Here is a 41,962-nt window from a genome sequence, read left to right as displayed (position 1 = left end):
CTTCTGCTCTATGCCTTCCTGGGGCGCGGCGCCGGAACGATGACGTTGATCCTCGCGGGCGTTGCGATCAACAGCTTCGCCGGTGCGATGACCGCGCTTGCGCTCAACCTCGCGCCAAATCCCTACGCCGCGCTGGAAATCGTATTCTGGCTGATGGGCTCGCTCGCGGATCGCAGCCTGCTCCATGTCTGGCTCGTGCTGCCGCCAATGCTCCTCGGCTGGCTGCTGCTGCTTTCGACCGCACCTGCCCTCGACGCTCTCACCCTGGGCGAGGACACGGCCAAGAGTCTCGGCTTCGACCTGACCTGGCTGCGCGCCCGACTAATCGGCGGAGCTGCACTCGCCGTCGGCAGCGCGGTGGCGGTCACCGGCGCGATCGGCTTCGTCGGCCTCGTCGTGCCGCATCTGCTGCGCCCGCTGGTCGGCAACCGACCGGGCCGGCTGCTGCTCGTCAGCGGCTTTGGCGGAGCGATCCTGACGCTCGCAGCCGATACCGCTCTGCGCCTCGCCCCCATCCGCCCCGAGCTGAAGCTCGGTGTAGTGACGGCGCTGATCGGCGCGCCATTCCTGTTCCACCTGATCCATCGCCTGCGGCGGGAGGTCTGATGAAGATCGAAGCCTCAGGACTATCGCTCACGCTCGGTGGGAAGCCGATCCTGCGCGACATCGATGTCGCGCTCTCGGCGGGGGAAATGGTCGGGCTGATCGGCCCCAACGGTGCTGGCAAGACGACCTTGCTGCGCGTGCTCTCCGACCTGGTCACGCCCGATTCCGGCCAGGTGCGCTACGACGGGCTGACCGCCAAGTCGCTCGGGCGCAAGGAATTGGCGCGGCGCATCGCCTTCCTTGCGCAGGGCGGCGCGGTACACTGGTCGATGCGCGCGGAGGCCCTCGTTGGGCTTGGGCGGCTGCCGCATCGCCAGCCCTTTGCCGGCGAGAACGAGGCCGATCGCGCCGCAATCACGCGCGCCATCGCAGCGGCCGACGCCACGGCGTTCGCCGACAGGACAGTCGAGACGCTCTCGGGCGGCGAGCGCATGCGCGTGCTGCTGGCGCGTGCGCTCGCCGTCGAGGCGCCGATCCTGCTCGCCGACGAACCTCTCGCGGCGCTCGACCCGCTACACCAGCTCGAGGTCATGGAGCTTCTGCACCGGACGGCTGCCGGCGGCACCGGGGTAGCGGTCATCCTGCATGATCTGACGCTGGCCGCGCGTTTCTGCGATCGCCTGATCCTGCTCGATCGCGGCAGGCTCATTGCCGATGGCTCGCCCGGAATCGTCCTCAACGACGCCAACCTTGCTGCCGTCTTCGGCATTACCGCGGCCCGCGGTTCGGAAGCCGGCGCACCCTACCTGCTGCCTTGGCGGCGCCTTACATCGGAACAGTCGTGACATGACAGCCCCTGACGACATTCGTGCGCTCCTGCGCGCTCATCTCGCCGATCCAGCCTCGCAATGGAATCTCGGCACCTTTGGCGCCATCGCCGAGTTCATGCGCGATTCGAACGAACCCGTTCAGCTGGCTGATAAGACTCATCTCCTTGCGGCCACGACTGCGCGCGGCGGCATTGGCTTTCGCAATCTGACCGGCGTGACGCCCTTCGCATCGGAATCCGCGACCGGCCAGGGCTGGAGCCACCGCCTCGCGCTCTGCCTGCCCGAGACCGCCTGCGCGATGAGCCGGCGCACGGTTCTGACCGAGCTCGGCCCCGACGGCGACGCGCTGCGCGAGCAGGATCGCGAGGGCCTTCTCTTCGACATGGGCCTCGATACCCTGCAGGTCGACATCTGCATCCGAACCAGCACCCCGGGGCTGATCGCAGCCTTGCGCGCCGCATGCGGCCGCCCGCTTTTCGAGGCCGGCAACACCACCATGGCCGCCATCGTCGCAGCCGGGCCGCATCGCGTCTTCATCACCCGTTTCGGCCGTTGTGAAGTCTACCAGCCAATCCCCCCGGCAGACGGCAAGAGCCCCGAGGGGCCGCATACCCATGTCCTGCCCAAGCTGATGCGCTCCGGCCGGACGCATGCCGCCACCGAGCTCGTACCGGCAGGCCTCGTGCCCTGTGCTCATCTCGTGCCGGCGCATCCGGTCAAGGATGCGATGGGCCGGCCGACACCGTTCTATGCGACGGCCCAGAAGCAGTTCCAGGACCTGCTGATGCGCTATGGCGATGTCGAACTGGTCCGGTTGAAGGAGAGCGTGCTCGCGGCCATTGCCGCAGGAGCCGCCCCCTCCACCGTTCCCGCCCCACAGGATCGGTTTGCGCGTCACGCCGTGCGGGCGACATTGCGCCAACTCGCGGCGTCCGGCGAGCGCCTGCCCGGGCTCTCCGCCTGGATCTCCGCTCATGATGAGCGGCGTGTGGATGATGCTGGGGCGGATGATCCTGGCGCGGACGACGCCGCCGATGCCTATGGCCATGCGAACTGAGGGGCCGAAGCATCCCTCAGCCGGGCGCCCCCTCGGCCCCAATCTCCTGGTCGCTCCGGTGCGGGAGGAGAGTGAGACGGAGCGCGAACTCTAGCTGCCCGCTCATCCCGGTGGCTGGGATGACCGGCACGACGGCAAGCATGTCGAAGGGGCCGGGCGCCTCGCTTCGATGCGCTTCGGACAGGAGCGGAACGTGCTCCCGCCCCCGAGGTCAGCCTCGCGCGCCGGAGAGGATGATGCGCGATCCCTCGCGGTCGACGCGTTCGAGGCGCTGACGGAACCCGCCGGTGCCGGTCTCGAACGAACGGGTCCGCTGCTCCGTCGCCGGCTGCGCCAGATTCCGGCCCAGCATCGTCTGAGCCGGTGAAAGGCCGAGCAGGCCGAGCACGGTGGGGCCGATATCGATGATGCCGCAGGCGCGGTCATCCTTCGTCCCGGACTCAAAGCCGCCACCGCGGACGGCCAGGGCGGTGTTGAGTTCGTGCCGGTTGAGCCCGCCATGCATGCCGCCGCCAACCGGCACATCGAACTTGGTCAGGAGCCCGAGCCCGGGATTGCCATAGCTGTCGGGCTCGTCGCCGGAGCGCAGGACATAGATGAGATCGGGCTGGCGCGCGTGATYGAGATCGACCAGCGAGAGCGCAAAACTTCCCTCGACCTCGCCCTCGACCTCGTTGCGGGCCTTCGCGAAGAGCATGCCCAGGAAGTCCTGCTCCCGGAGCCAGGCGGCAATCGCGTCGCGCCGGGCCGCTCCTCCCTCGAGGATGCGGATTTCCCCCATATTGCCGCCCGTCATCGAGAAGCAGGCGCCGGCCAGCGTGCGCTCGGCGGCACGGCGACCGGCATGGCCTTGCCCACGCAGCAACTCGGAGAGAGCGAGCTCGCCCTTGGTCGAGATCTGGCCGTGATCCGAGGCCGCGACGACGGCATAGCGCTCGGCATCGGGCTGCCCCTCGATCCATTCAAGCAGCCTGCCGAAGGCGGCATCGACATGTCTGAGTACCGCAAGCGTCTCGGGCGAGCCGAGAAAGCGGTAATGGAAGGAGGTGTCGGGCTCATTGAACCAGATCAGCGCGACGTCGGGCTTCATCTCGGCCAGCACATGCTCGCGCAGCACCCGTTCCGCGTAATCGATTTCCTCGAAGCGGGGCAGGCTGCGCGGCGGCAGCGCCCCGAAGCGCGCGACGACTTCGTCCACCGCGTCCGGCGTCTGGCTGTGCTCGCGCCCGAGGATCGAGAAGGTCCAGTGGCCGTTGGCCCTGGCACGCGGATTGATCAGATAGGCAGAGCCGGCCGAACCGGTATGGACCACGGCGAGCCGTTTGCCGGCCTTCGCCAGCACATCGCCGAAGCTCTCGGCCTCGACCAGGCCTCCACCGGTCGCAGCCTCCGCCAGTGCGATATCGTCGGCGCGGCTCATGTCGAKCGCGTGCTCGCGGGTCACCTCAGGGAACAGGAAGGCGTTGCCGACGACGCCGTGCACCCTTGGCGGCGCACCCGTTGCGATCGACGTGGTGGCCACGCGCGTCATCGACGGAAAGACGCTGCGCGCCTCGCGGAACCAGGTGCCCTGCCCTGTGAAACGCGCCAGGTTCGGCATCAGCTCGGGCGTGATGAAGTCCGGGCGCAGGCCATCGAAGACGCCGATGACGACGCGGGCGGCTGCAGCCTTGGCGGGTTTGCTCATGCGCTCTTCCTCAGGCCGCTGGTCAGCGCCTGCATCGCAAGCGCCCGTGTTGCAGCCACGCACTCATCGGCGGCGTACCAGAAACGCGGATTGAGCTCGATGTTGAAGAGGACACCGTCCGGGAAGACACAGGCCTCCATGAGCTCCTGCCAGGGAATGTCGCCCCAGCCGACCGGCAGATGCAGGTCGCCGTGTCCGAAGGCAAGCTTCTCGCTCAGGCTGTAGGTCTCGATCGCATCAGCCCGGCCGAAGGAATCGTGCACATGCAGATGCTTGGCGAGAGGGGCAAGCGCCTTGATCTCGCTGAGATAGTCGCCGCCGAAATAGCCCGTGCGCAGGTAGGAATGGCTGAAATCGAGCGTCGCCCAGACATGGGAGTGGCCGATCTCGACGAGTTCCTCGGCGAGCCGCGACGGCATCGAGGCGTGCATCCTGCCGTGGTGGCCACCGAACATGGTCTCGACGCAAAGCAGGAGCTCGAGCTCGCGCGCCACATCCCCGGCCCTCGACAGCCATTCGCGCTGGCGGTCATAGGCAGCCTCGACCACCTCGCCGGGCTGGGCCGGCATGACCCCGGAATGCATGACGTAATGCACGGCGCCGACCTCGGCCGCGATCTCCAGCGAGGCTTTCAGCACCTCGAAATGGCGCGGCAGGCGGGCCGGATCATCGAAGAAATTGATCGCCAGCGGACCATGCGCGGAATAGGCGAGCTTGCGCCCGGCACAGGCTCGCTTGAGCAGATCGAGATGCGGACGGCGGATGCGCCCCCCGATGATCAGGTCCATGTCGAAGATCGGCAATTCCGTGGACTCGACCCCGAGCGTCTCGACCTTGTCGAGGATCGCCGCGAAATCGGAGAGGTCGCTCTTGGGGCGCGGAGCCGTGATGCCGAAACCGCGGACGCCATTGGGATGCATGTTGTCTCTCCAGGATCAGCGCAGGGTCGGATCGAGCCGGTCGCGCAGCCAGTCGCCGACGAGACTCACCGCCAGCGTCGTCAGCACGATGGTGCAGGCTGGCGCGAGCATGATCCAGGGGGCACGGGTCAGATATTCGCGACCATAGCCGACCATATTGCCGAGGCTGGTCATCGGAGGCTGCACGCCGAGCCCTAGGAAGGAGAGCCCGCTCTCGAGCAGGATGACTTCAGGAAAGGTCAGCGTCATCGAGACGATCAGCGTCGAGGCGATATTCGGCAGGATATGGCGCAGGTAGACGCGTGCCGGGCTTGCCCCGATCTGGCGCACAGCCCCGGCATAGCCCTGCGCCCCTGCCGAGATCGCCAGGCCGCGCGAGATGCGGGCATAGCGCTCCCAGCCGTAGAGCCCCATCAGCCCGATGAAGAGCGGCAGCGCATTGCCGAAAAAGGCAAGCACCGACAACGCAAGGATCAGGAAGGGCATCGCCGCCTGGAAATCGGCCAGCATCAGCACGAACTGCTCGACCCAGCCGCGGAAATGCGCGGCGAGAAAGCCCATCACCGTGCCGAACACCGCCGAGATCACGGTCGCCCCGAAGGCGACCAGCAGCGAGATGCGGATCGAAATGATCAGGCGCGAGAGCACGTCGCGGCCGAGTTCGTCCGTGCCGAGCCAGTGCAGCACATGGCCGGGCGGCGAAAGCCGATTGCGCAGATCGTAGGCCGTGAAACGATAGGGCGTGATCCAGTCCGCCGTCAGCGCCACGATCAGGATGAAGCCGATCCAGATCAGCCCGAACCAGACCAGCAGCGGGATGCGGTTCTTCGGTTGCGGGGCAGTCTTGTCGACGGAGGTAGGGGTGGCGCCGGTGGCTGTGATATCGGCCATCTCAATGCCCTCCCGCCTTGGCGCCGCTGCGCAGGCGTGGATCGAGCACACCGTAGAGCAGATCGACGATCAGATTGGCGCTGACCATGGTGATCGCGACCAGCAGGAGGATGCACTGCACGATGGCAAGATCGCGGTTGGCGACCGACACCACCAGCAGCCGCCCGACGCCCGGCCATGAGAACACGCTCTCGACCACCACTGCGCCGGCGATCAGGCTGCCGACCATGAAGCCGACGATGGTGACGGTCGGGACTGCGGCGTTGGGCAGCGCGTGGCCGCGCACTACGGCAGGCCACGGCACGCCCTTGGCGCTGGCCGTGCGGATATAGGACTGGCCGAGCACCTCGAGCATGGCGCTGCGGGTGAAGCGGGCAAGCACTGCGGCGCCGCCAATGCCGAGCGTCAACACCGGCAGGATGGCGTGGCGCCAGCTCTCCTGGCCGCCGGAGGGCAGCCATCCGAGCTGGACCGAGAAGATCAGCACCAGAACCAGGCCGAGCACGAAGCTCGGCACCGTGAAGCCCGCGACCGCCGTGACCATGACGATGCGGTCGATCAGGCTGTCGCGATGCAGGGAGGCATAGATGCCGGCGGGGATGCCGATGCCGAGCTTGAGCGCAAGCGCCGGCAGGGTCAGCGCCAGCGTGGCCGGAATGCGCTCGGCGACGAGTTCGAGAGCCGGCCGGCCATCGCGCATCGATTGGCCAAGCTCACCCTGCCCGATCGCCGAGAAATAGCGCAGATACTGCAGCCAGATCGGATCATCGAGGCCCCAGGCCTTGCGGAAGGCGGCAATGGCCTCGGGCGGCGCATCCACGCTCATGATGATCAGCGCCGGATCGCCCGAAAGCCTGAGCACGACAAAGGCGAAAGTAACGACGAGGGCAACGGTCAGCGCCGCGCGCCCGAGACGCAGAAAGAAGAAACGCAGCATCAGCTCGCCGCCTTCAGGAAGTTGGCCTGGTCATGCGCGACATGGCAGGCAGCAAGCCGGCCGTCCGGCATCGGCTTCAGCAACGGGCTCTCGACCTTGCAGCGCTCGCGCGCCGCATGGCAGCGTGGGTGGAAGGCGCATCCCGAGGGGCGCGCCGCAGGATTCGGCGGGTCGCCCTGCAGCACGATTCGGGGGCGCGTGCGGCGGCCGGGCACCGGCGCGGCCGAGACCAGGGCCTCGGTATAGGGATGTGCCGGATTGGAGAGCAGCAGATCGGCCTCGCCCTCTTCGACGATCCGGCCGAGATACATCACCGCGACGCGATGGCTGACCTGCCTGACCACTTTGAGATCGTGACTGATGAAGAGCAGACCGAGGCCGAGTTCCTGCTGGATATCGACCAGGAGATTGATCACCTGGGCCTGGATGGAGACGTCGAGCGCCGAGACCGGCTCGTCGCAGACCAGGAGGTCCGGCTTGGTGGCAAGCGCGCGGGCGATGACAGCGCGCTGGCGCTGCCCTCCGGAGAGTTCATGCGGGTAGCGCCGGCCCTGGTCGGCGCGCAGGCCGACCGATTGCAGCAACGCGAAGGCCAGCGCCTCACGCTCCTTCGGCTCGCCGAGCCCATGCACGTCGAAGGGCTCGCGCACCTGTTCGACGATCTGGAGACGCCGGTCGAGCGCGCCCAGCGGGTCCTGGTAGATCATCTGCATGCGCGCGCGCATCTGGCGCCAGGCCAAGGTGTCCGTGGCCGGCATCGGAGCGCCGTTGAACAGAACATCCCCCGCGTCGGGCTTCTCGAGCCCGAGCGCGAGCCGGCCCGTGGTCGATTTGCCGGAGCCGGATTCACCGACGAGGCCAAGCGTCCGGCCACGCTCGACCGTCAGCGAGACGCCGTCGACGGCGCGCACCTCGATAGATCGGCCCAGCAGGCCTTCGCGCATGCCGTAGCAGCGCGCGACATTTCTCGTCTGAAGCAAGGGAGCGCTCATGCGTAGACCGGCTTCCGCGGACGGACAGGTTCCGCTTGAAGCGCCTTGATGCAGGCCGCAAAGCGTCCCGGCGCCTTCCAGGCCAGCGGTGGCACGCCTGCGTCGCAGGCCTCGCCCCGCCGTGGGCAACGTGGCGCGAAGGCGCAGCCGGGTGGCAGGTTCCAAGGCTCGGGCACATTGCCCTCGATCGGGTCGAGCCTGCGGCGCACGCCTTCCAGCGGCGGCAGCGCCGCGATCAAGCCCTGCGTGTAGGGATGCAGCGGCTCGTCGAACAGCGACTGAGCCTCGGCGGTCTCGATGATCCGCCCGGCATACATCACGCAGACCCGGTCGCAGGTCTGCGATATCACGCCGAGATCATGGCTGATCAGCACGAGCGCCATGTCGGTCTCGCGCCGGATCTTGGTCAACAGCTCGAGGATCTGCGCCTGGATGGTGGCATCGAGCGCCGTGGTCGGTTCGTCGGCCACGAGCAGGTCGGGTTTGCCGGCGAGCGCCATGGCGATCATTACGCGCTGGTTCTGGCCACCCGAGAGCTCATGCGGGAACGCGTCGAGGCGGCGCGCCGCGTCTGGAATCCCGACGAGATCGAACAGGCGTTTCGCCTCCGCCCTGATCGCCGCACCCGAGAGGCCGCCATGCAGCGCCAGGGCCTCGCCCACCTGCTTGCCGAGGCGAAGGACCGGGTTGAGCGCGCTCGCCGGATCCTGGAAGATCATGGCAATGCGCCCACCACGCACCGTGTCCAGCACGTCCGGTTCGGCGTCGATCAGTTCCGTGCTGCCCAGCCTGACATTGCCGGAGACGCTCGCCTTCTTCGGCAGCAGGCCGAGGGCTGCCAGCCAGGTCACCGATTTGCCGCAGCCGGACTCGCCGACCAGGCCGACCGCCTCGCCGCGTGCGACCGAGAGATCGATGCCGTGCAACACCTTCACGCCGTCGAAGGCGACCGTCAGTCCATTGATCTCGACCAGCGGGTCAGCGACGCTGCCGAACCTGTCCAACATCGTGCTCACGAGCGGATCCCGCCCCAATTGCGCGCCCTGAAATCCATGACGAAGGCCTGTGCCGCCTTCCACTGGATATCCCGGCGCTTCGCCGTGAAATTCGCTGTCTGGTGCAGCACGGTATAGGCGGGGTCCTCACGCTCGCAGATTTCCAGGATGCGGCGGAACATCGCCTTGCGCCTGGCACGGTCGGTCGAAGTTTCAAGCTCGTCGGACAGCTTGCCCATCTCGTCGTTGCGCCATTCGCCAATCTGCCATTGCTGGCCGGTCGGGCCGTGCTGGGCGGTGATCGAGGCGACAGGATCGTTGAAGGCGGCGCTGTTCGACCAGTCGCGTACCGCCCGCGTCGGCCCCTTTGCCAGAACCTGCGGGAAGTTCTCCTTGCTTTCGATTTCGACGTTCAGGCCGATCTCGCGCCAGCTCTCGATCAGCACCTGCGCCGTTGAAACCTGGCCGGTATAGTAATTGTTGAGCAGCCGGTAAGGAATCGTGTCGCCCTTGTAGCCCGACTGCTTCACCAGTTCGCGGGCGAGTTTGGGATCGAAGGCCGGGACCGCCCAATCGGCGATGAACATGTCGCCGTAGAACTCCCATTGCAGGCCCTTGGGCACGCGGGTGCGCCCGCCCCAGAGCGCATCGACGATGGTCTGGCGGTCGATGGCATGGGTCATGGCCCGACGCACCAGCGGGTTCTCGAGCTGCGGGTGCGTCTTGTCGAAGGTCGTCAGGCGGTGATTGGCGATCAGGCCGCCGAGCACCTCATGACGCGGGTTCTTCTCGATCTCGCTGATCTGGTCAGGCGGGATATCGCAGGCAAAGTCATACTCGCCCGAACGCAGACCGTTGATGCGGGACGCCGTCTCCGGCACCTCGACAAACCGGATCTGCCTAAGCGGCGGCCGGCCGCCCCAGTAGGCGTCATGCGCGACGAGCGTCAGCGACTGGTCCGGCTTGAACTCGGCGATCCCATAGGGCCCTGTGCCGACGGGCTTGCGCGCCCAGTCGAGCCAGCTTCCAGCCTCGGCAAAGGCCTTGCGCGAGACGATGATGCCGACATTGCGCGAGATACKGCCTTCGAGCGTCACGTCGGGTGTCTTGTTGACGAAGCGAACGGTCTGCGGATCGACGATCTCGATTTTCTCGAAGCCCGGGAAGGCTCGCCTCGCCACMGCCACCACCTCGGCGGGCGGCTGCTTGCCGGCGGCGCCGGCAGTCACCGAACCGAATAGCCCGGCCGAGCCCGCCTGCCCCGCTCCGCCCCACATCCGTTCGGAGCCGAAGGAGAAGGCGACGTCCTCGGCAGTCATGGTCTCGCCATTATGAAACGTCACGCCCTGGCGTAGCGTCAGCTCGACGGTGCGGTCGTCGATGCGGCGCCAGGCCGTGGCGAGGCCCGGCCGGAGCGACAGGTCGCCGGCCCAGGCGGTATCGATCAGGCTCTCGGCATAGCTGTAGAAGGTGCGAGTGCCGACATTGGACTGCTCGCGCAGCGTTTCCAACGTGTTGGAATTGGCGATCTTCTGGACCGCGATGGTGATCGAGGGCCGGTTATCGGCCTGCGCGATCGCGAAGCGCGGCAGGATCAGGGCACCGGTCGAGGCCGCGCCGAGGCCAAGCGCATGGCGGCGTGTCAGATGGGTCAAGGAACCCTCCAGAAGTCATCGGAAACAGAAAACGGCGCGCCCTTTCGGGGCGCGCCGCGATAAGACTGCGTTCAGCTCCGGCCGCCCCAGTTCTCGGCGCGGAAATCCATGGCGAAGGCCGGCGAGGCCTTCCAKGCCAGTGCCTTGGGCTTGGCCGTGAAGGTCGCGTTCTGGTGCAGCACCGTATAGGCCGGGTCCTCGCGCTCCGCGATTTCCAGCATGCGCCGGAACGCAGCCTTGCGGCGGGCGCGGTCGGTCGAGGTTTCGAGTTCGACCGAGAGCGTGTTCATCTCGTCATTGCGCCATTCGCCGGCCTGCTGCTGCTGGCCGTTTGGACCGTGCTGGGCGACGATCGAGGAGACGGGATCGTTGAAGGGCGCCGAATTCGACCAGTCGCGTACCGCCCGGGTCGGCGTGCGCTCGAGAATCTGCTGCCAGTTCTCCTTGACCTGGATTTCGACGTTGAGCCCCGCCTCTTTCCACATCTCGACCAGGACCTGCGCCGTGGCAGTCTGGTTGGTGTAGTAGTTGTTGAGCAGCCGATAGGGGATCGGATCGCCCTTGTAGCCGGACTGCTTGACCAGCTCGCGCGCCAGCTTCAGATCGAAGGCCGGCACCGCCCAATCGGCGTGGTACATCTCGCCATAATAGGGCCATTGCAGCCCCTTCGGCACGACGGTACGGCCGGCCCAAAGCGATTCGACGATCGCCTGCCGGTCGATCGAATGTGTCATGGCGCGGCGAACCAGCGGATTTTGCAGCTGCGCATGGTTCTTGTCGAACACCGTCAGGCGGTGATTGAGGATGGTCCCGCCCTGTACCTCGAAGGCGGGATTCTTCTCGATCTGCGAGATCTGGTCCGGCGGGATATCGCAGGCGAACTGGTACTGGCCGGAGAGCAGCCCGTTGATGCGGGACGCCGTCTCCGGCACCTCGACAAAACGGATCGACTTCAGCGGCGGGCGGCCACCCCAGTACTCGTCATGGGCCTCGAGCAACAGCGAGACGTCCGGGCGATACTCGGCGATCCGGTAGGGGCCTGTCGTGACCGGCCTGGTCGCCCAGTCGCTATAGGTCTTCGCCTCCTCGAAGGCGCGACGATTCATGATCTCGCTGCCATAGCGCGAGATGCGGCCCTCCATCGTCACGTCGGGCGTGCCGTTGACGAAGCGCACCGTGTATTTGTCGACGATCTCGATGCCGAGCAGAGCCGGCCAGGAGCGGCGCGCCACCGCCGGCACTTCCGCCGGCAGTTCCTTGTTGGCGCGGCCACCACCCACGACGAAGTCGACCGAGATCGTCTTGCCTTGCGACGGCTGCGTGTCGCCGAACATGCGCTGTTTGCTGAAGGAGAACGCGACGTCCTCCGCCGTCAGCTCATCGCCGTTATGGAACTTCACGCCGCGGCGCAGCTTGAGCTCGACGGTCTTGTCGTCGATGCGCTTCCACTCGGTGGCAAGACCGGGAACCGTCTCGAGATTGCCGAGCCAGTTGCGGCCGATCAGCCCCTCCCAGATCGACGAGAAGAAGACACGCTCACCGACATTGGACTGCTCGCGCAGCACGTCGAGCGTGTTGGAATTGGCGATCTTCTGCACTGCGATGGTGATCGAGGGCCGGTTATCGGCCTGCGCGATCGCAAAGCGCGGCAGAATGAGGGCCGAGCCGCCGAGCGCTATTGCGCCGCGACGCGTGAAGGAACCGACCATTGTTCATCTCCTGAGGGGGTGGCGTTGGGATCGCGCTCCTCGAGCCCGCGCGGGCCGGAGCGGAAATGGGTCAGGGTCCGGTCGGCATGGATCAGCCGCCAGGACAGCGCCTTCTGGGCATAGTCGCGCACCAGGGCGGCATAGGCCGGGTCCTCGGCCAGATTGACGAACTGGTGCGGATCCTTGGCGAGGTCGAAGAAGAGCGGCGGCAGCGCGGCGAAATGGACGTATTTGTAGTGCTCGTCCTGGATCACGCAGAGGCTGGACTGATCCATGTGGAGGCCCAGCACCTGCTCCGGCTGGGAGTAGTGCACGTCGCGGAAATCGTATTCGTAGTGCAGCTCGCTGCGCCAATCCGCCGGCCGTCCCTCGCTGAGGAACGGCATCACCGAGCGCCCGTCGCAGGCGCGCGGCGCCTCGCCGCCGAGCCAGTCGAGAATGGTCGGCATCACGTCGACACTCTCGGTGAAGGAGGCGTCGATCGCACCGCGACGCTCATCCGCTCCGCGCGGGTCCTTCACCACCAACGGAATGCGGAAGCTCTCGTCGTTGAAGCCGATCTTGCCGAGCAGGTGGTGGTCGCCGAGCTGCTCGCCATGATCGCTGGTGAAGACGATCAACGTGTCGTCCCACTGCCCGGTCTCGTCGAGATAGGCGAAAACCCGGCCGAGGCAGTCGTCGATCTCGGTGATCAGGCCGCAATAGGTCGCCCGCATCTGGCGGATTTCAGCCTCGTCCAAGGTCGCGCCCGAGCCTTCTGCGCCGTGGAAGAAGGAGCCGCGCTTGATCGAGTCGATGTAGAACTTGGTCAGCGGATGCTGAGCCGCCTCGGCTTCCGGTGATTCCGCCCGCACCAACCCGGGCATATCCTCCGGGCGGTACATCGCGTGATAGGGCGCCGGCGCAACGAAGGGCGGATGCGGACGATAATAGCCGAGATGCAGGAAGAACGGCCGGCCGGCGCGCCCCTTCAGATAGGTCAGCGCGCGTTCGGTGAAGAAGGTCGAGTCGGAGAATTCCTTGGGGATGCGCGACGGCTTGTCGGTCGCGCCCGGCACCGAGTCCTCGCCCTCCGGCAGCCAGATATCCTCGCGCTTTTCCGGCAGTTCGAAGCCGTTCTGCGCCACCCAGCCGAAATAGCCGTCCATATTGGGCTCGAAGGCGCCGACCGAACGGAAACCGTCCATCAGGTCGCCGAGCACGAGGAAGCGCGGGTCGTTCTTCGAGGTCGCACGCGGGTCGGGCGTCGTCGTGGTGTAGCCGATCAGCGCAGGATCATAGCCGATGGCGCGCAGCGCCTTGCCGAGATTGAAATGGCGCTGGTCGAGCGGCACCGTGTTCTGCACGGCGCGGTGGTTCATCAGGTAGAGGCCGGTGAGCAGGCTGGCCCGGGCCGGACCGCAAGGCACGCAGGCCGTGACATGGTTGCGGAAGGTCACGCCCTCCGCGCAAAGGCGATCGAGATTCGGCGTCTTCAGGAAGGGATCGCGCCCCTCGGCCCGCATCAGATGCGGTATGAAATCGGCGCGCCATTGGTCGACGACGATCAGGAGAACATTCTGGCGTTTCATTCTCGGCAATCCAGCTGTGAGGCCGCCTGCCTAGGTCGCCTGGATGACGCCGGGATGACTGTTGGATGAAAGCCAGGGCAGCCATCTTGCGAGTGTTCGCCAAGCTGGAATGGTGACCTTGCGTCTCTGCCCAGCGCGCTGCCGGTGCGCCAGCAATGTCGGAGTTGCGCGCTGACGAAGGCGGGATGCCCAGCAGGTCACGTACGTCCAGCGCATGAGGCAAAGCCTTTCGAGCACCTCGCCGTCCAGAGGCGTTTATCCCGGTTCGAGAGCGATCTTTGAAAAGACGTTTCATTGACCGAAGCAACCTGATGCAGAATGATCATAGTATCGACGGTGTCGATCGCGGGATTTGCTGGAGCAGCTTGCACCGCGTCACCAAAGCTAAAAGCACCACGAATGCATTCGTGGGCTCCCGATTGCTGGAGACACGTTCATGACTGAATCAACATCGAAGAGAATTCCACTTTATATTCATAAAACTGCGTCTGATCGGGCGCATCGATGTTGAACACTCCTGCGTGCCGGGCCTGAACGGCACCGCGCCCCGCTCCTCCTGATCCCGCGTGGGTAACGCCGCTCAGCTCGGCCGGGGCGGAGCCATGCCGAACACCGTCGACGCCTCGGATTTGGGTCAGACAGTGTTCTGGCCCGCTCGGAACGTCCCACCACCCCTCTTTTCGGCTCGGCCGCTGGCCGGCTCGGTCGGCGAACGCACGGCTTGATCGACAGCCGTTGCGAGATCGCTGCGTCCAAACCCGCCCGCATGGCTTGAAGGATTCCCCATGAGCATCGTCACGCGCTTGCCAACAGCTTCGCCCACGATTCGCGACGAAGCAGCAGCATTCCGTGCCGCTTTCCGCCACCTCGCTGGCGGGGTCAGTGTCATCACGACCGGCGCAGGCGAGGATCGGACCGGCCTCACGGCGACCTCGGTCGCCTCGCTCTCGGCCGAGCCTCCGACCGTCATGTTCGGACTCAACCGCACATCGTCGAGCTATCCGACCCTGCAGCGGTATCGCACCTTCGGCATCAACTTCCTGAATGCGGCGCAGAAGCAGATCGCGGATCGCTTCGCCGGACGGAACGGCGAGAAGGGCGTCGAGCGCTTCCGGCACGCCGAATGGACCACCGCCGCAACCGGCGCCCCACTCCTGGTGGGCACGCTCGCCTCCCTCGACTGCGAAGTCGAGGAACTGATCGAGCGCCATTCCCACAGCATCGTCATCGGCCGCGTGCGGGCCGTCAGATTCGGCGCCGACGAAGCGGCCCTCGTCTACTGGCGCGGCGACTACGAGCGCCTCGGCTGGATGGCGGACGAGGCCGCGGCGGCGCTCGGCCTGCGGGCGCTCTGATTCCACCCGCCCCAAACCCGCACGCAGACCTGCATCCACGAAGGCCGCTCCAATGACCTATCGCCTCAGCCTGCTCGAAAAGAGCCCCGTCTTCGACGACGAGACCGGCAGCATCGCCCTCGCCCGCTCGGTCGCACTTGCTCAGAATGCGGAGTGCTGGGGCTATCACCGTTTCTGGCTCGCCGAGCATCATGGCATGGCGGGCGTCGCCAGTTCCTCTCCGGAAGTGCTGGCGGCCTATATCCTGGCCAGCACCTCGCGCATTCGGGTCGGGTCGGGCGGCGTCCTTCTCCAGCATTACAGCCCCTACAAGGTGGCGGAGAACTTCCACGTCCTCGCCTCACTCGCACCGGGCCGGGTCGATCTCGGCATCGGCAAGGCGCCGGGCGGACTGCCACTGGCGACGCGCGCGCTGCAATGGGGACATGATCCCGCCGTCCGGCGCGAGTTCGGCACGCAGTTGCGCCAACTCGGCGCCTATCTCGATCACGGAACGGACGCTGGCCAGGCCCTCGACCGGCCCCTTGTAGCGCCAATCCCGCCCGAGGTGCCGCAGCGCTTCCTGCTCGGCGGCAGCCCGGAAAGCGCGCGACTTGCCGCCGAACAGGGCTGGCAGTTCGTCTTTGCCGGTCAGCTCAATGGCGATCACGCAGCGATCGAGGCAAGCATCGAGGCCTTCGCCAATGCAGGAGGCCCTGGCACGCCGCTCCTCGCGGTGACCGCGCTGGCCGCCGAGAGCAACGTGGAAGCCGAACGGATCGCGGACGGGCTGCAGATCGTGCGTCTCTACCTCGACGATGGTCAGGCTCTCAATGTCKGCAGCGAAGCGCAGGCCGCGGAATACGCCCGGCAAGCGGGCGTGACCTCCTACCGCACGGAGTTGCGCCGCCCGAGCATCGTCGCCGGCACGCCGGGCCGGGTCCGGCGCGAGCTCGATGCGCTGCACCGGCGCTTCGGCATCGCTGAATTMATCCTCGATACGCCGGCAGCCGCCCGGCAGCAGCGGCTCGCGTCGATCGCGCTGCTCGCCGACGAAGTCCTGACGGCCGCGGCCTGACCACTTTCTCCACCGGAGCACGTTCCATGAGCAAGAAACCCATCACTTTCGGCATCATGCTGCAGGGCCCGGGCAGCCATATGAACTCCTGGCGCCATCCCAGCAGCCCTACCGATGCCAGCGTCAATTTCGACTTCTTCGTCCGCACCGCGCGCAAGGCGGAGAGTGCCGGCATCGCCTTCGCCTTTGTCGCCGACGGGCTCTACATCAACGACAAGTCGATCCCGCATTTCCTGAACCGCTTCGAGCCGCTGACGATCCTGTCGGCGCTGGCTGCTTCGACCAGCAAGCTCGGCCTCGTCGGCACCGTCTCGACCTCCTACAGCGATCCCTTCACCATCGCGCGCCAGTTCGCCTCGCTTGATCTGATCTCGGGCGGGCGCGCCGGCTGGAATGCGGTGACCTCGCCGCTCGAAGGCTCGGGCCGCAACTATAGCCGGCCGCATCCGGAGCATGCCCTCCGCTATGAGATCGCCACCGAATATCTCGATGTCATCAAGGGCCTTTGGGATTCCTGGGACGACGATGCCTTCCCGCGGGACCGCGAGAACGGCGTCTTCTTCGACAAGGCCAAGCTCCACACGCTGGGGCACAAGGGCCGCTTCTTCCAGGTCGAGGGGCCGCTGAACATTTCCCGCTCCGCGCAAGGGCAGCCGGTCGTCTTCCAGGCAGGCGCCTCCGACGCTGGGATCGGGCTTGCCGGCAAGCACGCGGATGCCGTCTTCAGCAACAATGTCGCACTCGAGGAGGCCCAGGGCTTCTATCGCAGCATCAAGAACAGCGCCATCGCCCATGGCCGCAGCGCGAGCGACATCAAGGTCTTCCCGGGCATCGGCCCGATCGTGGGAGCGACCGAGCGGGAAGCCGAGGAGAAATACCGCGCCATCCGCGACCTCGTCTCGATCGACGAGGCCCTGCTCTATCTTGGCCGCTTCTTCGACCATCACGATTTCAGCACCTACCCGCTCGATCAGCCATTCCCCGAGCTGGGCGAGATCGGCAAGAACAGCTTCCGCTCGACCACGGACCGCATCAAGCGCAATGCGGCCCTGAAGGGCCTGAGCCTGCGCGAGGTCGCTCTCGAAGCCACCACACCGCGGACCGATTTCATCGGCACCGCCGGGGCCGTCGCCGAACGGATCATCGACCGCGTCGAACAGCAGGCGGCAGATGGCTTCATCCTGGGCTTTCCCGTGATTGCCGAGGGTTTCGACGACTTCGCCCGACTCGTCATCCCGGTGCTCGAAGAGCGCGGCGTCTATGACCGCAGCCTGCCCGGCACCACGCTACGCGACCATCTCGGTCTGCCGCGCCGGGAAAGCCGCCATGTTGGCGAACCTGCGCCACAGCAGGCCGCGCTGGCGCGCTCGGCCGGCTGAGCCGGGGCAAGGACATGACCTTTCACACACCCGGCATCGGCCAGCAAGAGCGCGAAGACGCGGCCCGAGGCCTCGCAGCCTTCGCCGACGCGTTCATCGCATTGCGCCGCGATCTTCATCGCCACCCCGAGCTCGCCTTCGCGGAAAAGCGGACCAGCGCACTCGTCGCGGAGCACCTCGCCGGATGGGGCTACGAGGACACGACAGGGCTCGCCGGCACCGGCATCGTGGCGACGCTCCGGCGCGGCAACGGCGAGCGTCGACTGGGCATCCGTGCCGATATGGATGCTCTGCCGATCCAGGAAGCAACGGGCCTGGCCCATGCCAGCATCCATGCCGGCGCGATGCATGCCTGCGGCCATGACGGGCATACGGCGATCCTGCTTGCGGCAGCGCGCTATCTCGCAGAAAGCGGGCGCTTCTCAGGCACACTGACCCTGATCTTCCAGCCCGCCGAGGAGATCGGCGCCGGCGCCCGCAAGCTCATCGAGGAGGGGCTGTTCGAGCGTTTCCCCTGCGACGCCGTCTTCGGCCTGCACAATTGGCCGGGCGTTCCGGCCGGACAATTCGGCTTCATTGCCGGTCCGGCGATGGCCTCGGTCGATCAGGCCCATATCACTGTGCTCGGCAAGGGGGGACACGGAGCCGCTCCCCATGAGACGGTCGACCCGGTCGTTGCCGCCGCCGCGGTGATCACGACGCTGCAGAGCGTGGTCTCCCGCAACATCGACCCGCTGGAGGCCGCCGTCGTCACAGTCGGCTCGATCCATGGCGGCACCGCCTCGAATGTCATCCCCGACAGCGTCGAGCTCAGGCTGACGATCCGCTCCTTCAGCAGCACGGTCCGCGAGCAGTTGCAGCAGCGCATTCCGGCGCTGGTGCGTGCCCAGGCCGAGAGTTTTGGTGCAAGGGCCGAGGTCCGCTACCGGCTCGGCTTCCCCGCGCTGGTCAACCACGATGCGGAAACCGCCTTCGCACGCGAGGTTGCGGTGGCGGCCTTCGGCGAAGAACGGATCGAACGGAATTTCAGGCCACGCACTGCCAGCGAGGATTTCGCCTTCATCTCGGAGGCTCGCCCCGGCAGCTACCTCTTCGTCGGCAACGGCGACAGCGCACCCCTGCACAGCCCTCACTACGACTTCAACGACGCCACCCTGGCGCCCGCGGCGACCTACTGGGTCGCGCTGGCGCAGGCCTACCTCTCCTGAACCCGCCGGAAAGGCAGCCCATCATGGCCGACAGCTTCATTTACACCACGCCGCTCGACGCGCGCTCGCAGCCCCTGATCGAAGCGCTGACCTGGGAATACGCGACCCGTTATGGCAGCATTTTCGGAGAGCCGCCTGGTGCCGAGATGAGCCGCTATCCGGCCGAGCTGTTTGCGCCGCCGGATGGCAATTTCGTCCTGCTCGTTCGCGATGGGCGCACGATCGGCGGCGGGGCCTTCATGCGCCACGACCGGCACACGGCCGAGCTGAAGCGGATCTGGACCCACGCCGATTTCCGTCGCCAGGGCTTGGCCCGCAAGGTGGTCGAGGAACTTGAAGCGCAGGCCCAGCGCCAGGGCTACAGCAGGATCTACCTGACGACCGGCTTCCGGCAGCCCGAAGCCAAGGAACTCTACCTGCAGACCGGCTATCGCCCACTCTTCGACATCACGGTCGATCCCGAGGTCCATCTTAAGCTCCCCTTTGAAAAGGAGCTCGGCCCGCTCGCCGGGCATCTGCCGCATGCGTCGGCCAGCGAACGGCCGGGTGCCGCCAGCGCGGCCTGAGCGCCTCCAAGCCGACAGAGCGCGGGTCAGACCGCCCCCAGACTCCCGACGAGACCTGACATGACCCTGACCACTGATTTTCGCGCGCTTGATGCGCCGCCGCCGCAACCCGCGCGAAAGAGCGACAACGCGCATTATCGTATCGTGCCGGCGAAATACCCGGCGCGGACCGTCGGAACCGTCTTCTCGGTGATCGTGATCTTCGCGATCCTGAACTCGGTCCTCTCGAACCCACGTTGGGGCTGGGACGTTTTCGCCGAATGGTTCTTTGCCGAGCCGGTCCTGGCCGGCCTCGGACGCACCCTGCTGCTGACCTTGCTCGGCGCCACTTTTGGCTTCCTGCTCGGCACGGCGCTGGCGCTGGCGCGGGTCTCCGGTTCGCCCCTGCTGGGCTCGCTCTCCTGGGGTTATGTCTGGCTCTTCCGCTCGATCCCGCTCATCGTGCTGCTGCTGGTGCTGAACAATCTGGGCTATCTCTACGAGACGATCACGCTCGGCGTACCGTTCACCGAGATTTCCTTCTTCAGCTACCAGACCACCCAGTTGCTTACGCCATTCGCGGCAGCGGTGCTCGGGCTGGCGCTCAACMAGGCGGCCTTCTGCTCCGAGATCATTCGCGGCGGAATTCTCTCCGTCGATCAGGGTCAGTTGGAAGCCGCAGCCGCACTCGGCCTGCCGCGCTCACGCCAGGCCTCGCGCATCATCCTGCCGCAGGCGATGCGCACCATCCTGCCGACCGGCTTCAACGAGATCATCGGTTTGGCCAAGGGCACCTCGATGGTCTACATCCTGGCGCTGCCGGAGCTGTTCTACACGATCCAGATCATCTATCGCCGCAATCTGGAGGTGATCCCGCTGCTGATKGTCGCKACCGTCTGGTATCTGGTTATCCTCAGCGTCCTCTCCTTCATCCAGCATCATATCGAGCGCTATTACTCGAAGGGCGCGCTGCGCAATCCGCCGCCCTCCCTGATCGGCAATGCCCTTGCAAAACTGCGTCGCTCGGCAAGCCCGGCCGTGGCGCAGGTGCCGGTCGCGACATCGGCCCCGCTCCTTCTGCGAGAAGCGGGCACGCCGGTGAGTTGGGCCTCATTCGCCCGCAGCGGCGGCGAGGTTCGCATCCAGGCCGTCAGCAAGAGTTTTGGCCCGCTCAAGGTGCTGGACGATGTCAGCCTGACCATCCCGCGCGGCAGCGTCACCGTCATCCTCGGCCAGTCCGGCTCGGGCAAGTCGACCCTCCTGCGTGCGATCAACCATCTCGAGCGCGTCGATGATGGCTTCGTCTCGATCGACGGCGAGCTGATCGGTTACCGCCAGGATGGCGACACGCTCTATGAGCTCAAGGAAAAGGATATCCTGAAGCGCCGCGTCGATGTCGGCATGGTGTTCCAGAACTTCAACCTCTTCCCGCATCTGACCGCGCTCGAGAACGTCATCGAGGCACCGATCACGGTGCGGAACATCGGCCGTGACGAGGCTGTCGCCCAGGCGCGCGAACTGCTGGCCCGCGTCGGCCTCTCCGAGAAGGCCGAAGCCTATCCGCGCCAGCTTTCCGGCGGTCAGCAGCAGCGCGTGGCTATTGCCCGCGCCCTCGCACTTCGGCCGAAGGTCCTGCTCTTCGACGAGCCGACCTCGGCGCTCGATCCAGAACTGGTCGGCGAGGTGCTCGACGTCATCAAGGAACTCGCCAGCTCCGGCACCACGCTGATCGTGGTCACGCATGAGATCGGMTTCGCCCGGGAGGTCGCCGACCGGGTCGTCTTCATGGAGCAGGGCCGCATTCTCGAAACCGGCTCGCCCGAGAAGGTTTTTGGGGCTCCCGACCACCCGCGGACCCGCGAGTTCCTCGCCAAGGTTCTCTAGCGCCTGGCCAGAACCGGCGAGCGCAGCGGGACCTGCGCTTCCCCCGATGATCCGAGCCTGTCCCGATCCCTCGCATGGAGTTTTCAGCATGGCCGCAAGGACCAGATCCCTTTCGCTCGGCTTCGGCGCGCTCGCCGCAGCAGCCGCCTTCCTCACCGTCCCTGCCATAGCCCAGCAGGTCTTCGATCTCAGCCCGGAACAACCCGGCCGCCCCCGTGCGGAGAGGAACGAGGAGGCACTCAAGCTGGTCGCCAAGGACGCCAAATTCGCCAGGGATGGCGTCTTCACCGTCGCCATCGCCTCGCAGCGCCTTCCCTTCGGCGCCTATGGCACCGACACAAGGACGCTGGTCGGCTCCGAGCCCGACATCGCCCAGCTCGTCGCCGACAGTCTTGGCCGGAAGCTCGAGATCGTCAGMGTCGCCTGGGCCGACTGGCCGCTTGGTGTCGCCTCCGGCAAATACGACGCCGCAATCAGCAATGTGACCGTCACCGAACAGCGCAAGGAGAAGTTCGACTTCTCCACCTATCGCAAGGACCTGCTCGGCTTCTACGTCAAAGCCAGCAACCCGATCACCATCACGGAGCCCAAGGATGTTGCCGGACTCAAGGTCATCGTCGGTTCCGGCACCAACCAGGAGCAAATCCTGCTGCGCTGGAACGAGCAGAACCTCAAACAAGGCCTGAAACCGGTCGAGGTGCAGTATTACGACGACGACGTCGTGCTCTATCTCGCACTCGAGACAGGCCGGGCCGACGTCTATCTCGGCCCCAACGCCCTGCTCAGCTTCAAGGCCGCCCGCGAAGGCAAGACCAGACTCGCGGGCAATTTCAGCGGCGGCTGGCCGCTGCTGGCCGAGATCGCGGTGACGACCCGCAAGGGGAACGGGCTGGCGGAAGCGATCACCCATGCCCTCAACACCCAGATCGCAAACGGCAATTACGGCAAGGCGCTGACCCGCTGGAATCTCGGCCCAGAGGCGGTCGAGAAATCCACCACCAACCCGCCCGGCCTGCCCAAGAGCTGAGGCCCTTGCGCCGCCGCGCGACAGCGGCGGCGCTGACGTCCTTTAGCGAAGCGGCCAATTCTGGAACTGGAAGGACGATCATGATCGGGCGACGAGCCATTCTCTCGCTGCTGCTTGGGGCGGCGACCACCTACTGGAATTCTGCCCCCGCCCTCGCGCAGCCCTTCGATCTCGGCCCGGAGCAGCCGGGCAGGCTTCGCGCCGAACGGAACCCCGAGGCAATCAAGGCCATCCCCAAGGGCTTTGTCTTCGTCGAGCCGGGCTCGCTCACCGTCGCGATAAGCCCGAGCGGCCCGCCGCTCGCCACCTATGCGACCGACGCCAGGACCGTCGTCGGTGCCGATCCAGACTTTGCCCAGCTCATCGCCGACAGCCTCGGCCTGAAGCTCAATCTTCTGCCGATCGCCTGGGCCGACTGGCCGCTCGGCCTGGCCTCGGGCAAATACGATGCGGTGATCTCGAATGTCGGCGTCACCGAGCAGCGCAAGGAGAAATTCGACTTCTCCACCTATCGGCAAGGCCTGCACGGCTTCTATGTGAAGGCCGAGAGCCCGGTGACGTCCATTAGGGAACCCAAGGACGCGGCAGGCCTGCGCATCATCGTCGGCGCCGGCACTAACCAGGAGCGCATCCTGCTCGCATGGAGCAAGTTGAATGTCGCAGCCGGGCTCAAGCCACTCGACCTGCACTATTACGACGACGAGCCGACCAAACTGATCGCACTGCTCGCCGGCCGCGCCGACGTCATCGTCCAGCCGCATGCTCAACTGGTCTTCATCGCCGCACGCGACCGCAACATCCGGCGAGCCGGCACTCTCAGCGCCGGCTGGCCTCTCAAATCGGATGTCGCGATTACGACGCGCAAAGGCAGCGGTCTCGTCGACGCGCTGACTGCCGCCACCAATGGCCTGATCGCCACCGACAAGTACCGCCAGGCGCTCGCGCGCTGGGGACTTGAGGAAGAGGCTCTGGAGCGCTCCGAGACCAATCCGCCAGGCTTGCCCAAGTCCTGAAGCCGACGCCCCCAATGCCTTGTGAGTTCATCATGCCCGCCACTCCGCTCACGATTAGCCGGATCGGCTTCCTGACGCCCGGCAATTACCGCGACGACGCTCCACTGGTTGGATTGGAGGACACCCTCCAGCTCTTCGAATTCGGCGAACGGCTCGGCTTCGACAGCGCCTGGGTGCGCCAACGCCATCTCGAACCCGGCGTCTCCTCGGCCAGTGTCTTTCTGGCCGCTGCAAGCCAGCGGACTCGACGCATCGAGATCGGCTCCGCCGTGATCCAGATCGGTTACGAGAACCCGTTCCGGCTGGCCGAGGACCTGTCGCTTGTCGACGTACTCGCACATGGGCGCCTCAATGTCGGCCTCAGCGCCGGGCCACCATCGCATGCCGAGCTGTTGGGTCAGCGCTTCCTCGACGGAGACCGGACAGATTCCGACTATTCGCATCAGCGTGTCGCCCGCCTCGCAGCCAATCTCGACGGCGCCTATCTCGGCGACGACGAGACTTTCATCACATCGGCGGCAGGGCGGTTGCGGCCGCGTATCCAACCGCACGCACCGGGGCTGCGTGAACGGCTTTGGTATGGCGGAGGATCGCTGCGTTCAGCCCGTTGGGCCGGGGAGAACGGCTTCAACCTTCTCGTCGGCAACATCAATATCGGCGAGGAGACCGACAATTTCTTCGAGGCCCAACTGCGTCAGCTCGCTCTCTATCGCAGCAGCTGGCAGGCCCGGCATCAGCCACGCATCGCAGTTGGCCGTGTTATCGTCCCGCTCGACGGGGCCGATGCGAAGACCCGCAGTCGCTATCGCGATTACGCCGCCAGCCGGCATGAGCGCACCCTGAAGCCGCAGGGCGAGCGGCGGACGCAGTTCGCTCCGGATCTCGTCGGCACGTCGGAGCAGATCCTGATCGCATTGTTGCAGGACCCAGTGCTGCGCGCGGTCGACGAGTTGCGTCTTGAGTTGCCCTATAATTTCGAAGCGGAGGATTATGAGCAGATCATCGACGACTTCATTCGCCTGATCGCGCCGAACCTTGGTTGGCTCAGAGGGCGGGCAGTCAAGCCGGAACTCGCCAGGCTGYCGGCCTGATGACAGCCGCTGACTGCCTCAGACTCCGCTACCAGYGCACGAACCGAGGAAAAGCGAGGGCTCCGACGATAGCCATCAGCCCCATCGCCAGCGGATACCAGCTTGCGATGAAGGGGATCGTATCCTCAGGGCAATGCACGCTGTAGGCGATGGTCGCCAAGGCGGCGGATGCAACTCCGGCGGCAGCGCCAGTGAGGCGCAAATCGACCGGCGCGCCTCGCCGGGCGACCGCGATCATGGCAGCGAACGGGATCAGCCCGTAGAGCACAACGGAGATCAGGCAGGCCTGCCAGCTCCTGCCAAAGGTCAAGCTGGCCCATTCTCCAGCAGGCGCCCGAGCCAGAACGACAAGAGCCCAAAGCACCACCGCGGCGATCGGCAGCAGGGTCAGGGACAGGTGTCCTCGCGGACTGAGGCCGGGCCGCAGGCTGCGCTGGAAAACCGCCACGGCGATCCCGGCCACACTCGCTCCGAGCAGGACCTTGCCCAGCACCGGCGCGCTGGCCCAGGCCCCMGCCAGGTCCCGGCGCGCGCCGAGCGTCAGGAGCACGGCAAGCGTCGCCCCGATCATGGCGAGGAACGCAGCAAGCCAGGTGATACGGCGCAGCCACCCGGTATCAACCGGCTGGCTGCTCGTGGCCATGAGGGAAATCAGCTCGTCTGTCTGCATGTCGGATCGGTCATTGTACTGTGATGGACGGGATTTCGCAGCAAACAGGCGAAAGGTTACAGCGTCGGGTGCGCTCACGCTGCCGCAGCACGCGCATCGCGGTCACGGTGCCCTGCGCATGGTCAGGAGGCGCGCCATGGCCCGCAGGCCGCGATGGATTGCGACCTTCGCTGCCGTCTCGGTCATGCCGGCAGCGCTTGCGGCTTCAGCGACCGAACAGCCCTGGACCTTGACCTGGTCGATCAGCGTTCGCGTCCGTTCAGGCAAGGATTGCAGGGCTCGCGTCAAGTCCAACCGGGMATCGGAGGCAGGCGTGTCTGGCGCCGCCAATTGATAGGCCTCGTCATCGATCGGCAGGTTGGACGCGTGCCGCCCGGAGCGGCGCAAATGATCAACGAGTTTATAGCGCGCGATCGCATGGGCCCAGGCGGTTACGGGGCTCGCCGGATCATAGCTGTGCCGGGAGAGATGCAGGGCGAGCAAGGTCTCCTGCAAGACATCCTCCGTCTCGCTCGGCTCGCTGCGCCCCGCTCGCGCCAGATGGTGACGCAAATAGCCGCGCAGGCGCACGCTGATCGCCTCGAGGAACGTGCGATAGGCCGACGCATCGCCGGCAAGTGCGGAGAGAAAGACGGGACGCAGCTGCGTTTCGAGATCGGCGAGAGACACGGGAAGCGGCGATTCTCCGGGGCCGTGCAGGCGGGTGTCCAATCCGTCGCATGCTGATGCAGGGCTCACAAGCCCGTGACTGGCAGATGCTGACCTCGCCCCGCCCCGATACGCTCGCATACGCGCAGAGCGCGGCCTTCCGGGCCTTTCGCGGGAAAGCGACGAACATGGCGACAGCAGCGCGCTTCGGCCTGGCGATCATAGCGCTCGCAATGGCGCTGACCACGACGCTGACATCCGCCGCCATCGCACAGGAACACGCCAGGACGGAAGCGCGCCTCACGCCTTGCCCGGCCGAGGGAGGCTGCCCGGTCGAGGGCGGATTCTATCGCATCCTGCTGCCTGCGCAGGCCGCGATCGGGCATCTGCGCGGCGCGATCATGTACTTTCACGGCTGGCAAGGCTCGGCCGAGGAGATCATGGCCGATCAGGGTCTCGTCGCGGTTGCGCAACGCCTCGGCGTTGCGCTGATCGCCCCTGACGGGATGGGGCGGACCTGGTCCTATCCCGGTTCTCCCGGACACCATCGCGACGAATTCGCCTTCATCGGCCATGTTCTCGACGACGTCGCGCAACGCTTCCCCGTCGATCCCCGCAGGATTCTGGCCAGCGGTTTCTCGCAAGGCGCGTCMATGGTCTGGAATCTGGCCTGCCGAATGCCATCGCGCTTTGCCGCCTTTGCGCCAATCGCCGGTGCGTTCTGGGAGCCATTTCCGCAGGACTGCGTCGCCCCCCGGCCCAATCTGATCCATGTCCATGGCACGAGCGACACAACCGTGCCGATGGCGGGGCGCCCACTCCGGTCCGGGTACAGGCAGGGTGATCTCTTCAGGAGCCTCGCCGTCCTGGCACCCGGCTGCACCTCATCCTGGGCGGATGAGGTCCGGAAGGCGCCGCAGCCGGAGGCCCTGACGTGTCGGCTGGCAACAGACTGTCCCGGGCCTGCGCGGCTGGAACTGTGCCTCCATGGCGGCGGTCATATGGCCGACCCGGCCTGGGTCGAGCGGGCCTGGCAACTTGCGATGCCTCCCAAGATGCCGACAGCCGCGGCGGGCGCCAGGCTCACTTTTCCGTGAGGCCGTAACCAGYAGCTCGCCTCGCGCGATCTCTCCTGCCGATACCGAGGGAGACACCATGCGCCAGGATACAAGCCTAACCGAGATGACGCCGAAAGCGGCAGAAGCAGCATGCGTCCGAGGCGCCGATCTGATGGCGCAGCAGCTGGCTGCCGCGGGCGCGACACATGCCTTTGGCATTCCCGGCGGCGAGGTCCTGGCGCTGGTCGATGCGCTTGAACGTGCCGGCATCCGCTTCCTCCTCGCCAAGCACGAGAATGCGGCGGGTTTCATGGCCGAAGGGCTGTGGCATGCGACAGGCGCCTTGCCGGTTCTGGTCGCGACACTCGGGCCCGGCGTCGCCAATGCGGTCAATGTCGTGGCCAATGCCCGGCAGGATCGCGTCCCTCTGATCTTCATCACCGGCTGCGTCGATCAGGCCCTGGCTGAAAGCTACACGCATCAGATCTTCGACCATCAGGCCGTGCTGCGGCCGCTGGTGAAGGCAAGTTTTCGCGCCGCGCAGGGCACCGAGGATCTGGTGGTGCAGAAGGCTCTCGCCATTGCCGGGAGTGGCCGGCCCGGCCCGGTCCATATCGATCTGCCGATCGCGGTCGCCGAGGCGAAGACTGTCCAGCGCGCGGTCCAGATCGTGAAGCCTCCCGACAACAGCGCCCCCACCGATCTCAGTTTCGCACGCGAGATGATCGCGACTGCGAAGCGGCCGCTGGTCATTGCCGGGCTCGACCTGGTGAATGAGGGCTCCGCCGCCGCACTCGACCTATTCCTCACCCGGACCGGTGCCCCGCTGCTCACCACCTACAAGGCCAAGGGCCTGGTGCCGGAAAGCGATCCGCGCGTGATCGGCGGTGTCGGATTGTCGCCGAGGGCCGATGCGCTGGTACGGCCGCTGCTGGACGAGGCCGACCTCGTCGTGCTCGCCGGCTACGACCCGATCGAGATGCGCCAGGGCTGGCGCAATCCCTGGCTGACGGGCAAACGCGTAATCGACATCGTCGCCGAGGATGTCCACCACGGCATGCATAGCGCGACGCTGCTTCTCGAAGGTCATGTCGGCACCATCCTGTCGCGGCTCGGCGAAGAAGCAATGCTGGACGGCACCTGGCCGGACGGGCGCCCCGCCGCCATTCGCGCAGCGCTCAGCGAGGCCTTCGCTCCGCCATCGGACTGGGGTCCCCATGCCGTCATCGACATCCTGCGCGAGGTCGCGCCGGCGAAAACCATCGTCACGGCCGATTCCGGAGCGCACCGGATTCTGCTCAGCCAGATGTGGAGGAGCGACGGGCCGCGCCGCCTGCTGCAGTCGACMGGGCTCTGCACGATGGGTTGCGCACTCCCACTGGCGACTGGCGCGGCGCTCGGCACGGGGCAGCCCACACTCTGCTTCGTCGGCGATGCCGGCCTCKAAATGGTCCTGGGCGAGCTCGCGACCCTGCGCGATCTGGCGCTGCCGGTTGTCCTYGTCGTATTTGTCGATGAGAGCCTTGGCCTGATCGCACTGAAGCAGCGCCAGCTTGGCCTGGCCCGCGCCGCAGTCGATTTTGGCGGCACCGGTTTCGCGGCGATTGCCGGTGCGATGGGCGGCCACGGTAGCACGATCTCAAACCCGGACAGCCTCAGGCGCGAGGCACGCGCCGCATTCCAACGCAGTGGTTTCACGGTGCTCGCCTGCAGGATCGATGCAGGCAGCTACGAAGGAGCCTTCTGATGCGCACGCTTCAACAGAAGGCAGGCAAGCGCCCGCGCGATGAACGGCTCGACTTCTTCCGTGGCCTGACGATGCTGATCATCTTCGTCGCGCATTGGCCGCAGAACAGCTGGAACGCCTTCATCCCTGCTCGCTTCGGCTTCTCGTCAGGCGCCGAACTCTTCGTCTTTTGTTCCGGCATTGCCAGCGCACTCGCCTTCGGCAGCGTCTTTGTTCGCCGCGGCCTGTGGCTTGGAACCGCGCGCATCATGCTGCGCATCTGGCAGGTCTATYGGGCGCAACTCGGACTCGTTCTGGCGCTGATCGCGCTCGCCGCGCTGCTCGATCAGAGTTTCGGCCTTGGCGTGCTCGCGTCCCAGTTCGCGCCGCTCCTGAGCTCCCCGGACACCGCACTGCTCGGCCTCGCGACGCTGACCTGGCAGCCGGATTATCTCGATATCCTGCCGATGTATCTGGTGATCCTGGCCCTGGTTCCGGTGGCCATCGCGCTGCACCGGATCAATGCTGCGTTGCCCTTCCTGATGGTGGCGCTGCTCTATGGGCTTGCCTGGGCTGTCGACCTCAATCTCCCCGGAAATCCCTGGAACGGCGCCGGCTGGTTCCTGAACCCATTCGCCTGGCAGCTCATCTTCTTCATCGGGTTCTTCATCGGTATGAAATGGTTGCCGGTACCGCGGCTTGGCGAGCACAGGCTGATGCTTGCTGCCGGCGTCTTCCTGCTCCTTTCCGTCCCGTTCTCCTTCTGGGGTTTCCTGGAGCACTGGCCGGCGGCGCAGGCGCTGCGCGACCTGATCCTGCCCGCCAGCGAGAAGAGCAATCTGCACATCCTGCGCGTGCTGCATTTCCTGGCATTGGCCTATCTCGTGCTCAGCCTGGTCGAGCCCTGGCGCCGGAATCTGGATCAGGGCGTTGGCCACTTGCTCATCTTGATCGGACGGCAATCGCTCGCCGCCTTTCTTGCCAGCGTCGTGCTGGCAAGGCTCGCCACCACCGCGGCCGATATGCTGGGCCGGACCCAGTTGAGCATGGCGCTGCTCAATCTCGTCGGCTTTGCAGCGATCCTCGGCGTCGCGGTCGTGGTCGGCTGGTTCAAGAGCGCACCCTGGGCTGGTCATGCCGCGCCAGCGAAGGCTGAACCGCAACGCACGGATGAGACGGAAGCGCCCAAGCACAGCCTGCCAACACGGGTCCGTGAAGCGAGTTGATCGCCGCTTGATCGGCCGCCAGCGAACTCCCCGAGAGACGCCCCTTCAAGGGCTCGAACGGAGCAGCCTCATGTATCACGATCTCTCAGGCGAGCGCCTCACTGTCGCGAACGACGCTGCACGCCTCGCCTGGAACGACACGCTCGAAGCCGTGCTGGCCCATGCTGCCGCAACGCCGGAGCATCTCGCCCGCGTGCTGGCAGCGGATCCGGATTTCGCACTGGCTCATGCGGCCAAAGGCCTGATGCTGCTTTCGCTTGCCAGGTCAGAATTGCTCGGAGCGGCGCGCGACTGCCTCGTCAAGGCCAAGGCGGCCATCGCGTTGCGTCCCGTCACACAGCGTGAGCGCATGCTGGTCGAGGCATTGGCGTTCTGGCTGGCCGATGCACCGCGACTGGCCACCGGGCGCCTGGAAGCGATTCTGGAGGCCCACCCCCTCGACGTGCTGGCGCTAAAACTCTCTCACGGCCTGCGCTTCATGCTCGGTGATCAGGYCGAGATGCTGGCCTGTCTGCGCCGTACCGCGCCAGCTTTCGGCGAAAGCCATCCGCTCGCCGGATATGTCCATGGCTGCCATGCTTTCGCGCTCGAAGAACAGGGTTTCTATGCCGAGGCCGAGCGAGCGGGCCGCCGCGCCGTCGCCCTGGCGCCGCGCGATGCCTGGGGCCGCCACGCCGTCGCGCATGTGCTGGAAATGACCGGCCGCGCCGACGAGGGGATCATCTGGCTCGGGAATGCCCGGAACTGGTCCCATGCCAATAACCTGCGCTTCCACATCGTCTGGCACCTCGCCCTGTTCCGGCTCGAGCGCGGAGAGACCGCGGAGGTGCTGTGCCTTTATGACAACGATATCCGGGGCGAGCCCACCGACGATTATCGCGACATAGCCAATGGCGCCTCGCTGCTTGCCCGGCTCGAATATGCCGGCGTCGATGTCGGGACGCGCTGGGAGGAACTGGCCGCACTCGCCGAGGGCCGGATCGATGATGGCCGCCTGGTCTTTGCCGACCTGCACTATGCTCTCTCATTGCTCGGCGCCGGGCATTCAAGCGGMGCGGAGGCGATCGCCCGCACGCTCGTTGGGGATAGCCGGGCGCATCGCAGCAGCGAGCGCAGGCAGGCGGCCCATCATGGTGCGCTCGCGGCCTTCGGCCTGCTCGCCTTCCATGAAGGCGACTACAGCGAGGCGGCGAGGCTGCTGGGCGCCGCGCGCGACGGACTGGTCGCGATCGGTGGCAGCCACGCTCAACGCGACCTCTTCGAGCAGGCCTATATCGAAAGCCTGATCCGCTCGGGCAACCATGAGCGCGCGGCCCCGCTTCTTAGCGAACGCATCACGAAACGCGGCGGCTCCAACCTCTTCGCCGCGCGCCGGCTGGCGTTGCTGCGCAACCGGCCGGCCGCACACACCGCCGCGTTGGCCGTCGCGGCGACCCCGCTCGCGCTCGCCCACTAAACGCCACCACAGGAATAACAGCCATGATCACCACCACCCTGCCCTGGACCACAGCCCTTCTATCAGCACGCACCATCGCGAACCTGGCCCTTGGCGGCTTTGCCGGGCTTGGCTTCTGGGAACTGTTCTCGGCCGTCCCGACCGCGTGGTTCGCGGAATTCCCCCTGGAGCCGCCCGAGTTGGTGAAGTCGCTGTTTTCCCACCAGCTCGGCCTGACGCTTTCGACGCCGGTCGCGAAGCTGCTGCATTTCCTCACAGGCTTCCTGTTCTACCCGCTCGGCTATTACGCGCTGACGCGTTTCGTGAAGAGTTTCGGCATGCCCGCCGATGGTTGGATCTGGGGGGTGATCACCTACTTCATCGCGCTCGGCTTCTTCGCGCCCCTGGCCGGTCAGGCCTTCCTTCTCACCGACGTGCCGCGCCTCTCCCTCATGAGCCTGATTGGCCACGCGATCTATGGCTACCTTGCGGCCTTCGTCTTCGAGCAACTCGAAGCGTCTTCTGCGCCGGTTCGTCCCCGCTGAGGATCCGACCGGGCTCTTGTCGATGACCGGGCACATAGCGCGGTTTCAACGCCCTGTGCCCGGCTCTCCCTCACCTGGATTCGCAGCCAACCCGACGGCCAGTCGCGCCGCGACTGCCGGCACATCGGGGCTGGCATCGGCCAAAAGCACGGGTGGCGCGACGGAGGCTGCGAAGCTTTCGGCAATGGCTGGCGAGAGCGTGATCGCACGGCCGGCCAGGGCCACCGGCTTGAGGCCGACACGCCCACGCAGTGCCAGAGCGAGGCGGGCGAGTTCCCGTCCTGCCCCCACAAAAATCCGTCTCGCTTCGGGATCCCCGGCCTCATCGGCAGCGCTTACGGCACGGGCCAAAAGCCCCAGGCTGCCGCGGTCGCCGCCATAGATATAGACGCGGGCCGCATCCCAGGAGCTGCCGCCAACAGCTGCGGAGAGCGCCCGGCCAATCACTGTGCTCCAGCCGGAACCCGGCGCTTCATCTTCTCGCCGCAGGACGAACCGCAACGCCTCGGTCGCGATCCAGGTCGCCGCCCCGCCATCGTCGACCAGCACGCCATAGCCGCCGGCTCGGATGATCTCGCCGCCTGCCGCGAGGTGGTAGCCGATGGAGCCGGTACCGGCATAGACGACGATGCCCTCGCCGGGCGCAAAGCGGGCGCGATAACCGAGCCACATGTCGTCCACGACGAGCACGGATGTCTCGGCGCATTGGAAGGCACCCGCGAGCATCCGTGCAAAGAGGGCCGTCGTCGGCGAAGCCGATCCAATGCCCGTGACGCCGGCCACGATGGCGCTGGGCCGGCTATGGCCTGCGAGTTCCGACGCGAGCCCCGCAAAGATGCCTCGCACGCGCTCATGGTCCGCCTCGCTGAAGACATGGCCCGTCATCGGTGCCACGTCGCCTCGTGCCATGACCTCGCCAGCTGCGGAGACGAGACACCAGCGCGACGCCGTCCCGCCCGTCTCGATGCCCAGGCCCAGCGGGTGCTCAAGCCCGGGCATGCGCGACGAAACGGCGGGTGATCTCGCGGGGATTGGTGATGGCCGTGCCAACGACCACGGCGTGCGCACCGGCTGCGAAGGCCGCATCAAGCTGCTCCGGCCGCTCGAAACGCCCCTCCGCCACGATCGGCGTCGATATGGCGCCAGCGAGGGCAGCGATCAGCGCGATATCCGGCCCCGCCGCCTTCAACGCAGCGGTCTCATCGGTGTAGCCGGACAAGGTCGTGGCAATGTAGTCGGCGCCAAGCCTGGCCGCACGGACACCGTCCTCGAACGTCGCGCAATCCGCGAAGACGGGCTTGCCCAGTTCACCGCGGATGCGCGCGATCAGAACCCCGAGTGGTTCGCCATCGCGGGGCCTGGCGGTTGCATCGAGCGCAATGATGTCGGCGCCCGCGGCAGCAATCAGCGCAGCCGCGGCGAAATCGGGCGTGATATAGACCGGAAAGTGATCGTCCCAGCGTTTGAGGATGCCGATGATCGGCAGCGTGCTGACCGCGCGGATCGCAGCGATATCGGCAGGCCCATTGGCACGCAGGGCGAGCGCCCCGCCATGCTCCGCCGCCTGGGCCATCGCCGCCATGAACACCGGCCCATGCAACGGGTTGTCCGCCCGCGCCTGGCAGGACACGGCGAGGCTGCCGGACGGTATCAGGTTCTGATTGTCTAGAAGTGTCACTTTACCGCCCCTGCGGTCATGCCCCGGATGAACTGGCGCGACATCACGATGTAGATGATGGTCAGTGGCAGGGCTGCGATGGTGAGGCCGGCAAAGAGCATGCCCCAGTCGGTGGTATATTCGCCCATGAACACCGAAAGGCCCTGAGGCAGGGTCTTGCGCACATCGGTCTGGATGAAGACGAGCGGGAAGAAGAAATCATTCCAGGTCGGCACGGCATTCTGAATCGCGGAAATGACCATCGGTGGCACGGATAGCGGCAGCATGATGGACAGCATGATCCGGGGCTCGGACGCCCCGTCGATGCGCGCGGCCTCCTCGAGTTCCGTCGGCAACGTCCGCAAGAACCCGGTCATGATGAAGATCGTCGAGGGCAGGCCCATCGCCGTATAGATCAGGATGAGGCCGAAACGGGTGTCGAGCAGGCCGAAATCGCGCATCTGGAGAAAGAGTGGGATCACCGCGAGTTTCAAGGGCAGCATCAGGCCGGCCAGGAAGAACATGAAGATGGCCGAATTGCCCGGGAACTCGTAACGCGCGAGCGCATAGGCCCCCATCGTGCCGAGCAGCAGGATAAGTGCGATGGACGAGCCGGTGATGATCACCGAGTTGATGAAGTAGCCCGGCAGGCTTGTCTCGCCCCAGATCCGGGTGAAGTTCGCGACATAGGTGAAATCAGGAACGGAAAACGGTGCGTCGAAGATCTCCCCGGTCGTCTTGAAGGCCGAGAAGACCATGATGACGATCGGGTAGAGCATCAGAACGGAGTTGCCGACGAGCAGCGCGGCGGCGATCAGACTGCCGGGGCTGCTGCGCGGAAACAATGGGTCCGGGCTTTGGGCCTTTGCCGTCACAGCGCGATCTCCCGGCGGCGCAGATACTGCGTAATGAGCGTGGCGACGACCGCGATGAACATGAACATCAAGACGGCAAGCGCATTGCCGTGCCCGAAATCCTGAAGGCCTCCGCTCTGGTTGCCGAAGGCAGTGCGGTAGAAATAGAGCCCCAGCACGTCCGTCGACCCGTAGGGCGAGCCGTCCAGCCCCGCCATGATGTAGGGCAGCTCGAACCAGTTGAAGGCGCCGATGAAGAGCAGCGTCAATGTGATGGTCGTGGAGGGCGCCACCAGTGGCCAGACGACACGGGTCAGCATCTGCCAGCTGCTGCAGCCGTCGAGCTTGGCCGCTTCCAGGATTTCGCGGGGGATGCGCTGCATTCCGGCCAGATAGACCAGGGCGGGAAACCCGACCCAGTGCCAGGCATTGGCCATGACCAGCGCGGGCAGCGCCGTCGTCTCCTGACCGAGCCAGGGCTGGCGCAGCGCGCCGAGGCCGATCATGTCGAGAAGCTGATTGATGAGGCCGAAATTGGGGTCGAGGAAGAGCTTCCACAGGAACCCGACCAGGACGGTGGACAGGATCACCGGCATGAAAATCGCGATCCGGTGAAAGCGAAAGCCGAACGGCTCCCGATAGATGAACCAGGCAAGCAGAAATCCGGCGGTGTTCTGCACCACGAAAAGCGCGAAGAAGACGAAGAGATTGTGCCGGAAGGCGCGCCAGGTCAGCGCCGCGAAATGATCACCGAACAGGACATCGCTGAAATTCTGCAGGCCGACGAATTCTCCCTGGGCCATCCCCTCCCAGCGATAGAAGGCAGAGCTGAGCGCCACCAGCAGCGGCCAGACGACGAAGGTCAGCATCATCGCCATCGGCGGCACGATGAGAAATGCGATCCAGGCCGCGCGCTTGCGCCTTTCGCGGCGTCGGTAATCCGTCTTCATGAGACCTGGCCTGTTGAAGCAGCACTCAGGGGGAGAGCCCGGCGCGCGCCTGTCCAAGCGCATGGTCGGGTTCTGCCGGCCATGCGCATCATGGGAGCTTCAGCCCCGGAGCTTACTTCTTAAAGGGTGCGTAATAGGTCCCGATGCCCTTTGTGACCTCGGCACCGACCTCGGCCGGAGTCGCCTTGCCCGCCAGCATCTTCTGCACGCCGGACTGCAGCAGCACCGAGCCCGTCGGCTCCTGATAGCGGAAATTGACCAGCATGATGTAGGACATGGCCCGCTCGTTGAGCGCCGCGACCTCCTTCAACAACGGATTCTCGAACTTCACGCCCTTGATTGGCGAGATGTTCTGCAGATCGTTCGAGAAGGCCGTGCCGAACTCAGGCGTACCGAGGAAGCGCAGGAACTTGAGCGCTGCGTCCTTCTTCTTCGACGCGGCGTTGATCGCGTAGCCGCCATCGTAATAGAGCGCGACAAGCCGCTCATCCCCGGCCTTGGCAACCGGCGAGGCGAACATCCCCAGTTTCAGCTTCGGGTTCTGGCGCAGGAAGTTGGCGAGCTCGAAGGAGCCACCGGCAAACATGGCTGCGCGCCCGGCCGCGAAGAACTGCTGCGACGCGGCATAATCCACGCCCGAGAAATTCGGGGCGAAGTACTCCTTCAGCTCGTTCAGCTTGGCGAGAGCGCCAACGAAGCGCGGATCGGTGAAGTCGGCCTTGCCGGCGAGCACGTCCTGCTCGAACTGCTTGCCGATCTGGGAGGAGAGCAAGGCGCCGACGATGGTCTCGTTCTGCCAGGAGGTGGCGGTGCCGTTACCGAAGGGGGTGATGCCCTTCTCCTTCAGCGTCTTCGAAACGGCGACGAGCTCGTCCCATGTCGCAGGCGGCGTGACGCCGGCCTTCTCGAACAGATCCTTGTTGTAGATGATCAGCATCGTCTGCGAGGCGAAGGGCACCGCATAGAGCTTGCCATCGGACCGCATGGTCTCTGCCGCCACCGCCGACGCGGGGAAATTGTCGAATTCCGGCACCATCGTCTTGTCKAGCGGCACGAGATAGTCCGGCTTGCCGACGCCAAGCGTGCCGTAGGCGCGCACCTGCACGATGTCCGGCCCGGTGCCGCCAGCAAGTGCGGTCGACAGGACTGTGGGATAGTTCGCGGCCTCGAAAGCCTCGAACTTCACATTGATGTCCGGATGTTTCTTGCGGAACGCCTCGATGAATTTGGCGTAGGCTGCCTTATCTTCCTGGCGCCAGCTCCAGAGGGTGAGATCTTCCGCCTGCACCGGAGCCGCAAGGACTGTCGCGGCGGCGAAAGCCGTCAGGGCGAGCTTGCCAAGCGCGCGTCTCAAGATGGATCTGGTCAGAATCCCGGCCAACATGTTTGCTCTCCCTCGTTGAACGTAACGTTTGTTATTGTTGGATGAATTCGACGGCCGGCAAGTTCGGCGTCACGACGAGCGCGGTCGCGTCATCGTGGATCTTGACGCGGTTGAACCGTTCCGTGCGAGGATCTCCGTTCTCGAGCCGGCGCAGTTCGGCAACGAGTGCAGTCGCACCGTCGCGCACCACAGCGTGCATGAGACCAGCCTCGTCGTAGCGTTTCAAGACATCGACAAGGCGCATGAACCCGTCGGAAGCGAGCAGGACCGTCGCCGTCGGGGACACGGTCGCGGAGAAGGAACGCAAGCCCGCTTGCCACGGAAGCCCGGGATGAACAGCCCAATAGCCATCCGGCTGGTTCAGGAAACGGCGATTCTCGTGAATCTGCGCCAGAGCAGGCGCCGAAATCGGCTCGCCGTCACGCCGCAGGCCGGTTCCGGCCGCTGCGATTGTCCGGGCCTCGAACGGGCCCGCCGAAGCGTCCGTCCAGCGCTCCATATGTTCGCCATCGAGAATAATGATCGACACGTCGCCGATCACCACCCCCTCGATACGACAGGATTCCCCCATGGCTGAAAGGCGCACGAGGCCGAGGACGGCCGAAGGCCCCTCTCCTCCGATACGCTCAGGCTGACCGTCACCCAGCACGGCGTAATCCCGAGCGGCAGCCACCTCGAGAGTTGCCGCGATCTCGGAAAGCGGGGCTTCATCGCGCGCCGTGGAACGCAGGATCTCATCGACCCGCTGCGCGAGCCACGCCCCTTCCGATTGCTGCTCCGTTCTGGAAGCGCCTGAGAAGAAGGCGGACCCGTCGATGATCCATGCATGCGAGCCGGAAGATCCCGCCATGTCCTCGTTGAAGGGCGCACTGCCCTTGACGCTGACCTGCGACAGGATGCGCCAGCCGGCCGATTCCTTCGGAACAGCAGAGACAGCGGGACGTTCTGCGGACCCTGAAAGAGACCCTTCGCCTTCCACTGTTCCGCGTGCTCCCGCTTCGCGCGCTCAGCGCGATCAACACCCTCTGGTACGATACCAATATAGAACCAGTTAACGCTGTTCAAGCCGGAAAATGCTCGCCCCTGCGCCGCCGGGCGAAGGGTTACGACGCGTGTCTGAGGGGTCAGCCCTCCTGCCGCTCGGCCACCCGCTCCAGCCCGAACTCGCGTCCGGGAATCGAGGCGAGCAGCGCTTGGGTATAGGGGTGTTGCGGATTGCCGAAGACAGCGCCGATCGGCCCGGCCTCCACCACCTCCCCGCTCTTCATGACAGCGACAAGATCGCAGACCTGAGCCGCCACGCGCAGATCATGGGTGATGAAGACGATCGACAGGCCAAGACGCTGGCGCAGTTCCGCCAACAGCTTCAGCACCTGCGCCTGGACCGATACGTCGAGCGCGGAGACAGGCTCGTCCGCCACCAGCACATCCGGCTCCAGAGCCAATGCGCGGGCAAGTCCGATCCGCTGGCGCTGGCCGCCCGAGAACTCATGCGGGTAGCGTTCGGTCGCGGCGGGATCGAGACCGACCAGCCCAAAGAGTTCCTTGGCGCGCGCCAATGCCTGCGCACGCGGCATGCCGTGAACGACGAGGCCTTGCGCGACCGCTTCCCCCGCCTTGCGGCGCGGGTTGAGCGAGGCGAATGGATCCTGGAACACCATCTGGATATGGCGCGTCTCCGCCCGCATCTGCTCGCGGGTCAGACAGGCGAGGTCGCGGCCGTTCAGGCGGATCTCGCCGCTCTCGGGATCGATCAGGCGCACGAGGCAGCGCGCCAATGTCGACTTGCCGGAACCGGACTCGCCAACGATGMCGAGCGTGCCGCCCTTCGGCAGCACCAGCGAAACATCCTTGACCGCGTGGGTGATGCGCTGACCGCGACCGAAGAAGCCACCGGTGCGATACGTCTTCGAGACGTGCTCTATGGTCAGGATCGGATCGCTCGACAGCGGACGCGGAGGCGGAGCCTTCAGTGGCGGCACCGCGGCAATCAGCTGCTTCGTGTACGCGTGCCGGGGATTGTCCAGCACCGCACTGGCCGTGCCCTCTTCGACGACGCGGCCCTGGCTCATCACCGCGACGCGGTCGGCGATTTCGGCAACGACACCGAAATCATGTGTGATGAACAGAACGGCCGTGCCCTTGCGCCGCTGCAGGTCGCGAATGAGTTCGAGGATCTGCGCCTGGGTGGTGACGTCGAGCGCAGTCGTCGGCTCATCGGCGATCAGCACCCTGGGATCGAGTGCGAGCGCCATAGCGATCATGGCGCGCTGGCGCTGACCGCCCGAGAGTTCATGCGGATAAGCCTTGAGCGCCGAAGCCGGATCGGGAATCCGCACTTCATCGAGCAGGGCGAGGACCCGCGTCCTGATCTCGCCAGCCGGCAGATCCGTATGGATCTCGAACATCTCGCCGATCTGGTCGCCAATGCTGCGCAAGGGATTCAGCGCGGTCATCGGCTCCTGGAAAATCATCGCGATCCCGGCGCCGCGCACCTTGCGCATCTCGGCCTCGTTCACATCGGCAAGGTTGCGGCCCTCGAAGAGGATGCGCCCGCCGTCGATCGCGACCCCGCCCGGCAGCAGCCGCATGATGGCATTGGCCGTCATCGACTTGCCGGAGCCGGATTCGCCGACGACGCAGAGGATCTCATTGGCCGCCAGGGAGAGCGACACATTCGCCATGGCGTGCGACCGGTCGGCGCCGGCCGGCAGCTTCACGCTGACATCGTCGAGAACAAGAATCGGGGTCATCGGCTCTTCAGCCTCGGATTGAGAGCGTCATTGAGCCCCTGCCCGACCAGCGAGACGGCGAGCACGGTGACGAGAATGGCAATGCCGGGAATGGCCGAGACATACCACTGCACGCGCAGCACATCGCGCCCTGCGCCGATCAGGTTGCCCCAGGAGGCAACGTTCGGATCGGAGAGCTTCAGGAAGGCGAGCGCGCTCTCGAGCAGGATCGCGACCGCCATCACGACGCTGGCATAGACGATCACCGGCGGTAATGCGTTCGGCAGGATCTCGCCAAAGATTAGCTTGATGTCCTTCAGTCCCAGTGTGCGTCCCGCCTGCACGAACTCGCGGTTGCGCAGCGAAAGGAACTCGGCGCGCGTCAGTCGCGCCGAAGCCGGCCATGAGACGATGCCGATGGCGACCGTCACCGTGGTGATGGTCGAGCCGAACACCGCGACGAGCACGAGCAGCAACAGGAAGTTCGGCAATGTCTGGAAGGCCTCGGTCACGCGCATCAGTACGGTGTCGACCCAGCTGCCGTAATAGCCGGCGAAGGCGCCGATCGTGATGCCGATCATGACCGAGATAAAGGTCGCGACCAGACCGATCAGCAGCGAAATGCGTGCGCCATGGAAGATCTGCGCGGCGATGTCGCGGCCGGAATTGTCGGTCCCGAGCAGGAAGCGCGGGTTGCTGAAAGGCCAGATCAGCGGCCGCCCGGCAAGCGCCAGCGGATCGCGCGGATAGAGCCAGTCGGCCGTCCCCGCCATGGCCAGAACGAGGATGAGCAGCAGCAGGCCGATGACGGCCGAGGGACTGCGGAAATAGAGCCTTGCGAACTCCATGGCTCAGGCTCCCGCCGTGATGCGCGGATCGAGCCGGGCATAGAGCAGGTCGACGATGAAATTGACCGCGATCACCAGCAGCGCCGAGACGAAGATGATGCCGAGCAAGGTGTTGAGATCGCGCTGCACGACCGATTCATAGGCCAGCCGCCCCAGCCCCGGCAGCGAGAACACGCTCTCGACCACCACAGAACCGCCGAGCATCGTGCCAGCTTGCAGGCCGATCAGCGTCACCATCGGCAGCAGCGCATTACGTAGGACGTGCCGCACCACCACCCGCGTCTCATCCATGCCCTTGGCCCGCGCCGTGCGGACGAAATCGAGGTTGAGCACCTCGAGCATCGAGCCGCGCATGATGCGCAGATAGATCGCCATGTAGAACAGGCCGAGCGTCAGGGTCGGCAGGATGAGGTGCTTGGCGATGTCGAGCGTCCGGGCCAACCCCGTAAGGCTGACTGTGATATCCTCGAAACCACCGGCTGGCAGCCATTGCAGGTAGATCGAGAACACGACGATCGCCATCAGCCCGAACCAGAAGGTCGGCATGGCGTAGAAGATCAGCCCCAGTGTCGAGATCAGGGTATCGGGCCATCTGTTGACGCCGCGCGCCGCGATCACACCGAAGATCAGCCCGAAGAAAAAGGCAAAGGACAGCGAGGCGCTCATCAGCAGGATCGTCGCCGGCAGCCGCTCCGCAATCACGGTCACGACCGGCTTGCCGTAGATCGCCGAGAAGCCAAGATCGAGCCTGACCAGTCGCCAGAGATAATTGCCGAGCTGGGCCCAGACCGAGAGATCGAGCCCGTAGAACTCGCGCAGATGGCGGGCGGTGGCGGCATCGCCACCGCCCATTTGCGCCATCATCGCATCGACCGTATCGCCGGGCGCGAATTGCAGCAGCAGAAACACCCCGATCAGGATCAGGATCAGGGTCGGGATCGAGGCGGCAAGACGCCGCCCCGCAAGAGCTAATACGCGCATGGGAACTGGCCGGTTTCGACTGCGGAGGCTGGTGGACGTGTCACTCCGCCAACCAAAGATCGTGCCAGGAACTCGAGCCCCAGCGCGGCGTGTTGGAGTGGTTGCGGGCCTTGGCGTTGATCACCGTCAGGAAGATCTGCTCGATCGGCGTCCAGATCGGCAGCTCCGTGTTGGCGCGCCGTACGAAGTCGCCATAGAGCGCCTTGCGCTTCGTCGGATCCACCTCGGTCGCCGCGTCGTCGATGATCTTGTCGATCGTCGGATCGGTCCAGTCCCATTGATTGGTCCATGGCGCACCCTTGGGCTGCCCAGAGCGATACCACACCGTCGTCGAGACCGCAGGATCATTGCGGTACTGATGCCAGCCCGTAGCCAGGTCGAAGGCGTGGTCGTCATAGACCTGCTTCAGGTAGCCGCCACCATCGTTGCGCACGATCTCGACCTTGATGCCGACATTGGCGAGCGACTGCTGGATGAAGGTGGCAAAGAGCGTGATGTCCTCGCCCCATGGAGCCGGCAGCAGGCGCACCGAGAAGCGCGTCCCGCCGGCGCCGGCCTTGAACCCGGCTTCGTCGAGCAGCTTCGTGGCGAGTGCCTTGTCGAAGGGATATTGCGGGCCGTTATCGGCCGGATAGAAATCGGTCGAGACGGAGGGGACCGGACCTGTGCCGAGCTTGGCGAAATCGCCGAGGAAATTCTCGATGAAGAACGGGATGTCGAGCGCATGCGCGATCGCGCGCCTGACCCGGATATCCGCGAGTTCCTTGCGGCGGAAATTAAACTCGATCGTGTTCGTGCGGGCGTTGCCCTCGTTGCCCTTGGTCGAAACGATGAAGCGCGGATCCTTGCCGAGACGGGCGGAATCCGAGATCGTCAGGCCCGAGAACGGGCTGTAGTGG

Annotated in this window: 38 protein-coding genes; 17 read left to right on the top strand and 21 right to left on the bottom strand. The window is 65.7% G+C overall.

All coding sequences use genetic code 11. The annotated features are described in order from the left end of the window. The 3 genes from AC1DJT_RS07950 to AC1DJT_RS07940 all read left to right on the top strand — a co-directional run. A partial coding sequence (locus tag AC1DJT_RS07950) for a FecCD family ABC transporter permease (RefSeq protein WP_476833861.1) occupies window positions 1-606 on the top strand: 606 nt, incomplete at its 5' end. After that, entirely contained in the window at window positions 606-1,391 is a 786-nt protein-coding gene (locus AC1DJT_RS07945; protein WP_476768132.1) for an ABC transporter ATP-binding protein, read from the top strand. The genes AC1DJT_RS07950 and AC1DJT_RS07945, both read left to right, overlap by 1 nt. 1 nt (window position 1,392) lies before the next feature. Continuing rightward, window positions 1,393-2,433: a DUF6925 family protein gene (locus AC1DJT_RS07940; protein WP_476833860.1), complete on the top strand. Its 1,041-nt coding sequence runs from the start codon at window positions 1,393-1,395 to the stop codon at window positions 2,431-2,433. A gap of 211 nt (window positions 2,434-2,644) precedes the next feature. Here the strand turns inward: AC1DJT_RS07940 and AC1DJT_RS07935 are convergent, their stop codons facing one another. The 9 genes from AC1DJT_RS07935 to pehA all read right to left on the bottom strand — a co-directional run bounded on the left by AC1DJT_RS07935 (window position 2,645) and on the right by pehA (window position 13,790). Next, window positions 2,645-4,120, bottom strand: coding sequence for an alkaline phosphatase family protein (locus AC1DJT_RS07935; protein WP_476833859.1), 1,476 nt, complete (start codon window positions 4,118-4,120; stop codon window positions 2,645-2,647). Next, window positions 4,117-5,040, bottom strand: a complete 924-nt coding sequence (locus AC1DJT_RS07930; RefSeq protein WP_441505891.1) for a sugar phosphate isomerase/epimerase family protein — start codon at window positions 5,038-5,040, stop codon at window positions 4,117-4,119. Before AC1DJT_RS07930 ends, AC1DJT_RS07935 begins: the two co-directional genes overlap by 4 nt. A gap of 15 nt (window positions 5,041-5,055) precedes the next feature. Beyond that, window positions 5,056-5,937 carry an ABC transporter permease gene (locus tag AC1DJT_RS07925; protein WP_476776344.1) on the bottom strand — a complete coding sequence of 294 codons (882 nt, stop codon included), beginning with the start codon at window positions 5,935-5,937 and terminating at the stop codon, window positions 5,056-5,058. Beyond that, the gene (locus AC1DJT_RS07920; RefSeq protein ID WP_441505894.1) at window positions 5,933-6,868 is read right to left on the bottom strand and encodes an ABC transporter permease; all 936 of its coding nucleotides are present in this window, start codon (window positions 6,866-6,868) and stop codon (window positions 5,933-5,935) included. Before AC1DJT_RS07920 ends, AC1DJT_RS07925 begins: the two co-directional genes overlap by 5 nt. Beyond that, the gene (locus AC1DJT_RS07915; protein ID WP_476768137.1) at window positions 6,868-7,860 is read right to left on the bottom strand and encodes an ABC transporter ATP-binding protein; all 993 of its coding nucleotides are present in this window, start codon (window positions 7,858-7,860) and stop codon (window positions 6,868-6,870) included. The genes AC1DJT_RS07920 and AC1DJT_RS07915 overlap by 1 nt, the downstream gene beginning before the upstream one ends. Then, a complete protein-coding gene (locus AC1DJT_RS07910; RefSeq protein WP_441506008.1) occupies window positions 7,857-8,867 on the bottom strand; it encodes an ABC transporter ATP-binding protein in 1,011 nt (336 codons plus the stop codon). Before AC1DJT_RS07910 ends, AC1DJT_RS07915 begins: the two co-directional genes overlap by 4 nt. A 5-nt stretch (window positions 8,868-8,872) precedes the next feature. After that, a complete protein-coding gene (locus tag AC1DJT_RS07905) occupies window positions 8,873-10,510 on the bottom strand; it encodes an ABC transporter substrate-binding protein (protein WP_476833858.1) in 1,638 nt (545 codons plus the stop codon). 71 nt (window positions 10,511-10,581) lie between these two features. Further along, window positions 10,582-12,219 carry an ABC transporter substrate-binding protein gene (locus tag AC1DJT_RS07900; protein WP_441505897.1) on the bottom strand — a complete coding sequence of 546 codons (1,638 nt, stop codon included), beginning with the start codon at window positions 12,217-12,219 and terminating at the stop codon, window positions 10,582-10,584. After that, a complete protein-coding gene (gene pehA, locus AC1DJT_RS07895) occupies window positions 12,186-13,790 on the bottom strand; it encodes a phosphoric/sulfuric ester hydrolase PehA (RefSeq protein ID WP_476768139.1) in 1,605 nt (534 codons plus the stop codon). The genes AC1DJT_RS07900 and pehA overlap by 34 nt, the downstream gene beginning before the upstream one ends. Window positions 13,791-14,575: 785 nt before the next feature. On the opposite strand from pehA, the gene AC1DJT_RS07890 reads away from it, so the two are divergent. The 9 genes from AC1DJT_RS07890 to AC1DJT_RS07850 all read left to right on the top strand — a co-directional run bounded on the left by AC1DJT_RS07890 (window position 14,576) and on the right by AC1DJT_RS07850 (window position 24,349). Further along, window positions 14,576-15,145 (top strand): flavin reductase family protein, encoded by a 570-nt coding sequence (locus tag AC1DJT_RS07890; protein ID WP_441489803.1) that lies wholly within the window; start codon window positions 14,576-14,578, stop codon window positions 15,143-15,145. 52 nt (window positions 15,146-15,197) lie between these two features. Then, window positions 15,198-16,202 carry an MsnO8 family LLM class oxidoreductase gene (locus AC1DJT_RS07885; protein ID WP_476833857.1) on the top strand — a complete coding sequence of 335 codons (1,005 nt, stop codon included), beginning with the start codon at window positions 15,198-15,200 and terminating at the stop codon, window positions 16,200-16,202. A gap of 26 nt (window positions 16,203-16,228) precedes the next feature. After that, window positions 16,229-17,581 carry an LLM class flavin-dependent oxidoreductase gene (locus AC1DJT_RS07880; protein ID WP_476768141.1) on the top strand — a complete coding sequence of 451 codons (1,353 nt, stop codon included), beginning with the start codon at window positions 16,229-16,231 and terminating at the stop codon, window positions 17,579-17,581. Between the two features lie 14 nt (window positions 17,582-17,595). Continuing rightward, window positions 17,596-18,789, top strand: coding sequence for a M20 aminoacylase family protein (locus AC1DJT_RS07875; protein WP_476768142.1), 1,194 nt, complete (start codon window positions 17,596-17,598; stop codon window positions 18,787-18,789). A 23-nt stretch (window positions 18,790-18,812) separates the two neighbouring features. Beyond that, entirely contained in the window at window positions 18,813-19,355 is a 543-nt protein-coding gene (locus AC1DJT_RS07870) for a GNAT family N-acetyltransferase (protein WP_441505900.1), read from the top strand. Window positions 19,356-19,415: 60 nt separating this feature from the next. Beyond that, window positions 19,416-21,218 (top strand): amino acid ABC transporter permease/ATP-binding protein, encoded by a 1,803-nt coding sequence (locus AC1DJT_RS07865; protein WP_476833856.1) that lies wholly within the window; start codon window positions 19,416-19,418, stop codon window positions 21,216-21,218. A gap of 88 nt (window positions 21,219-21,306) precedes the next feature. Beyond that, window positions 21,307-22,245: an ABC transporter substrate-binding protein gene (locus AC1DJT_RS07860; protein WP_476833855.1), complete on the top strand. Its 939-nt coding sequence runs from the start codon at window positions 21,307-21,309 to the stop codon at window positions 22,243-22,245. An 80-nt stretch (window positions 22,246-22,325) separates the two neighbouring features. Further along, complete coding sequence (locus AC1DJT_RS07855; RefSeq protein ID WP_441489796.1) at window positions 22,326-23,258, top strand: ABC transporter substrate-binding protein; 933 nt, start codon at window positions 22,326-22,328, stop codon at window positions 23,256-23,258. A gap of 32 nt (window positions 23,259-23,290) precedes the next feature. Next, window positions 23,291-24,349 carry an LLM class flavin-dependent oxidoreductase gene (locus AC1DJT_RS07850; RefSeq protein ID WP_476833854.1) on the top strand — a complete coding sequence of 353 codons (1,059 nt, stop codon included), beginning with the start codon at window positions 23,291-23,293 and terminating at the stop codon, window positions 24,347-24,349. 28 nt (window positions 24,350-24,377) lie between these two features. Here the strand turns inward: AC1DJT_RS07850 and AC1DJT_RS07845 are convergent, their stop codons facing one another. After that, window positions 24,378-24,992, bottom strand: a complete 615-nt coding sequence (locus AC1DJT_RS07845) for a DUF1109 domain-containing protein (protein WP_476833853.1) — start codon at window positions 24,990-24,992, stop codon at window positions 24,378-24,380. A 129-nt stretch (window positions 24,993-25,121) separates the two neighbouring features. Continuing rightward, on the bottom strand, window positions 25,122-25,688 hold the full coding sequence (locus tag AC1DJT_RS07840) for a sigma-70 family RNA polymerase sigma factor (RefSeq protein WP_476833852.1): 567 nt from the start codon (window positions 25,686-25,688) through the stop codon (window positions 25,122-25,124). A gap of 86 nt (window positions 25,689-25,774) precedes the next feature. On the opposite strand from AC1DJT_RS07840, the gene AC1DJT_RS07835 reads away from it, so the two are divergent. The 5 genes from AC1DJT_RS07835 to AC1DJT_RS07815 all read left to right on the top strand — a co-directional run bounded on the left by AC1DJT_RS07835 (window position 25,775) and on the right by AC1DJT_RS07815 (window position 31,657). After that, window positions 25,775-26,764, top strand: a complete 990-nt coding sequence (locus AC1DJT_RS07835; RefSeq protein ID WP_476833851.1) for a CE1 family esterase — start codon at window positions 25,775-25,777, stop codon at window positions 26,762-26,764. A gap of 58 nt (window positions 26,765-26,822) precedes the next feature. Next, window positions 26,823-28,472 carry a thiamine pyrophosphate-binding protein gene (locus tag AC1DJT_RS07830; protein ID WP_476833850.1) on the top strand — a complete coding sequence of 550 codons (1,650 nt, stop codon included), beginning with the start codon at window positions 26,823-26,825 and terminating at the stop codon, window positions 28,470-28,472. Continuing rightward, complete coding sequence (locus AC1DJT_RS07825) at window positions 28,472-29,677, top strand: OpgC family protein (protein ID WP_476833849.1); 1,206 nt, start codon at window positions 28,472-28,474, stop codon at window positions 29,675-29,677. The genes AC1DJT_RS07830 and AC1DJT_RS07825 overlap by 1 nt, the downstream gene beginning before the upstream one ends. A gap of 70 nt (window positions 29,678-29,747) precedes the next feature. Continuing rightward, on the top strand, window positions 29,748-31,133 hold the full coding sequence (locus AC1DJT_RS07820) for a tetratricopeptide repeat protein (RefSeq protein ID WP_476833848.1): 1,386 nt from the start codon (window positions 29,748-29,750) through the stop codon (window positions 31,131-31,133). A gap of 23 nt (window positions 31,134-31,156) precedes the next feature. Next, the gene (locus tag AC1DJT_RS07815) at window positions 31,157-31,657 is read left to right on the top strand and encodes a hypothetical protein (RefSeq protein ID WP_476769533.1); all 501 of its coding nucleotides are present in this window, start codon (window positions 31,157-31,159) and stop codon (window positions 31,655-31,657) included. A gap of 45 nt (window positions 31,658-31,702) precedes the next feature. Here the strand turns inward: AC1DJT_RS07815 and AC1DJT_RS07810 are convergent, their stop codons facing one another. From AC1DJT_RS07810 to AC1DJT_RS07765, 10 genes are all read right to left on the bottom strand, one after another. After that, complete coding sequence (locus AC1DJT_RS07810; RefSeq protein ID WP_476833847.1) at window positions 31,703-32,656, bottom strand: N-acetylglucosamine kinase; 954 nt, start codon at window positions 32,654-32,656, stop codon at window positions 31,703-31,705. Continuing rightward, window positions 32,643-33,335 (bottom strand): N-acetylmannosamine-6-phosphate 2-epimerase, encoded by a 693-nt coding sequence (locus AC1DJT_RS07805; protein ID WP_476769531.1) that lies wholly within the window; start codon window positions 33,333-33,335, stop codon window positions 32,643-32,645. The genes AC1DJT_RS07810 and AC1DJT_RS07805 overlap by 14 nt, the downstream gene beginning before the upstream one ends. Continuing rightward, a complete protein-coding gene (locus tag AC1DJT_RS07800) occupies window positions 33,332-34,189 on the bottom strand; it encodes a carbohydrate ABC transporter permease (RefSeq protein WP_441505908.1) in 858 nt (285 codons plus the stop codon). Before AC1DJT_RS07800 ends, AC1DJT_RS07805 begins: the two co-directional genes overlap by 4 nt. After that, window positions 34,186-35,118: a carbohydrate ABC transporter permease gene (locus tag AC1DJT_RS07795; RefSeq protein WP_476769530.1), complete on the bottom strand. Its 933-nt coding sequence runs from the start codon at window positions 35,116-35,118 to the stop codon at window positions 34,186-34,188. The genes AC1DJT_RS07800 and AC1DJT_RS07795 overlap by 4 nt, the downstream gene beginning before the upstream one ends. Window positions 35,119-35,230: 112 nt before the next feature. Further along, on the bottom strand, window positions 35,231-36,472 hold the full coding sequence (locus tag AC1DJT_RS07790; RefSeq protein ID WP_441489783.1) for an extracellular solute-binding protein: 1,242 nt from the start codon (window positions 36,470-36,472) through the stop codon (window positions 35,231-35,233). 61 nt (window positions 36,473-36,533) lie between these two features. Beyond that, window positions 36,534-37,481, bottom strand: coding sequence for a hypothetical protein (locus AC1DJT_RS07785; protein WP_476769528.1), 948 nt, complete (start codon window positions 37,479-37,481; stop codon window positions 36,534-36,536). A 145-nt stretch (window positions 37,482-37,626) separates the two neighbouring features. After that, the gene (locus AC1DJT_RS07780) at window positions 37,627-39,255 is read right to left on the bottom strand and encodes an ABC transporter ATP-binding protein (RefSeq protein WP_476833846.1); all 1,629 of its coding nucleotides are present in this window, start codon (window positions 39,253-39,255) and stop codon (window positions 37,627-37,629) included. Beyond that, entirely contained in the window at window positions 39,252-40,082 is an 831-nt protein-coding gene (locus AC1DJT_RS07775; RefSeq protein ID WP_476769526.1) for an ABC transporter permease, read from the bottom strand. Before AC1DJT_RS07775 ends, AC1DJT_RS07780 begins: the two co-directional genes overlap by 4 nt. A 3-nt stretch (window positions 40,083-40,085) precedes the next feature. Further along, window positions 40,086-41,063 carry an ABC transporter permease gene (locus AC1DJT_RS07770; protein WP_113515850.1) on the bottom strand — a complete coding sequence of 326 codons (978 nt, stop codon included), beginning with the start codon at window positions 41,061-41,063 and terminating at the stop codon, window positions 40,086-40,088. Window positions 41,064-41,103: 40 nt separating this feature from the next. Beyond that, window positions 41,104-41,962: ABC transporter substrate-binding protein (locus AC1DJT_RS07765; protein WP_476833845.1), on the bottom strand; the 859-nt coding region annotated here is incomplete at its 5' end.

It is taken from the genome of Allobosea sp. 05T422_2 (assembly GCF_056396265.1).
Note: the sequence above shows the minus strand (reverse complement) of the source record. Positions and strands in the feature narration are given on the sequence as shown.

Coding starts and splice junctions, on each gene's coding strand:
- AC1DJT_RS07945 (WP_476768132.1), top strand. CDS start 606: ATGAAGATCGAAGCCTCAGGACTATCGCTCACGCTCGGTGGGAAGCCG.
- AC1DJT_RS07940 (WP_476833860.1), top strand. CDS start 1,393: ATGACAGCCCCTGACGACATTCGTGCGCTCCTGCGCGCTCATCTCGCC.
- AC1DJT_RS07930 (WP_441505891.1), bottom strand. CDS start 5,040: ATGCATCCCAATGGCGTCCGCGGTTTCGGCATCACGGCTCCGCGCCCC.
- AC1DJT_RS07920 (WP_441505894.1), bottom strand. CDS start 6,868: ATGCTGCGTTTCTTCTTTCTGCGTCTCGGGCGCGCGGCGCTGACCGTT.
- AC1DJT_RS07915 (WP_476768137.1), bottom strand. CDS start 7,860: ATGAGCGCTCCCTTGCTTCAGACGAGAAATGTCGCGCGCTGCTACGGC.
- AC1DJT_RS07910 (WP_441506008.1), bottom strand. CDS start 8,867: ATGTTGGACAGGTTCGGCAGCGTCGCTGACCCGCTGGTCGAGATCAAT.
- pehA (WP_476768139.1), bottom strand. CDS start 13,790: ATGAAACGCCAGAATGTTCTCCTGATCGTCGTCGACCAATGGCGCGCC.
- AC1DJT_RS07890 (WP_441489803.1), top strand. CDS start 14,576: ATGAGCATCGTCACGCGCTTGCCAACAGCTTCGCCCACGATTCGCGAC.
- AC1DJT_RS07880 (WP_476768141.1), top strand. CDS start 16,229: ATGAGCAAGAAACCCATCACTTTCGGCATCATGCTGCAGGGCCCGGGC.
- AC1DJT_RS07875 (WP_476768142.1), top strand. CDS start 17,596: ATGACCTTTCACACACCCGGCATCGGCCAGCAAGAGCGCGAAGACGCG.
- AC1DJT_RS07870 (WP_441505900.1), top strand. CDS start 18,813: ATGGCCGACAGCTTCATTTACACCACGCCGCTCGACGCGCGCTCGCAG.
- AC1DJT_RS07855 (WP_441489796.1), top strand. CDS start 22,326: ATGATCGGGCGACGAGCCATTCTCTCGCTGCTGCTTGGGGCGGCGACC.
- AC1DJT_RS07815 (WP_476769533.1), top strand. CDS start 31,157: ATGATCACCACCACCCTGCCCTGGACCACAGCCCTTCTATCAGCACGC.
- AC1DJT_RS07810 (WP_476833847.1), bottom strand. CDS start 32,656: ATGCCCGGGCTTGAGCACCCGCTGGGCCTGGGCATCGAGACGGGCGGG.
- AC1DJT_RS07795 (WP_476769530.1), bottom strand. CDS start 35,118: ATGAAGACGGATTACCGACGCCGCGAAAGGCGCAAGCGCGCGGCCTGG.
- AC1DJT_RS07775 (WP_476769526.1), bottom strand. CDS start 40,082: ATGGAGTTCGCAAGGCTCTATTTCCGCAGTCCCTCGGCCGTCATCGGC.
- AC1DJT_RS07770 (WP_113515850.1), bottom strand. CDS start 41,063: ATGCGCGTATTAGCTCTTGCGGGGCGGCGTCTTGCCGCCTCGATCCCG.